At 65.7% G+C, this 57,671-nt stretch carries 47 protein-coding genes (2 of these 47 cut by a window edge); 19 read left to right on the top strand and 28 right to left on the bottom strand.

All coding sequences use genetic code 11. The annotated features are described in order from the left end of the window. Window positions 1-940, bottom strand: the 5' portion of a protein-coding gene (locus IHE46_RS12825) for an aldo/keto reductase (protein ID WP_192165030.1). 209 nt of this gene lie to the left of the window's left edge; the window shows 940 of its 1,149 coding nt (coding positions 1-940); the start codon lies at window positions 938-940; the stop codon falls past the left edge of the window. A gap of 113 nt (window positions 941-1,053) precedes the next feature. Between IHE46_RS12825 and IHE46_RS12820 the strand changes: the two genes are divergently transcribed. Further along, on the top strand, window positions 1,054-2,010 hold the full coding sequence (locus IHE46_RS12820; RefSeq protein ID WP_192165029.1) for a LysR family transcriptional regulator: 957 nt from the start codon (window positions 1,054-1,056) through the stop codon (window positions 2,008-2,010). Here the strand turns inward: IHE46_RS12820 and IHE46_RS12815 are convergent. Both IHE46_RS12815 and hutG read right to left on the bottom strand, forming a co-directional pair. Next, window positions 2,007-2,168, bottom strand: a complete 162-nt coding sequence (locus tag IHE46_RS12815; RefSeq protein ID WP_192165028.1) for a hypothetical protein — start codon at window positions 2,166-2,168, stop codon at window positions 2,007-2,009. The two genes, IHE46_RS12820 and IHE46_RS12815, sit on opposite strands and share 4 nt — an antisense overlap. Before the next feature lie 169 nt (window positions 2,169-2,337). Next, a complete protein-coding gene (hutG, locus tag IHE46_RS12810; RefSeq protein ID WP_192165027.1) occupies window positions 2,338-3,291 on the bottom strand; it encodes a formimidoylglutamase in 954 nt (317 codons plus the stop codon). Window positions 3,292-3,405: 114 nt separating this feature from the next. Here hutG and IHE46_RS12805 point away from each other — a divergent pair, with 114 nt between their 5' ends. The 3 genes from IHE46_RS12805 to hutI are packed head-to-tail and all read left to right on the top strand — an operon-like array spanning window position 3,406 to window position 7,676. Beyond that, window positions 3,406-4,968, top strand: coding sequence for a bifunctional GNAT family N-acetyltransferase/carbon-nitrogen hydrolase family protein (locus IHE46_RS12805; RefSeq protein WP_192165026.1), 1,563 nt, complete (start codon window positions 3,406-3,408; stop codon window positions 4,966-4,968). A 36-nt stretch (window positions 4,969-5,004) separates the two neighbouring features. Next, a complete protein-coding gene (locus IHE46_RS12800) occupies window positions 5,005-6,456 on the top strand; it encodes a chloride channel protein (protein WP_192165025.1) in 1,452 nt (483 codons plus the stop codon). Further along, on the top strand, window positions 6,453-7,676 hold the full coding sequence (gene hutI / locus IHE46_RS12795; RefSeq protein ID WP_192165024.1) for an imidazolonepropionase: 1,224 nt from the start codon (window positions 6,453-6,455) through the stop codon (window positions 7,674-7,676). Before IHE46_RS12800 ends, hutI begins: the two co-directional genes overlap by 4 nt. Here hutI and lpxK read toward each other — a convergent pair. From lpxK to IHE46_RS12720, 15 genes are all read right to left on the bottom strand, one after another. After that, window positions 7,646-8,644: a tetraacyldisaccharide 4'-kinase gene (lpxK, locus tag IHE46_RS12790; RefSeq protein WP_192165023.1), complete on the bottom strand. Its 999-nt coding sequence runs from the start codon at window positions 8,642-8,644 to the stop codon at window positions 7,646-7,648. The two genes, hutI and lpxK, sit on opposite strands and share 31 nt — an antisense overlap. Window positions 8,645-8,654: 10 nt before the next feature. Beyond that, window positions 8,655-10,430, bottom strand: coding sequence for a lipid A export permease/ATP-binding protein MsbA (gene msbA / locus IHE46_RS12785; RefSeq protein WP_343230030.1), 1,776 nt, complete (start codon window positions 10,428-10,430; stop codon window positions 8,655-8,657). Next, on the bottom strand, window positions 10,427-10,858 hold the full coding sequence (locus IHE46_RS12780) for a biopolymer transporter ExbD (protein WP_192165022.1): 432 nt from the start codon (window positions 10,856-10,858) through the stop codon (window positions 10,427-10,429). The genes msbA and IHE46_RS12780 overlap by 4 nt, the downstream gene beginning before the upstream one ends. A gap of 4 nt (window positions 10,859-10,862) precedes the next feature. After that, window positions 10,863-11,534 carry a MotA/TolQ/ExbB proton channel family protein gene (locus IHE46_RS12775; RefSeq protein ID WP_343230029.1) on the bottom strand — a complete coding sequence of 224 codons (672 nt, stop codon included), beginning with the start codon at window positions 11,532-11,534 and terminating at the stop codon, window positions 10,863-10,865. A gap of 86 nt (window positions 11,535-11,620) precedes the next feature. Further along, window positions 11,621-13,942 (bottom strand): DNA internalization-related competence protein ComEC/Rec2, encoded by a 2,322-nt coding sequence (locus IHE46_RS12770; protein ID WP_192165021.1) that lies wholly within the window; start codon window positions 13,940-13,942, stop codon window positions 11,621-11,623. 311 nt (window positions 13,943-14,253) lie between these two features. Continuing rightward, window positions 14,254-14,967 carry a lipoprotein-releasing ABC transporter ATP-binding protein LolD gene (gene lolD / locus IHE46_RS12765; protein ID WP_192165020.1) on the bottom strand — a complete coding sequence of 238 codons (714 nt, stop codon included), beginning with the start codon at window positions 14,965-14,967 and terminating at the stop codon, window positions 14,254-14,256. Further along, window positions 14,960-16,201, bottom strand: coding sequence for a lipoprotein-releasing ABC transporter permease subunit (locus tag IHE46_RS12760; protein ID WP_192165019.1), 1,242 nt, complete (start codon window positions 16,199-16,201; stop codon window positions 14,960-14,962). The genes lolD and IHE46_RS12760 overlap by 8 nt, the downstream gene beginning before the upstream one ends. A 107-nt stretch (window positions 16,202-16,308) precedes the next feature. After that, complete coding sequence (locus IHE46_RS12755) at window positions 16,309-16,740, bottom strand: protein YgfX (RefSeq protein ID WP_192165018.1); 432 nt, start codon at window positions 16,738-16,740, stop codon at window positions 16,309-16,311. After that, window positions 16,712-16,960: a succinate dehydrogenase assembly factor 2 gene (locus IHE46_RS12750; RefSeq protein WP_192165017.1), complete on the bottom strand. Its 249-nt coding sequence runs from the start codon at window positions 16,958-16,960 to the stop codon at window positions 16,712-16,714. The genes IHE46_RS12755 and IHE46_RS12750 overlap by 29 nt, the downstream gene beginning before the upstream one ends. Window positions 16,961-17,168: 208 nt before the next feature. Next, window positions 17,169-17,948: a succinate dehydrogenase iron-sulfur subunit gene (locus tag IHE46_RS12745; protein ID WP_192165016.1), complete on the bottom strand. Its 780-nt coding sequence runs from the start codon at window positions 17,946-17,948 to the stop codon at window positions 17,169-17,171. Between the two features lie 20 nt (window positions 17,949-17,968). Then, window positions 17,969-18,553: a hypothetical protein gene (locus IHE46_RS12740; protein ID WP_192165015.1), complete on the bottom strand. Its 585-nt coding sequence runs from the start codon at window positions 18,551-18,553 to the stop codon at window positions 17,969-17,971. Then, window positions 18,553-20,340 (bottom strand): succinate dehydrogenase flavoprotein subunit, encoded by a 1,788-nt coding sequence (gene sdhA, locus IHE46_RS12735; protein WP_192165014.1) that lies wholly within the window; start codon window positions 20,338-20,340, stop codon window positions 18,553-18,555. Before sdhA ends, IHE46_RS12740 begins: the two co-directional genes overlap by 1 nt. Before the next feature lie 4 nt (window positions 20,341-20,344). Beyond that, the gene (sdhD, locus tag IHE46_RS12730) at window positions 20,345-20,740 is read right to left on the bottom strand and encodes a succinate dehydrogenase, hydrophobic membrane anchor protein (RefSeq protein WP_192165013.1); all 396 of its coding nucleotides are present in this window, start codon (window positions 20,738-20,740) and stop codon (window positions 20,345-20,347) included. Continuing rightward, window positions 20,737-21,132 carry a succinate dehydrogenase, cytochrome b556 subunit gene (gene sdhC, locus IHE46_RS12725; RefSeq protein ID WP_192165012.1) on the bottom strand — a complete coding sequence of 132 codons (396 nt, stop codon included), beginning with the start codon at window positions 21,130-21,132 and terminating at the stop codon, window positions 20,737-20,739. The genes sdhD and sdhC overlap by 4 nt, the downstream gene beginning before the upstream one ends. 85 nt (window positions 21,133-21,217) lie before the next feature. Then, entirely contained in the window at window positions 21,218-21,391 is a 174-nt protein-coding gene (locus IHE46_RS12720) for a DUF1674 domain-containing protein (RefSeq protein WP_225563034.1), read from the bottom strand. A gap of 102 nt (window positions 21,392-21,493) precedes the next feature. On the opposite strand from IHE46_RS12720, the gene IHE46_RS12715 reads away from it, so the two are divergent. Together IHE46_RS12715 and IHE46_RS12710 are read left to right on the top strand one after the other, a co-directional pair. Beyond that, complete coding sequence (locus IHE46_RS12715) at window positions 21,494-22,297, top strand: folate-binding protein YgfZ (protein ID WP_192165011.1); 804 nt, start codon at window positions 21,494-21,496, stop codon at window positions 22,295-22,297. A gap of 470 nt (window positions 22,298-22,767) precedes the next feature. Further along, entirely contained in the window at window positions 22,768-23,190 is a 423-nt protein-coding gene (locus IHE46_RS12710) for a cell wall hydrolase (RefSeq protein WP_192165280.1), read from the top strand. A gap of 94 nt (window positions 23,191-23,284) precedes the next feature. On the opposite strand, the gene IHE46_RS12705 is transcribed toward IHE46_RS12710, so the two are convergent. Both IHE46_RS12705 and IHE46_RS12700 read right to left on the bottom strand, forming a co-directional pair. Continuing rightward, window positions 23,285-23,761 (bottom strand): glycine zipper 2TM domain-containing protein, encoded by a 477-nt coding sequence (locus IHE46_RS12705; protein ID WP_192165010.1) that lies wholly within the window; start codon window positions 23,759-23,761, stop codon window positions 23,285-23,287. Between the two features lie 38 nt (window positions 23,762-23,799). Beyond that, window positions 23,800-24,399, bottom strand: coding sequence for a glycine zipper 2TM domain-containing protein (locus IHE46_RS12700; RefSeq protein ID WP_192165009.1), 600 nt, complete (start codon window positions 24,397-24,399; stop codon window positions 23,800-23,802). Between the two features lie 181 nt (window positions 24,400-24,580). On the opposite strand from IHE46_RS12700, the gene IHE46_RS12695 reads away from it, so the two are divergent. The 7 genes from IHE46_RS12695 (at window position 24,581) to phbB (ending at window position 31,897) form a co-directional block, all read left to right on the top strand. Beyond that, the gene (locus tag IHE46_RS12695) at window positions 24,581-25,360 is read left to right on the top strand and encodes a TatD family hydrolase (RefSeq protein WP_192165008.1); all 780 of its coding nucleotides are present in this window, start codon (window positions 24,581-24,583) and stop codon (window positions 25,358-25,360) included. 74 nt (window positions 25,361-25,434) lie between these two features. Continuing rightward, a complete protein-coding gene (locus tag IHE46_RS12690; RefSeq protein ID WP_192165007.1) occupies window positions 25,435-25,959 on the top strand; it encodes a MarR family transcriptional regulator in 525 nt (174 codons plus the stop codon). An 11-nt stretch (window positions 25,960-25,970) separates the two neighbouring features. Further along, window positions 25,971-27,503 (top strand): efflux transporter outer membrane subunit, encoded by a 1,533-nt coding sequence (locus tag IHE46_RS12685; protein ID WP_192165006.1) that lies wholly within the window; start codon window positions 25,971-25,973, stop codon window positions 27,501-27,503. After that, entirely contained in the window at window positions 27,500-28,702 is a 1,203-nt protein-coding gene (locus IHE46_RS12680; protein WP_192165005.1) for an HlyD family secretion protein, read from the top strand. Before IHE46_RS12685 ends, IHE46_RS12680 begins: the two co-directional genes overlap by 4 nt. Window positions 28,703-28,803: 101 nt before the next feature. After that, entirely contained in the window at window positions 28,804-30,357 is a 1,554-nt protein-coding gene (locus tag IHE46_RS12675) for a DHA2 family efflux MFS transporter permease subunit (RefSeq protein WP_192165004.1), read from the top strand. Between the two features lie 132 nt (window positions 30,358-30,489). Next, entirely contained in the window at window positions 30,490-30,990 is a 501-nt protein-coding gene (phaR, locus tag IHE46_RS12670) for a polyhydroxyalkanoate synthesis repressor PhaR (RefSeq protein ID WP_192165003.1), read from the top strand. A 148-nt stretch (window positions 30,991-31,138) separates the two neighbouring features. Then, on the top strand, window positions 31,139-31,897 hold the full coding sequence (gene phbB / locus IHE46_RS12665) for an acetoacetyl-CoA reductase (protein ID WP_192165002.1): 759 nt from the start codon (window positions 31,139-31,141) through the stop codon (window positions 31,895-31,897). 21 nt (window positions 31,898-31,918) lie between these two features. Here phbB and IHE46_RS12660 read toward each other — a convergent pair whose 3' ends face one another. The 4 genes from IHE46_RS12660 to IHE46_RS12645 form a co-directional block, all read right to left on the bottom strand. Next, entirely contained in the window at window positions 31,919-33,475 is a 1,557-nt protein-coding gene (locus tag IHE46_RS12660; protein WP_192165001.1) for a response regulator, read from the bottom strand. A gap of 23 nt (window positions 33,476-33,498) precedes the next feature. After that, on the bottom strand, window positions 33,499-33,942 hold the full coding sequence (locus IHE46_RS12655) for a response regulator (protein ID WP_192165000.1): 444 nt from the start codon (window positions 33,940-33,942) through the stop codon (window positions 33,499-33,501). Further along, entirely contained in the window at window positions 33,939-35,738 is a 1,800-nt protein-coding gene (locus IHE46_RS12650; RefSeq protein WP_192164999.1) for an ATP-binding protein, read from the bottom strand. Before IHE46_RS12650 ends, IHE46_RS12655 begins: the two co-directional genes overlap by 4 nt. A 196-nt stretch (window positions 35,739-35,934) precedes the next feature. Further along, entirely contained in the window at window positions 35,935-38,253 is a 2,319-nt protein-coding gene (locus IHE46_RS12645; protein WP_192165279.1) for a GH92 family glycosyl hydrolase, read from the bottom strand. Between the two features lie 165 nt (window positions 38,254-38,418). Here IHE46_RS12645 and IHE46_RS12640 point away from each other — a divergent pair, with 165 nt between their 5' ends. The 6 genes from IHE46_RS12640 (at window position 38,419) to IHE46_RS12615 (ending at window position 48,686) form a co-directional block, all read left to right on the top strand. Then, window positions 38,419-39,477 (top strand): LacI family DNA-binding transcriptional regulator, encoded by a 1,059-nt coding sequence (locus IHE46_RS12640; protein ID WP_192164998.1) that lies wholly within the window; start codon window positions 38,419-38,421, stop codon window positions 39,475-39,477. 22 nt (window positions 39,478-39,499) lie between these two features. Beyond that, complete coding sequence (fucP, locus tag IHE46_RS12635; RefSeq protein ID WP_192164997.1) at window positions 39,500-40,816, top strand: L-fucose:H+ symporter permease; 1,317 nt, start codon at window positions 39,500-39,502, stop codon at window positions 40,814-40,816. Window positions 40,817-40,830: 14 nt separating this feature from the next. After that, complete coding sequence (locus tag IHE46_RS12630; RefSeq protein WP_192164996.1) at window positions 40,831-41,805, top strand: carbohydrate kinase; 975 nt, start codon at window positions 40,831-40,833, stop codon at window positions 41,803-41,805. An 11-nt stretch (window positions 41,806-41,816) separates the two neighbouring features. Further along, the gene (locus tag IHE46_RS12625; RefSeq protein WP_192164995.1) at window positions 41,817-43,052 is read left to right on the top strand and encodes an AGE family epimerase/isomerase; all 1,236 of its coding nucleotides are present in this window, start codon (window positions 41,817-41,819) and stop codon (window positions 43,050-43,052) included. Window positions 43,053-43,927: 875 nt separating this feature from the next. Further along, window positions 43,928-47,008: a TonB-dependent receptor gene (locus tag IHE46_RS12620; RefSeq protein WP_192164994.1), complete on the top strand. Its 3,081-nt coding sequence runs from the start codon at window positions 43,928-43,930 to the stop codon at window positions 47,006-47,008. Then, on the top strand, window positions 46,917-48,686 hold the full coding sequence (locus IHE46_RS12615; protein WP_225563033.1) for a tetratricopeptide repeat-containing sulfotransferase family protein: 1,770 nt from the start codon (window positions 46,917-46,919) through the stop codon (window positions 48,684-48,686). The genes IHE46_RS12620 and IHE46_RS12615 overlap by 92 nt, the downstream gene beginning before the upstream one ends. Before the next feature lie 294 nt (window positions 48,687-48,980). On the opposite strand, the gene IHE46_RS12610 is transcribed toward IHE46_RS12615, so the two are convergent. From IHE46_RS12610 to IHE46_RS12595, 4 genes are all read right to left on the bottom strand, one after another. Continuing rightward, the gene (locus tag IHE46_RS12610; protein ID WP_192164992.1) at window positions 48,981-52,001 is read right to left on the bottom strand and encodes a TonB-dependent receptor; all 3,021 of its coding nucleotides are present in this window, start codon (window positions 51,999-52,001) and stop codon (window positions 48,981-48,983) included. Window positions 52,002-52,470: 469 nt separating this feature from the next. Then, window positions 52,471-53,892, bottom strand: coding sequence for an alpha-L-fucosidase (locus IHE46_RS12605; protein ID WP_192164991.1), 1,422 nt, complete (start codon window positions 53,890-53,892; stop codon window positions 52,471-52,473). 30 nt (window positions 53,893-53,922) lie between these two features. Then, the gene (locus IHE46_RS12600) at window positions 53,923-56,319 is read right to left on the bottom strand and encodes a GH92 family glycosyl hydrolase (protein ID WP_192164990.1); all 2,397 of its coding nucleotides are present in this window, start codon (window positions 56,317-56,319) and stop codon (window positions 53,923-53,925) included. Between the two features lie 94 nt (window positions 56,320-56,413). Then, on the bottom strand, window positions 56,414-57,671 hold the 3' end of the coding sequence (locus IHE46_RS12595; RefSeq protein WP_343230028.1) for a TonB-dependent receptor. 1,733 nt of this gene lie beyond the right edge of the window; the window shows 1,258 of its 2,991 coding nt (coding positions 1,734-2,991); its start codon lies beyond the right edge, outside the window — the gene reads right to left on this strand; its stop codon occupies window positions 56,414-56,416.

Below are 57,671 nucleotides of genomic sequence, written 5' to 3'. Positions count from 1 at the left end.
GCTTGTCCAGCGCGGCGAGATTGTCCTCGAACTGTTCCAGCGTGCGTGCGCCGAGGATCACCGAGCCGATGGCCGGGCGACGCACGGCCCACTGGATCGCCACCTGCGCCATCGACAGACCGTGCTCGCGAGCCACTCGCTCGACGGCGCCCACGATGGCCCAGTTGCGCGGCGTGAACTTGTCCAGCAGCGATACCAGGCCGCTGCCCTTCAGCGCCTGGATGCGGCCATCGCCCGCGCCATCGGTGCCGGTCTCGCTGGGCTTGTACTTGCCGGAGAGCAGGCCCATGCCCAGCGGGCTCCATGCCGTGATGCCGTAACCCAGCTCCTGTGCCAGCGGCGCGTATTCGCGCTCGATGTTGCGCTCGACCAGCGAATACTGCAGTTGCAGGTTCACCAGCGGCTGCAGATGGTGCGCCAGCGCCAAGGTCTGGATCTGCGCGGCGTACCAGGCCGGCACGTCCGACAGGCCGGCGTAGCGAATCTTGCCCGCGCGCACCAGGTCGTCCAGCGTGCGTAGCACTTCCTCGGCCGGCGTCACGCGATCCCAGGTGTGCAGCAGGTAGAGGTCGATGTAGTCGGTGCCGAGACGCTGCAGCGAACCGTCGATCGCGCGCAGGATGTTCTTGCGCCCGTTGCCGCCGGCGTTCGGATTGCCCGGTTCGGCGTTGTAGCTGAACTTGGTAGTCAGCACCACGCGGTCGCGGCTGCCGCTTTCGGCGATGAACTTGCCGAGCAGGCGCTCGCTTTCGCCTTCGGTATAGAGATCAGCGGTATCGACGAAATTGCCACCGGCGGCGAGATAGCGGTCGAACATGGCGCGGGCGACGCCGGCGTCGGCGCCCCAGCCCCAGCTCTCGCCGAAGGTCATCGCGCCCAGGGCAAGGCGGCTGACGCGCAGGCCGGAACGGCCGAGGGTGTAGTAGGCATCGAGTGACATGGCGAACTCCCGTGGTGGTGGACGGGAGCCAGTCTGCATCTTGCGATTGCCGCGAAAAACCGCCAGCATCTTGATGCTCTTTCAAGCACAGCTAATTAATTGGAAACCCGGCCATGCGCGACGACTACGCCCTGCGCGCCTTCCGAGCCATCGCAGAACACGGCAGCTTCACCCGTGCGGCGGCGGCGCTGGACGTTACCGCTTCCGCGTTGAGCCAGACCCTGCGCCAGCTGGAAACCCAGCTCGGCACGCGCCTGCTCCACCGCACCACGCGGCGCGTGGGCCTCAGCGAAGCCGGGCACGAACTGCTGCAGCGGATCGCCCCCGCGTTGAACGAACTGGATGCGGCCATGGACGCATTGCGCCAGCACGGCGACCGTCCCGCCGGCCTGCTGCGCATCACCGTGCCGGACGTGGTGGCTACCGCCCTGCTCGATCCCCTGCTCGGCGAATTCATGGCGCGCTGGCCTGACGTGCAGTTGGACATCCATGTGGACAACGGTTTCAGCGACCTGATCGCCGAGGGTTTCGACGCCGGCATCCGTCTCGGCGAAAGCCTGCAGCGGGACATGGTGGCGCTGCCGGTGGGCGGCCCGATGCGCTCGGTGGTGGTCGGCTCGCCCGACTACTTCGCGCGGCACGAACGGCCAAAGCAGCCGCGCGACTTGGAGGCGCACGACTGCATCAACTTCCGCAAGATCAGCAGTCGCGCGATCTATCGCTGGGAGTTCGCCCACAAGACCGGGCCGCGCAAGGGCCAATGGTTCGATGTCTCGGTGCATGGCCGGCTTACGGTCAACAGCATTCCGCTGGGCGTGCGCGCCGCCATCGAAGGCGCGGGCCTGGCCACCGTGCTGGAACCGTTCGCGCGCGAGGCACTGGCCGATGGCCGACTGGAAAGCGTGCTGGACGATTGGCTGCCGCCCTACGAGGGCTTCCACCTCTACTACCCCAGCCGCTTCCAGGTGCCGCCGAAGTTGCGCGTGTTCATCGATTTCCTGCGTGATCGCAGATCGGCGGCCGAGGCGCCGCAGCGCCCCGGCCATGAACCGCGCAAAGTTCGGCGTTAACGCCAGTAGCCGCCAACCCAGACGTGACCCGAACCCCAGTAGCCCGGCACCCACACGCGTGCATGGCGAGGCGGCGCGACCATCACGCAGCCAGTGAGCGTGGTGCCGACACCAAGCAGGGCAACGGCAAGCAGACAGACGGATATGAAACGACGCATGGCAGCACTCCTCCTCGTGGGGTATGTGCTGCTGAAAACGCCTCGTGCAAAACCGCGCTGACGAAGGCCGCCGGACGGATTCAGCCAGGCCTTATCGACCTGACTCCAGGCAAAATTCAAGGAACGCTGAACGTGCTGCCGGAGCGGGCAGGACACGCTCCGACTAGCGTCATCGGATCTTCGCGGCCTTCCCTGCGGCATGCGTGACGCGATGGATCAGCCGTGCGGCGACGCGCGCCGTGACGTTGTCGCGATCGAGCGGCGGCGAGAGTTCCGCCACGTCCATCACCTTCAGCTTGCCGGTGGCCGCGATCGCGTCCAGCAGCGGCTCGACCACTTCCATGCTCACGCCGCGCGCGCTGGGTGCGCTGACGCCGGGCGCCATGGCATGCGGCAACGCGTCCAGGCAAAACGTGAGGTAGACGACATCGACGTCCGCCAGCTTCTCCTGCAACTGCGCGATGCGCGCAGGCAGGTCGAGCGGACCGAGTTCGTCGTCGCGCACGTAATGCACGCCGAGCTGGTCGGCGGTCTCGAACAGCACGCGCGTGTTCGCCGAGGCGCTGATGCCGAGCACGCAGTAATCCAGCGGCAATCCGCGCGCGGCGGCGTGTTCGATGGCCTGCAGGAACGGCGTGCCGGAACTGGCGCGATCCTGCCGCCGAAGGTCGAAATGCGCGTCGAAGTTGACGATGGCCACGCGCGGGCGACGCTCGCCGAGATGCATGGCCAGGCCCTGATACGTGGCGAACGCGATCTCGTGTCCGCCGCCCAGTCCCACCGGCAGGTGGCCGGCGTCGAGCAAGGCGGCGAGTTTCGCGGCATAGCGCAGCTGTGCGCCTTCCAGGTCGCCATCGGCCACATCGACATCGCCCGCGTCGTACAACGGCGTGTCGTCCAGCAGCGGCAGATTGGAAAGCATCTTGCGCAGCGCAGCGGGGCCTTCGGCCGCACCTAAGCGACCGCCGTTGCGGCGCACGCCTTCGTCGCTGGCGAAACCCAGCACCGCTACGCCTGGCACACTGCCTGCCGCCGGTTCGCGCACCCACTGATGCCAGCGCCGCGTGGAGGCGCCCTCCGGCAGGTCGACCCGGCCACTCCAGCCACTGACGGCGGCGCTCATGGCGATACCCGCCGCAGGCAAACAAGCTGATTCATGAATGACTCCCGCACATGGTGAGCCATTGTAGTCGCCACGCTCGCATCCGCTTCACTCTTGTCACCGCAGCATGCGCGCATGGCCAAGAAAACCGGTGAACGCATCCCGAAACTGCGCCTGCGATTGGCCGCGCCCGGCGACGTGCCGGCGCTGGTCGAACTCACCGCACGCATCTACACGCCCGAGAACGGCTATTCGGCGGAAATGCTGCGCTCCCAGCAGACGCACTTCCCGCAGGGCCAGTTCGTAGTGGAGTACGAAGGCCAACTGGTGGGCTACTGCGCCACCTTCCGCATCGACGAGGCTACCGCCCTGGCACCGCACACCTGGGTGCAAATCACCGCCGGCGGCATGGCCTCGCGCCACAAGCCGGACGGCAACTGGCTGTACGGCATCGAGGTGGTGGTGCATCCCGACTACCGGCGCATGCGCATCGGCCAGCGCCTGTACCAGGCGCGCAAGCGGCTGTGCATGGACCTGAAGCTGCGCGGCATCGTGTTCGGCGGGCGCATCCCCGGGCTGGCGCGCAACATCCAGCGCTACGGCAGCGCCGAGGCCTACGTGCAGGCAGTACAGGAGGGGCGCCGCCGCGACCTCACGCTGAGCTTCCAGCTGGCCAACGACTTCGAGGTGATCGGCCTGCTGCGCAACTATGTCCCATCGGATCACGAGTCGCTGGGCTATGCGGTGCACCTGGCGTGGCGCAACCCGATGCTGCTCGACCAGCCCGACATTCCCTCGACCTCCTCGCCGCGCCAGCTGCCCACCACGGTGCGCGTGGCTTCGGTGCAATATCTGCAGCGGCGCATCGCCTCGTTCGAGGAGTTCGCCACCCACGTCGAATACTTCACCGACATCGCCGCCGACTACAACGCGGACTTCGTGGTGTTCCCCGAGCTGATCACGCTGCAGCTGCTGTCGATCGAGAACACCGAGCTGCCGCCCACCGAAACGATCCGCAAGCTCAGCGAATACACGCCGCAGGTGAAGGAGCTGTTCAGCCGGCTGGCCGTGCACTACAACATCAACATCATTGCCGGCACCCATCCCACCCGGCAGTCCAACGGCGACATCCACAACGTCTGTTACGTGTGCCTGCGCGACGGTTCGCTCCACGAGCGCGAGAAGCTGCACCCCACGCCCAGCGAGCGCATCACCTGGAACATCTCGGGCGGCGACAGCGCCGCCACGGTGCAGACCGACTGCGGACCGGTCGGCGTGATGATCTGCTACGACAGCGAGTTCCCCGAAGTGGCGCGGCACCTGGTGGACCAGGGCGCATTGATCCTGTTCGTGCCGTTCTGCACCGACGTGCGCGAAGGCTATCTGCGCGTGCGCTACTGCTCGCAGGCCCGCGCGGTGGAGAACCAGTGCTACGTGGTGCTTTCCGGCAACGTGGGCAACCTGCCCGGCGTGAACAACTTCGACATCCAGTACGGCCAGAGCTGCATCCTCACCCCCAGCGACTTCCCGTTCGCGCGCGACGGCATCGCCGCCGACTCCACCCCGAACAGTGAAACCGTGCTGTTCGCCGACCTGCACCTGGAGAGCCTGGCCAGCGCCCGCAACGCCGGCGCCGTGCAGAACCTCAAGGACCGCCGCTTCGACCTGTACGAGACGCGCTGGCTGCCGAAACCGTGATCCCGATGTTGCGGCGCGCTCTGCGATAATCGCCCGATGTCCGAGCCCACGCCGAAGCCATCCAGTTCCCGCCTGCAGGCCTTGCTGGGCCACGAGTTCTTCGCCCCGATGCAATGGAAGCGGCGCATCGCGCTGTGGAGCGGTGCGATCCTGGTGGCGCTGGCGGCGATCCTGTTCGCCAAGGCCAGCAACTGGGCCTATGCGCTGTTCCAGCACATCCTCGCGCATGGCTCGTGGATACCGCTGCTCGTCACGCCGGTGGTGTTCGGGCTGCTGGCCTGGGCCACCGAAGGGCGGCTGCGCGCCACGCGCGGCAGCGGCATCCCCCAGGTGATCGCCACCATGCACATCGAGGACGAGGGCTTCCGCGAACGCATGCTGGCGCTGCCGATCGCGGCCTGCAAGATGCTGCTGACCCTGATCGCGCTCACGGTGGGCGCCTCGATCGGCCGCGAAGGCCCGACCGTGCACGTGGGTGCGGGTCTGTTCTATTCGCTGGGTCGCCGCTTCGGCTTCACCGATCCCAAGGCTGCTTCGCGCTTCATCCTCGCCGGCGGCGCCGCGGGCATCGCGGCGGCCTTCAACACGCCGCTGGCCGGCGTGGTGTTCGCCATCGAGGAACTGGCCGGCACCTTCGAGCACCGCTTCAGCGGCCTGCTGCTGACCGCGGTGATCGTGGGCGGCGTGGTATCGCTGGGCATCATGGGCAATTACGCGTACTTCGGCGAAGTGCAGACCAGCCTGGTGCTGGGGCATGCCTGGCTGGCGGTGCTGCTGTGCGGCGTCGTCTGCGGGCTGCTCGGCGGCCTGTTCGCGCGGCTGATCCTGCTCAGCCGCAACGGCCCGCTGGCCATGGTCGGCCGGCTGCGCGCACGCTGGCCGGTGCTGTTCGCCGGTGGCTGCGGACTGGCGCTGGCCGTCATTGGCGTGCTTTCGCACAACAGCGTCTACGGCACCGGCTACGACCAGGCGCGCGCCTTCGTGCAGGAAGCCTCGACCACGCCCGGCGAAAGCTTCGGCATCGTCAAACTGCTCGCCAACGTGGTCTCGTACTGGGCCGGCATACCGGGCGGCATCTTCTCGCCGGCGCTGGCCGTCGGCGCGGGCCTCGGCCACAACATCGCCCATCTGCTACCGCACGCACCGGAGGCTGCGGTGGTGCTGCTGGGCATGAGCGCCTATCTGTCCGGCGTCACCGGCGCACCGCTCACCTCGGCAGTGATCGCGATGGAACTGACCGACAACCAGGACATGGTGATACCGATCATGGCCGCCTGCCTGCTCGCCCGCGCGGCGGCGTCGATCTTCAGTCCCACGCCGGTGTACAAGGATTTCGCCGAACGCATGGTGCGCGACTTCGAGCATCAGCAGCTGGCGCACGCGCACGCCGACGGAAAAGCGCCGCAGCCGACACCCGAACATGCCGTTACCACCAGTGCTTACGGCGAGCCGGTGGCAGCCCCCGACGAAACGACGGAAGACTCGTGATGCCAACGCGCTGGGATCTTCTGCTCACTCACGCCAACCTGGCGAGCTTCGCCGGCGACATGCCGTTCGGTCTGATCGAGGACGGCGCGCTCGCCTGTGCCGATGGCCGCATCGCATGGATCGGCCCGATGCGCGAGCTTCCGCCTGGCGCGAGCGCCACACACGTCGAAGATCTCGGCGGCGCCCTGCTCACGCCCGGACTGGTGGATTGCCACACCCATCTGGTGTTCGGCGGCAACCGCGCCAACGAATTCGACATGCGCCTCAACGGCGCCAGCTACGAGGACATCGCCCGTGCCGGCGGCGGCATCGTCTCCAGCGTGCGCGCCACGCGCGCCGCGAGCGAGGACGAACTGTTTGCGCAATCGCTCCCGCGCGCCCGCGCCCTGCTCGCCGACGGCGTGACCACGCTGGAGATCAAGTCCGGCTACGGCCTGGAAACGGAAACCGAGCGGCGCATGCTGCGCGTGGCCCGGCGCATCGGCAGCGAGCTCGGTATCACCGTGCGCACCAGCTTCCTCGGCCTGCATGCGCTGCCGCCCGAGTACAAAGAGCGGCGCGACGACTACGTGACGCTGGTGTGCGACACCATGCTGCCTGAGCTTGCGGCCGAAGGACTGATCGATGCGGTGGACGCGTTCTGCGAGAAGATCGCCTTCACGCCTGCCGAAACGCGCCGGCTGTTCGAACGCGCCACGCAGCTCGGCCTGCCGGTGAAGCTGCATGCGGAACAACTCTCCGACCAAGGCGGTGCCGCGTTGGTGGCGAGCTTCCACGGCCTCTCCGCCGATCACCTGGAACATCTCGGCGATACCGGCATCGCGGCGATGGCCGAGGCAGGCACCGTGGCCGTACTGCTGCCCGGGGCGTTCTATGCGCTGCGCGAAACCCGGCTACCGCCGGTGGCCGCGCTGCGCGAACACGGCGTACCCATGGCCGTCGCCACCGACTGCAACCCCGGCACCTCGCCCCTGCTTTCGCTGCGGCTGGCCGCGAACATGGCCTGCACGCTGTTCCGGCTCACACCGGAGGAGGCCCTGCGCGCCATCACGGTCGACGCGGCCCGCGCGCTGGGCCTGGACGACCGCGGCACGCTGGCCGTGGGGCAACGCGCGGACCTGGTGCGGTGGAACGCGAAGCATCCCGCCGAACTTTGCTACTGGATCGGCGGATCGCTCGCCCGGACGATCTATCGGGGCGGTTGCGCGATCCCTGCGTAACGCGCCAAGCGGGCCGCCACCGCATCGACAAACGCCGCCGGCAGCACGGCGCGCACCGGCACGCGCCACCAGTGCGATTGCGCGAAGCCCTGGCACTTCACCGCATCCTTGTCGGTCATCAGTACCGGCAAATCGTCGCCGAAAGCCAAATCCGCAGCGGTGAAGGCGTGGTGGTCGGGAAAGGCATGTTCGACCACGTCGATGCCGGCATCGCGCAGGCTGGCGAAGAAGCGCGACGGATTGCCGATGGCCGCCACCGCATGCACGCGCTGGCCGGCGAAAGCCGGCAACGGTTGGCGATGCGCACCCTCCAGCGTCGCCGCTTCCCCGCCAGCCAGTTGCATGGGGTATTCGCCATCCTGCGGCGTGCCGCCATTGCAAACGCGCAAGTCGGTGCGCGCCAATCGACGCAACGGTTCGCGCAGCGGACCGGCAGGCAGCAGGCGGCCGTTGCCGAAACGGCGCGCACCGTCGATCACGCAGATTTCGACATCGCGGGCGAGGCGGTAATGCTGCAGGCCGTCGTCGGCGATCACCACGTCGCAGCCATCCGCCACCAGCAATTGCGCCGCCGCCGGACGATCGCGCCCCACGGCTACAGGCACGCCGCTGGCACGGATCAGGCAAGGCTCGTCGCCGACCTCGGCCGGAACGGGCGCTTCACCAAGCAAGATGGGCTCGCGCCGCGTTCCGCCATGGCCACGGCTTACCACACCGGGGCGGAAGCCGCGCCCGCGCAGTGCTTCCGCCAATTCGATGGTAAGTGGTGTCTTGCCGGTGCCGCCGGCGGTGAGGTTACCGATCACGATCACTGGTACAGGCAGGCGCACGCTGCGCAGGATGCCGCTGCGATACAGCGCGCGGCGCCATGCCGTGAGCGCGCCGTACAGCCCAGCCAGCGGCCATGTCCACCACGGGCTTGGGCGCTTGCCGTACCACGCTTCGACGAGTGTGTCGGCAACCGTCATTCGGGAAGCCTCAGTCGCTGCCGAGGTTCGCGTCGTGGAACTGCATGCGATGCAACGCGGCGTAGTGGCCGCCCATCGCCAGCAGTTCGGCATGGCTGCCGCGCTCCACGATGCGGCCCTGTTCCATCACCGCGATCTGGTCGGCGCCTTCGATGGTGGAGAGGCGATGCGCGATCACCAGCGTGGTGCGGTCGCGCATCAGCTTCTGCAGCGCCTGCTGGATCAGGCGCTCGGATTCGGTATCCAGCGCGCTGGTGGCCTCGTCCAGCACCAGGATCGGCGCGTTCTTGAGAATGGCGCGGGCGATCGCGATGCGCTGGCGCTGGCCGCCCGACAGGGTGTTGCCGCGCTCGCCGATGTGGGTATGGATGCCCTTGGGCAGGCGCTCGATGAATTCCATCGCGTTCGCGGCTTCCGCCGCGGCCACGATCTCGGCCTCGCTGGCGCCGGCCAGCTCGCCATAGGCGATGTTGTTGGCCACGGTGTCGTCGAACAGCACCACGCTCTGCCCCACCCACGCGATCTGCTTGCGCAACGACGCCAGCGTGTAATCCTCGTAGTTCTCGCCATCCAGCACGATGCGCCCGTCGCTGAGCTCGTTGAAGCGCGGCAACAGGCTCACCAGGCTGCTCTTGCCGCTGCCCGAGCGTCCCACCAGCGCGGTGACCGTGCCCGGTGCGCAATGCAGGTTCACGCCGCGCAACGCCTCGAATTCGTTGCTTGCATAGGTGAGACGCACGGCTTCGAAGCGCAGGTCGCCACGCGTGCGCACGAGCTCGCGCACGCCGCGATCGGTTTCCGGGGGCCGGTCCATCACCTCGAAGAGATCTTCGGACGCGGATAGGCCGCGCTGGATGTTCGCCTGCACATTGGCGAGCCGCTTCAGCGACGGCATCATCGCCCCCATCGCGGTGAGCACGGTGACAAACACACCCGGCGAGATGCTGTTGATCACGTCCGGCCGCGTCGCCAGGTACACCAGCACCGCCAGCGCAAAGGCCGCTACGGTCTGGATCGCGGTGCTGGAAAACGCATTGGTGGCGGCAATCTTGAGGTTGAGCCGCCGCGCGCGGTGCGTGACTTCGCCAAAACGATGCGCCTCGTGCGGCTGGCCGCCGTAGATGCGCACCTCCCGGTGAGCGCCGACCGACTCTTCCACCGTACCGGTCACCGATCCCATCGAGTTCTGGATGCGCCGGCTGATCTGGCGATAGCGGCGGCTGACTGCGGTGGCGATCAGGGCGATGGCCGGCACCATCACCAGCAGGGCCAGCGAGAGGTAGGCGCTGTTATGCAGCATCACATACAGCATGCCGATCACGGTGACGCCTTCGGTCACCACGACCTTCACCGCATCGGTGGAGGCCGCGGCCACCTGCTCGCTGGTGTAGGTGATGCGCGAAATCTGCTGGCCGGAGGGCTCATTGCCGAAGAACGTAGCCGGCAGGCGCAGGTAAGCGGCAAACACATCGGTCTGCATCGCCTGCACCACGTTCCGACCGATGTAGGAGATGCCGTAGCTGCTGACATAGGTGCCGATGCCGCGCACCGCGAAAATGCCCACGATCCAGATCGGCATCCAGAAGATCAGGTACGGGTCCTTCTTCGCGAACAGGTCGTCGATCATCGGCCGCAGCTTCTGGGTGAAGGCGGCCAGGCCGCCACCGTCCACCGCCATGCCGATCAGGGTGACGACGCCAATCACCCAATAGCGCTTCGTATATCCCAGCAGCCGCTTGTAGATGCGCCAGGATTCCGCATCCCACACCGGATTCTTGCTGCTCACTGCGCCGCACCCGGCTGCGTCGGCGTGGTGGCGATCGACAGGCGCGTGAAGCCGAGCTGGCCCAGCGCATCCATCGCGGTCACCACGCTCTGGTGCGAGGACTGCGCGTCGGCGCGTATCGTCACGGATTGATCGTGGTTGCCGTTGGCGTTGCGCTCGATCACCTGCTTGAGGATGTCGATGCCTTCGCCCGGCACCGCGTCGCTGCCCACCCAGTAACGGCCGTCGCGGCCCACCGTGATGATGAGCGCGGGGGCGTTCATGTCCTGGTCCTGCGCGCTGGCGTTGGGCAGAGTGACCTGCATGCGCGAGTGCTGGACGAAAGTGCTGGTGAGCACGAAGAACATCAGCAGCGTGAGCAGCACGTCGATCAACGGCACCACGTTGATCTCGAACTCGTCACGGCGGCGGTCGTTGCCGATGCGCATGGAATCAGCCTGCGTCAGGGGCCGACGCGGCAGCCGCGGCGGCGGCGCGGCGCGCGCGCGGCGACGGTGCGGGCGCAGCGAGGGTCAGTTCGTCGAGCAGCGCGGTGGCCTGCTTTTCCATCTGCACGCAATAGCCGGCCACGCGCGAACGCAGCCAGCGATGCAGCACGTAGGCGGGGATCGCCACGGTGAGGCCGGATGCAGTGCAGATCAGCGCCTCGCCGATACCGCCGGCCATCTTCGCCGGATCGCCGATGCCGCCGGCCATCACCTGCATGAACATGCGGATCAGGCCGATCACCGTGCCGAACAGGCCCAGCAGCGGGCCGATCAGCGCGATGGTGCCCAGGGTGTTGAGGTAGCGCTCCATCCGGTGCACCACGTGGCGACCGGTGTCCTCGATGCGCTCCTTGATGATGTCGCGCGACTGGCCGCGCACCGCCAGCGCGGCGGCCAGCAGTTCGCCCAGCGGCGAACCGTTGGACAGCGCTTCCAGGTGGCTGGGGTCGAGCTGGCCGGAACGCGCCCACTGGCGCACTTCCTCGCCCAGCCCCGGCGGCAGCACGGCCGCGCGCCGCAGCGTCCAGCAACGCTCCAGCACGATCGCGAGCGCCACCAGCGAGCACACCAGGATGGGCAGCATCGCCCAACCGCCAGCCATCAGGATATCGAGCACGTTCGTTCCACCGGACTTGCAACCGAAGAGGCCGCATCATAGCAGCCGGCCCGCACGGTTCCGTGGTGGGTATGGCAGTCCGCAAATCAAGGCCGCTCGCGCCAGTAGCGCGGAGCGCGCAGGCGCCATTGCGCCATCACCCGGGTCGGACCGTCGGCGGGAAAGTCCAGGGCGATCGTGCCACCGTCGGCGGTGTTCAGCACCGGCACGCCCGCCGCCGCATAGCGCGCCAGCACCTCCGGTTTCGGATGGCCGAAGCGGTTGCGCCAGCCGGCCGAGACGACGGCGAGCGGCGGGGCCACGGCGTCGATGAAATCCGCGCCGGAAGAGGCCTTGCTACCATGATGGGGTACCAGCAGCACGGGCGAGGGACTTTCGCCCAACGCGTCCGCCACGGCCGGCTCGGCCTTCGAGCTAATGTCTCCGGTAAGCAGCAGGGCGCCGCCCGCGCCCTCCACCAGCAGCACGCAGGAGCGGTCGTTGTCCCTGTCTCCCACGTTCGCTGCCGGGTGCAATACGCGGAAGCGCACGCCATCCCACGTCCAGGCCTGACCGGCCATGCAGGCCTGCATGGGTACGGACATGCGTCCGGGTTCGCCCGCATAGCGCAGCGCCTGCGGAAACGCGGCCACTACGCCATCGGCCCCGCCGGCATGATCGTTGTCCGCGTGGCTCACCATCAGCATGTCGAGCCGCGCGATGCCCAGGGCGCGAATGGCCGGCAGCACCGCCGCCTCGCCCAGATCATAGCCCGAGGGATAACGCGCCCCGGTGTCGTACAGCAAGGCATGGTGACGGGTGCGCAACAGCACCGACAGGCCCTGCCCCACATCCAGCACCCAGGCCTCGAAAGCGCCGGCAGCCGGCTGCGGCAACGGAGGCCACAGCAACGGCAGGAACAGCAGGAGACCCAGCGCGCGCAGCGGCATGCCCCGCGGCAGGAACAGCCAGAGTGCGCCCAGCGTGGCCAGCAGCAACGCCCACGGCTGTACTTCGGGCAGGTACCAGTGCGCGCCCGGCCACGTCGCCATGTGCTCCAGCAGCCACCATTGTGCGTGGGCGAGTTTCGCCGCCAGCCAGAGCACCGGCGTGGCCCATGACGGGCACAGGCCCAGCAGCACGGTGCCCAGCAGCGCACAAGGCACGACCACGAAACTCACGAACGGCACGGCAACGAGGTTGGACAGCGCGCCTACCAGCGAAGCCTCGCCAAAGAACCACAACGTCAGCGGCAGCAGCGACACCGTCATCAGCAACTGCCCCGCCGTGAGTTCGCGCAGAAAGGCGCGCAAGCCGCGTTCGCGCGATTGCAGGCACAGCATCAGCAACGCCACGCCGGTGAACGACAGCCAGAAGCCCGCTGCCAGAACCGCCAGCGGATCGAATGCGAGTATCGCGATCATCGCCAGCGCCAATGAATGCGCGCCGCTGCCGCCACGCCGTGAACAGCGTGCCAACGCCACCACCGCGATCATCAACAAGGTGCGCACCGTGGGGAGGCCGAGGCCGGCCAGCGTGCTGTACATCGCCGCCATCAGCAGCGCACTCGCAGCCTGCATTTGCACGCGTGGCAGCCTCAGGGCCAATCCCGGCCAGAGCAGGTACAGCGCGCCAGGCAGCCATGCGCCGATCATCGCCACCACGCCCACGTGGAAGCCGGAGATCGAGATCAGGTGCGGGATGCCGTTGGCGCGCGCCACTTCCCAGTCATCCTGATCCAGACCGCGCGTGTCGCCTACCGAAAAGGCCTGCAACAACGCAGCATCATGCGGATCGTCGACCCGCGCCGCGATGCCGCGCGCGACCGCCTCGCGCACGCCATCCACGCACCATGCCGCACGGCCGAGCCGGCCATTCGCAGCGTCTTCGCGCACGTAGCCGGTAGCAACCAGGCGGCGTTGCAAAGCCATGCGTTCGCCATCCGGTGCGCCGGGGCCCAGCAGGCTGCGTGGGCGCCTCAGCCTCAGCTGCAGGCGCCAGCGTTCGCACGGCGCAATCGGTGGCGCGTCGTTGTACCACGACACCGTCACGCGACCGCGCAAGAATGCGGCCTTGCCATCCAGTGTGGCGCTGTCGACATACAGCACGAAGCGCGTCGCATCTTCGCGCAGCAGCGGCAACTCCACGACGCGGCCGGTCACCACGAAATCGCGACCTTCCAGATCGCGCGGCAATCGCGCATCCATCGCCCCTGCCCCCCAGACCATCGCCCACAGCGCACCTGCGCAACAACACAACGGCAGCCGCCAACGCGGCCAGCGCCAGAATGCCGTGATGACGGGGAGCATCGTCAGCATCGACAGCCAACGTGGCGGCAACACCGGCAGCCATTGCACGAGCAGCACGCCAAGCAGCAAAGCGGGAGCCGCCAGCGTCGCGGCGAGCGGTTTGTCGAAGGCCAGCGCCATATCCCAACCGATGCCCAATGGGTCGATCGAGGCTAACGCGCCTACGACGAGGGGCCGGACGAAAAGCGTGTAGGGCTACGCCCCGCCGAAAGCCGGACAGATAACGGGCGTGACGCCTTCAATGCCTGGATGCGGCGCGATGTGGCCGCTACGCAGCCGTGCCGACGGGTGCTGCGACATGGGCTACGCAATGCGAAGGAACACGAACACCGGCAGCTGCACGAAAGGCCGCCGCGGACAAGCCGAACCATGGAGACGAAAGGTTCGGGCGGCCATCCGTCCGCATCCCCGAAAGGAAGGGGAAGAAAACCTCACCCGCGCATCTGTTCACGCAGCACCCCTTCATGCAGCACCAGCGTGCGATCCATCCGCGCTGCCAACCGCGTGTCATGTGTAACCAGCACGAAGCTGGTACCCACCTCGCGGTTGAGTTCGAGCATCAACTCATAAACCTGTGCCGCATTGCCTTCGTCAAGATTGCCAGTGGGTTCATCACCCAGCACACAGGCAGGTTTGGTCACCAGGGCACGCGCCACCGCGCAGCGCTGGCGCTCCCCGCCGGAAAGCTCGGCCGGCTTGTGGTCAATGCGTGCAGCGAGACCCACGCGCTCAAGCAATGCCGACGCCTGCTTGCGCGCGTCGGCTATTGCCGTACCGCGGATCAACAGCGGCATGCACACGTTCTCCAGCGCGGTGAACTCGGGCAGCAGATGATGGAACTGGTAGACGAAACCCAGCGAGCGGTTGCGAACACGGCCGCGTTCGGCGTCGGACAACGAGGAAAGCAGGCGGCCATCCACCTCCACCTCGCCCGCGCTCAGCGTGTCCAGACCGCCGAGAATGTGCAGCAAGGTGCTCTTCCCTGTGCCAGAGGCGCCCACGATGGCCATGGTCTCGCCACGCTTCAGCTCGAAGCTGACATCGGCGAGCACCTCGGTGCGCAGGCCGCCTTCGGCGTAGGTCTTGGCCACGCGGGTGGCGCGTAGCACGGGCGTGTTCGACGGCATCGGATGCTTCTCACTCATAGCGCAGCGCCTGCGCCGGCTGCGTGCGCGAGGCGCGCCACGCGGGATACAGGGTCGCCAGCAGCGAGAACGCGAAGGTGACCAGCGCCACCCAGATCACGTCGTGCAGCTCCAGCCGGCTGGGCACCTCGCTGATGTAGTACACGTCCGGCGACAAAAACTGCACGTGGAACACGTGTTCGATCACCTTCACGATGCCCGGAAGCTTCCATGACAGCAGGGAACCCAGGCCCACGCCGAAGCCGATGCCGACCAGGCCCACCAGCAATCCCTGCACCATGAACATGCCCATCACGCTCATCGGCGTGGCGCCCAGCGTGCGCAGGATGGCGATATCGGCCTGCTTGTCGGTGACCAGCATCATCAGCATCGAGATCAGATTGATCACCGCCACCAGGATGATCAGCGCAAGGATGATGCCCATCACCTTCTTTTCCATCGACAGCGCCGAGAACAGATTGGCATTGGTCTGCTCCCAGGTCTGTATTTGGTAGATCTGACCCAGTTGATCGGCCAGCTCGCGCGCCACAGGCCGCGCATTGAGGAGATCGTCCAGCTTCAGGCGGATGCCGCTGGGGCCGCTTTGGCTGTTGAGCTTCTCGGCGTCCTGGATGTTGATCAGTGCGAGGCCGGAGTCGAACTGCTCCATACCCATGGTGAAGGTGCCCACCACATGGAAGCCGCGCAAGCGGGGGACGGCACCAAACGGGGTGGCGCGCAATTCGGGCACCACCATCCTTACTTCATCACCGATGCCTACTCCGAGCTGGGTGGCAAGATCCTGTCCCAGTACGATGTTCCAGCTGCCAGGCGTCAGCTCATCAAGCTTGCCATGCACCATGTGTTGGCCAATATCCACCACCTTGGGTTCCAGCGCAGGATCGATGCCGCGCGCCAATGCCGGCGCGGCCCCGCGGCCCTGCAGCAGCGCGTTGATTTCTACATAGGGCGCGGCACCCACCACATGCGGGTTGGCCTGGGCGATCTTCAACGCGCGAGGCCAATCCTCGATGCTCTGGCCGATGCCGGAAATAGTGGCGTGCGAGATCGCGCCGAGGATGCGCGTCTTCATCTGATAGCCGAAGCCGTTCATCACCGACATCACCGTGATCAGCGCGATCACGCTGATCGAGATGCACACGATGGAAACGGCGGAGATGAAGGAGATGAACTGATTGCGACGCTTGGCGCGGGTATAGCGCAGGCCGATGAAAAGCTCTAGCGGTCGGAACATAAGGGGTCGCAATCGAAGGTGGTGGGCGGCGCGCCCGACATAGCCGGCATTATCCGGCATTCGCTGGGACAACGCAGGCATCGCAAAGTGCCGGCATGGTCCGGGATTCAGGCGCGGGCTTCGCCGGGCCGCAGCGTGGCCAGCCGCATGCGCAGGCGACGGCGGGTGTCCGCATCGCTGTTGTCAGGTGCCAGCAGCAGTACCTGTTCGCCCAGCGAGGCCGCGCGCAGGCGCAGCAAGATGCATCCGCCCAGCACGCGGAACGATGTCAGGCTGGCCGGCGCATCGCTGCGGTCGGCAAGGCGCAGGCTCCAGCCGCCCTCGCCGCTCCAGCCGGCTGCCTTCACCGGCGAAGCACGATGGCACTGCACGGCATGCAACACCGGCAGGATCGCCAGCATCGCCAACGGCAGCTTCAGCCACCAGGGCAGGCCGCACGAAGCAAGGGCGAGCAAGGCGAGCACCGCCAGCGACCACAGCAGGCGCGGCAGCCAGCGCGAGGGGCGGTATTCAAAGCCGATGGCGGGCGCGGATGTCATCGATGATCGCCTGCCAGTCCGTGCGCGGCGCTTTCGCGTGCCCCATCACCCAGTCCCACAGGTCCGGGTCCTGCACGTCGAGCAATTCGTCGAAGGCCTGCTGCTGCGCCTCGTCGGCCTGCGGAAAGGCTTCGTCCAGCCAGCCGCCGAACAGCGCGTCGAGCTCCCGGGTGCCGCGGCGGGTGCGCCAGCGGAGGCGCTTGATGCGGGCTGCGTCCATGGTGGGATCAACGCGCGCGAAGCGCCTCCTTTGCTCCCTCTCCCCTGCGGGGAGAGGGTTGGGGTGAGGGGTCCATCTTGCGGCTAGCCATCATCGAAAGCTTCCTTCTATCAGCTTTCCCGCGAGCCCCGCCCCTCATTCGCCCTGCGGGCACCTTCTCCCCGGCGGGGAGAAGGGAAACGGTATCGCCGCGAGCGGCGACGTTTTCTTACGCGCGGCGCTCCACCATCAGCTTCTTGATCTCCGCGATCGCCTTGGCCGGGTTGAGACCCTTCGGGCAGGTGCGCGCGCAATTCATGATGGTGTGGCAGCGGTACAGCTTGAACGGGTCTTCCAGGTCGTCCAGGCGGGCGCCGGTATCCTCGTCGCGGCTGTCCACGATCCAGCGGTAGGCCTGCAGCAGGATGGCCGGACCGAGGTAGCGGTCACCGTTCCACCAGTAGCTGGGGCAGCTCGTGGAGCAGCAGGCGCACAGGATGCACTCGTACAGGCCGTCGAGCTTCTTGCGGTCTTCCGGCGACTGCAGGCGTTCGCGGTCCGGCTTGGCGCTCTGCGTGCGCATCCACGGCCTGATCGAGGCGAACTGGGCGTAGAAGTGCGTGAGATCCGGCACCAGGTCCTTCACCACCGGCATGTGCGGCAGCGGGTAGATCTTCACGTCGCCCTTCGCCACGCTGTCGACGGCGCAGATGCACGCCAACGTGTTGGTGCCGTCGATGTTCATCGCGCACGAGCCGCAGATGCCTTCGCGGCACGAGCGGCGCAGCGTGAGCGTGGGGTCGATCTCGTTCTTGATCTTCAGCAGCGCGTCCAGAACCATCGGGCCGCACGCGGCCATGTCCACCTCGTAGGTGTCGATGCGCGGGTTCTGTCCGTCGTCCGGGTTCCAGCGGTAGATGCGGAAGGTGCGCGGCTTCTTCGCATCCTTCGCCGGGAAGTGCTTGCCGGGCTGGATCTTGGAATTTTTGGGTAGCGAAAACTCTGCCATGACAACGATTCCCGAAGGCGTTAAGGCCCGTCGAAGGTGATGGAATTACAAAAATTTCGGTAGGTCTGGCGCACGGCATCCGTGTATTGCATGGGCATTGCCGAGAACGAACACTGGTAGAACTCACCATGATCCTCGACCACGGTCGTATCGGAAATCATCTCTACGGTCGAACTTTTCGCGTTACCGATACCGAAAGTGTCCAGAAAGGCGTGGCCACGTGATGCCGATTCCACTGCAGGGCGACCGGCAACCTCGAATCGTTGCGGCAAGCTTGCAAAAGAACTGGGCTGCGCGGCAGCCCTGGACAGCAGTTCTCGCATGTAGGCCTCGATGGATGCAGGGCGATGGCTTCCCACTATTTTCTGCAGATCAAAACTGATGCCGCCTCCCTTTGGGAGGCATGACAATAAGCTGACGGTCGTGCCTTCGAAAAAAGAGCCACCATCCGCGGAGCACACCCATCCATCAGGAGCATGCGCTACCACCGGCGTGCCGGGAAGTCGCGTATCTCCTGATTGCCAACCCGCAGCCGCACTGCCCGAGGCCAACAAGGCCGCGGCCGCAACACAACCGGGGAGCACGGTGGCGGATGTTTTCGACATCAGTAAACGCGCTTCTTCGGCGGCACCACCTCGACCTCGTCGGTCAGGGTGTACATGTGCACCGGGCGGAAGTCGAAGCCGACCTTGCCGTTCTCGTCCACCTTGACCATGGTGTGCTTCTGCCAGTTGTGGTCGTCGCGGTCGGGGAAGTCCTCGCGCGCGTGGGCGCCGCGGCTTTCCGTGCGCTGCTCGGCGGAATGCATGGTGCCCACCGCCTGGTCGAGCAGGTTGGCCAGTTCCAGCGTCTCGATCAGGTCGGAGTTCCACACCAGCGAACGGTCGCTGGTGCGCACGTGCTTGAACGAGGCGTGCACGGCGTCGATCTTGGCGCAGCCTTCCTTCAGCGTGTCGCCGGTGCGGAACACCGCGGCGTCGGACTGCATGGTGCGCTGCATGTCGAGACGAATCGTCGCGGTCGGCAGTTCGCCGTTGGCGTTGCGCAGGCCGTCGAAGCGGGCCAGCGCCTTGTCCAGCGCACTGGCCGGAAGGTCCTTGTGCGCCGCGCCCGGCTTGATGATCTCGGCGCAGCGGTGCGACACCGCGCGGCCGAACACCACCAGGTCGAGCAGCGAGTTGGAACCCAGGCGGTTGGCGCCGTGCACGGACACGCAGGCCGCTTCGCCGATGGCGAACAGGCCCGGCACCACGGCGTCCACGTCGTCGCCCTTCTTCTGCACCACTTCGCCGTGGTAGTTGGTCGGGATGCCGCCCATGTTGTAGTGCACCGTGGGCAGGATCGGGATCGGCTCCTTGGTCACGTCCACGCCGGCGAAGATGCGCGCCGATTCGGCGATGCCGGGCAGGCGCTCGTGGATCACCTCGGGGCCGAGGTGCATCAGGTTGAGGAAGGCGTGGTCCTTGTGCTCGCCCACGCCGCGGCCTTCGCGCACCTCGATGGTGATGGCGCGGCTGACCACGTCGCGCGAGGCCAGGTCCTTCGCGCTGGGCGCATAGCGCTCCATGAAACGCTCGCCGTTGGAGTTGGTGAGGTAACCGCCCTCGCCGCGCACGCCCTCGGTGATCAGGCAGCCCGCGCCGTAGATGCCGGTGGGATGGAACTGCACGAACTCCAGGTCCTGCAGCGCCAGACCCGCGCGCAGCACCATGCCGCCGCCGTCGCCGGTACAGGTATGCGCCGAGGTGGCGCTGAAGTAGGCGCGACCGTAGCCGCCGGTAGCCAACACCACGGCCTGGCCGCGGAACAGGTGCAGCGTGCCCTCGTTCATGTCCAGCGCTAGCACGCCGCGGCAGACGCCTTCGTCGTCGAAGATCAGGTCGATGGCGAAGTATTCGATGAAGAAGGTGGCGTCGTGCGCCAGCGCCTGCTGGTACAGCGTGTGCAGGATGGCGTGGCCGGTGCGGTCGGCCGCGGCGCAGGTGCGTTGCGCGGTGCCCTTGCCGTAATGCGTGGTCATGCCGCCGAACGGGCGCTGGTAGATGCGGCCTTCGTCCGTGCGCGAGAACGGCACGCCGTAGTGTTCCAGTTCGTAGATCGAGGGGATGGCCTCGCGGCACATGTACTCGATCGCGTCCTGGTCGCCCAGCCAGTCCGAACCCTTGATGGTGTCGTAGAAGTGGAAGCGCCAGTCGTCCTCGCCCATGTTGCCGAGCGCGGCGGCGATGCCGCCCTGCGCCGCCACGGTGTGCGAGCGCGTGGGAAACACCTTGGTGATGCACGCGGTCTTCAGGCCCTTCTCGGCCAGGCCGAAGGTGGCGCGCAGGCCCGCGCCACCGGCGCCGACCACGATTACGTCGAACTTGTGCTGCTGGATCTTGTAGCTTTCCACGATCTCACACTCCCAAAGCGATGCGCAGCACGGCCAGCACGCCCGCGAGCGCGCCCAGCACCGCGAGGAACTTGATCGCCACCAGCAGGACCACTTCCTTCCAGCGGGTGTGCACGTAGTCTTCGATCACCACCTGCAGGCCGAGTACGGCGTGCCAGAACATGGTGGCCACGAACAGGATCAGCAGCAGCGCATTCCACGGCTTCGCCACCATGGCCTTCGCCGCGGCGTAATCGGCGTGCGCGAGCGACAGCACCGTGATCACGAACCACAGGCCGAGCAGGACCAGGGCGGCAGCGGTGATGCGCTGCGTCCACCAGTGCCCCACGCCCGACTGCGCGGAACCGAAACCGCGCGCGCGCTTCAGCGGATTGCGCAGGTCTTTCGCGTTCGCGCTCATGCGGCACCTCCGGCGGTCAGCACGTAACCCCAGACGAGGACCACCAGCACCAGGCTGACGACGATCGACAACCAGCTCGAACGCACGAACTGCGGAATCGCGTAGCCCGCGCCGGTGTCCTGCAGCAGGTGACGGATGCCGTTGCACAGGTGGTAGAACAGCGCCCAACTCCAACCGATCAGCAGGATCATGCCCAGCGGGCTGCCCATGCAGACCTTGAACTGGTCGAAGGCGGCCTCGCCCGCGGCCAGCGAGAGCAGGCCCCACACCACCACCAGCGTGCCCACGGCCAACGCGATGCCGGTGGCGCGATGCAGGATGGAAGTCACCATCTGCACTTGCCACTTATAGATCTGTAGATGCGGAGAGAGCGGTCGTCGCGTGTCTGCCATGGCGGCTATCCTGAAGTGGAATCGCTGATACTGCCTGCCAAGCCGAACCGCCCCCGCGCGACGACGCATGCCGCCGCGCGACGCATCAGAAATCGATGCAGCGCCCGTTCTTCTCCCAATCGCCGTAGCGGGTGGGATCGAGCGCCGGCCGCTCCGTCGCCGCCTTCTCCCCCGCAGGTTGCGCGGGCACGGCCACGGTGTCCGCCGGAGCGGAAACGGGACTGGATTCGGTTGGGCGGGAAGTGTCGGACATGGTCATCGCAAGCTGCGGGAGATTAATACTTGCCGCAATGCCGCACAACCTTGACGAAGGTCGCGGCGACTTGCGCTCCGGCATCGCAACCCACATCTTGATGCGCCTATGCCGACTCCCTGCCCCGCCGAAACCCTGCTGATCGAAGGCCCCGACGCACTTGCCTTCGCGCACGCGCAATTCAGCAGCAACGTCCAGTCGCTCGCCGTCGGCGCATGGCAGTTCAGCGCATGGCTGAATGCGCAGGGCCGCGTGCGCTCGCTGTTCCATCTCGCGCGCCTCGACGAACAGCGCCTGCTGCTGCTGCTGCGCGGCGGCGAAGCGGAGGCACTCGGCGAGGCACTGCGTCGCTACGTGTTCCGCTCCAAGCTCACGATCACGGCTTCGCCATGGCGAATCCTGTCCACCGATGCGGGATTGCCGTTGCACGAAGTGCGCATCGCATCGAACGACATCACGCTAGGTTGCGGCACGCACAGCCTGCGCGTCGGCACCGACGGCGAAGGCGACTCGAATTGGCGCCTGCCTCAACTGCAATTCGGCTGGCCGTGGCTACCGCCTTCCACGCTCGATACCTTGCTGCCATCCGCACTGTCCTTGCATCGACTGCAGGCCATCGCGATCGACAAGGGTTGCTACCCCGGCCAGGAAATCGTCGCGCGCCTGCACTGGCGCGGCGGACACAAACGGCATCTGTGCAACGTCCATCTGACACGTGACGCAACGCCAGGCGATACATTGCGCAGCAACGGCAACGACGTCGGCGTGTTGCTCGAAGTCATCGGCAACGACAACGACATCGAAGCACTCGCCGTATTGAACGACGACACCGCATCGACGCTCGCAGAGCATGCTGCGTTGCAACTCGATGATGAACTTTCGTTACGCATTCAGCGTCGCTGGGAGAATTGATGTGCGCATCGTCGCGCTAGCGTGAACAGCTGTTCATTTTTGTATGCATTTTGTATGAGCGAACGTTGAATCGAAGCCCTCAGGCACTTGCCGCGAAAAAAAACCGCCGCTAGGCTCCCCCGAACCCTTTGAGCCGGCACCCCGCATTCGGTGCCGCAGATACACGCGACGAACCGGAAGATTCCGAATCGGCGCGACCCGGTGAAGGTCACCGGATGGAACAACCGCGTAGCGCGGAACACGTTGCAGGCCACACGGCACAGATGCCGCGCAGCGCCGCAATATCCCCCGATCGGCACGACTTCACCGCCGCTCGGACGCCACAATCCCGTGGCACTTCGCCCGGCCACAAGTTTCGGCCGGTCGATTCAATCCAGGTGGAACGGCCTGCCCGCCCGTCCACCGCAACGGCGCAAGGACAACGCATCGTCCGCGCGTACAGCACGTTGGAGGCAGAAATGAAACTTTCCATGTTGTTGTGGCTGACGACACTGATGCCACAACCCGTCGCAAACCAGGCCTGCCTGGCGACGACGGTCTACCTGGAAGCTCGCAGTCAATCCACCGACGGCCAGATGGCCGTTGCCGAGGTGGCGATGCGCCGCCGCGAACGTGGCCAGTGGGGCAACACGGTGTGCAATGTCGTCATGGCTCCGCACCAGTTCGCCACCACCACCACACCAGGCTCATTCCAGATCGACAACCTCGACTCTTTCCACAAGGCATGGGAGATCGCCGGCGCAACGATCCACGATTGGGAATTGCCTGCGAACAAGCGTCGCCTGTTGGTTCCGCGTGCCGATCACTTCGCTACCGCATCGGTGTCGCCGAACTGGTCCCACAACAAGACCGGCATCACCATCGGCGATCACACTTTCTACGCCGTGAACTGATCGAAGAAGAACGCAACAGAAAAGGCCCTCTTTCGAGGGCCTTTTCATTTGGACGTCCAAACGTCTATACGCCTATTGCAAAAGTTGCAAAAAATTACATGCGATAGACGAGACCATTGACGATCTGCACGTAATCGCCGTTGCGAACCTGCGGATCGTTGCGCTGGGTCACCGTGGCGTACTGACCATTGTCCAGCCGAACCACTACGCGCCAGGCATTGCTGCCGCCGCCGGAGTTCTGGCCGATCTGGTTGCCGACGACACCGCCAGCCACCGCACCAACCACCGTGGCGGCAGTGCGGCCGTCGCCCTTGCCGATGGTGCTGCCCAGCACGCCGCCGGCGACCGCACCGATCACAGCGCCCAGCGTGCCGCCATTGGGATTGCCGCTGTCGATGTATATCGGCCGCACGTCCTGCACCACGCCACACCCCTGCTGGCAGCGGGGGGCATAGCCGCCGCCGTAACCCGGCGGCGGCCCGTAGGCAGGAGGAGCAGTAACGCAACCGCCCAGCATCAACCCCGTCGCCAACACGGCCGCCGGAACGATGCAACGCTTGAAAATGTTCATCGCACTACTCCTTCAAGGCTCGCAAGCAAGCGCTTCGATCAACGAGCGTCCGAGACCGCCACCACGCCCTGCTGCACTTCCACGCGGTTGCCCGGATCGTGGTCCATGCGCGCGGTACGGGTGACACCGTTGTACACGTACTGCACGTCGTAGCCGACGATCTTGTCGCTACCGGCAACCGTGTTGCATTGACGCTGCACCGTCTGGGTCACCTGCGGCTGGTGATGCGCGTTCTCGATGCGGTTGCCGGCGTAACCGCCGCCCACCGCACCCGCCACCGTGGCCAGGGTATTGCCCTTGCCGCCGCCGACCATGTGGCCAAGCAAGCCGCCGGCCACCGCACCGATCGCGGTGCCGGCGATGTTGTGCTGGTCCTTCGGCGGTGCGGCCTGGTTGACCACCACGTTGTGGCAAACCTGCTGCGACGCAGCCGTCGCACGCACCGGCGTCACGCTGACCACCTGCGCGTACTCCGGACCGGCCGGCGCGGCAGGCGCAGGCGCGGCGGCAGGAACAGGCGCGGAAGCCGCCTGGGCCGCCTGCGTACCGGCATCGGCGCTGCGATTGCAAGCCGACAAGCCGACAGCCAGCGCGGCCGCAATCCCCACATTGAGTGCATTGACCATCAACCTATTCATGATTCTCCTCCTCCGTTTGGGTTCCAGCCGCAGCGCGATGCGACATGCAATGCAATTATTTGCGGCCTTCGACGCCATTGAACCTTCACGAATCTGAATATTGCCTAGACCGCCGTCGCTACACTACGCCGAATCCGCGGTGCCGGCGTCGGCACCGCCCAATTAAGGGGCAGCTCCGACCTTGCTTGCCGACAGCCACGTTCATCTCGACGACAGCGCCTTCGACGCGGACCGCTCCCAGGTACTGCAGCGGGCCCGCGATGCCGGCGTCGCGCAACTGGTGATCCCCGCCGTGGATGCGGCCAGTTGGACGCGTATCCGCGACCTCTGCACGGCGCACCCGCACATGCTGTTTCCCGCCTACGGCCTGCACCCGCTGTTCCTGCAGCAGCATGCGCCCGGCGATGTCGATGCGCTGTCGTCATGGTGCGCCGCGAATGCCGCCGTAGCTGTCGGCGAGATCGGCCTGGATTTCCACGCCGACGGCCTGGATCCCGCGTTGCAGCGCGACTACTTCACGCGACAACTCGCCCTGGCCCGCGAGCTCGGCTTGCCGGTGATCGTGCATGCGCGGCAAGCCCTGGAGGAAGTCATCCTGACCCTGCGCCGCCATCCCGGCGTGCACGGCGTGGTGCACAGCTTCTCCGGTAGCGAGGAGCAGGCGCGCCGCCTGTGGCAACTCGGCTTCCTGATCGGCATCGGCGGCCCCGTGACTTACGAGCGCGCGCAACGGCTGCGCCGCATCGTGACCGATATGCCCATCGAACACCTGCTGCTGGAAAGCGACGCACCCGACCAGCCCGACGCCAGCCATCGCGGCCAGCGCAACGAACCGGCGCGTGTCGTCGAGGTATTGCGCTGCGTGGCCGGGCTCCGCGGCGAAGCGGAACAGGACGTGGCCGCCGCCACCGCCGCAAACACCCGCCGCCTGTTCCGCCTGCCCTGCCCCGAGCGCGATTGATCGCAGCACGACACTTGCATCGCGATTCCGGACGCGCCACAATTTATTTCACCAGTGAAATATGATCCAGTGAAATGGCTCACTTAAGCAATTGCATCGCCATGATGGACGAGGGCATCGAGCGCATGCTCGAGGCCATCCCACAGCTTCCCGTCGAGCAGGCCCGACTGTGCCGACTCATGCTTATGGTGGGTGGCCGCATGGACGAAGCGCTGGACGAAAAGCTCAAGTCACAACAACTCATTGACAGTGAATTCCTTACTCTGCTGATTCTCTACAGCAGCCCGGACGGCAGCTCCACTCCCGGCGAACTGTGCGAATTCACCTCGCAAGGCAGCACGAACATGACCCGCATCGGCAATGCGCTGGTCAAGCGCGGCCTCATCTCGCGCGGCGCCAGCGCCGAGGACCGCCGCCGCGTGGTGATACGCATCACCGCCGCCGGCCGCCGCTTCGTGCTGAAGATGCTGCCGCCGATGTTCCCCCGCGTGGAGGCGATGTTCGCCGGCTTCAGCGCCACCGAGCGCAGCCAGCTCAGCCGCCTCCTGCGCAAGCTCGCCAAGAACCTCGACCAGCTCGACGCGGAGAACGCGTCGTGAAGGAGCCCAAGATGACCTTCGCCCCGCCACGCCCGCGCGCGGCCCTGGCACTTGCCGTCGTGTTGACGCTTGCCGGTTGCGCGTTCGCGCCGCCGAAGCTGCAGCATCCCGCGCTGCGCGACGACGTGCCGCTGGCCGGCCTGCAGGGTCCGGCAGTCGCCGGCTGGCCGGCCACCGACTGGTGGCGCGGCTACGACGATCCGCAGCTCGACGAGCTGATGGCCACGGCGCTGAGCCAGTCGCCCGACCTCATGCAGGCGCAGAGCCGCGTGCGTACCGCCGAGCAATCGGTGAGGCTCGCCGCGGCGCAGGCCGGCCTGAGCATCAACGGCAGCGCACAGGTCACCAGGCAACGCCTGAGCGAGCACGGCCTGATGCCGCCGCAACTGCTCGGCTTCACCTGGTACAACCAGGCCGACCTGGGCGTGCAGTTCGAATACGACTTCGACTGGTGGGGCAAGAAGCGTGCCGCGATCGAAAGCGCCCTGGATCAGGCACACGCCGCCGAGGCGCAGCGCAGCGAGGCCGCGCTGACGCTGCAGAGCGCGGTGGCCGACACCTATTTCGGCTGGCTCGCCGACGAAGCGCGTCTTGCACTGGCCGGACAATCGCTGGCCGTGCAGCAGCGCCTGCTGGCCATCGCCGAACTGCGCGTGAAACAAGGCGTGGACCTGCCCGACACCGTGCACGAGGCGCGCGCGCGCATCGCCGGCGAGGAACAGGCGCAGACCGCGCTGGAAAGCTCGGCGAAGATCCGCAAGGTGGCATTGGCCGCCCTGCTCGGCGTGACTCCTGAGCAGCTGCCGGCACTGTCGCCGCAGCCGTTGCCGTCGGTTCGCGGTGGCGTGCCTGCCGACGCGAAGCTCGACCTGATCGCCCGGCGCCCCGATATCGCCGCCAGCCGATGGCAGGTCGAGTCGGCGCTGAAGCAGACCGACGAGGCCCGCGCGCAATTCTTCCCCGACATCAGCATCACCGCGCTGGTCGGGCTGTCCAGCACCAACCAGGGCACGCCCGCACTCTTCGGCGGCGGTGGCGGCTCCGGCGACCTGGGCAACGTGTTCAGCGCAGGCAGCCGCGTGTTCGGCCTTACCCCTGCGCTGCATCTGCCGATCTTCGAGGGCGGCCGGCTGAAGGCCGCCTACGGCATCAGCCGTGCGCAGCTCGACGACGCCGTGGCGCAGTACAACGCCAGCGTGTTCCATGCCGCCCGCGAAGTCGCCAGCCAGGCGCTGTCCGCCGAGCAGCTGGCCACCAGCCGCCAGCAGCAGGCGCAACAGGTGGACGCCGACGAGCGGCTCCGCGACAGCGCCCAGGCCCGCCTGCAACGCGGCGTCCGCGATGCGCGCGAAAGCCTCGCCGCGCAAGCGCAATGGCTGCAGCAACGCGATCAGGCCATCGCCCTGCATGCGCAGGCATTGAGCACCGATCTCGCCCTCATCAAGGCGCTGGGCGGCGGCTATCGCCCGTCCGCCGGCGCCAGCGCGGATCACTCTTCCGCGACCTCCTCTTCAACGAACACCAGCCGGAGCCCCCGCCCATGAGCGCAACCGAGTCCGCCCAGACGCAGGACCGCAACGACAGCGGCTTCGCCGCCAAGGATCCGCCCAAGCGCCGACGCGCGCTGCTGATCGTGGCGGTCGTGTTCGTACTTATCGCACTAGGCTGGTTCCTGCTTTGGAAGTTCGTGTTCTCCTTGCGCGAGAACACCGACAACGCCTACGTGGGCGGCAACCTGGTGGGCATCTCCGCCCAGGTGCCCGGCACGGTGATCGCCGTGCTCACCGACGACACCCAGCATGTCGATGCGGGCCAGGTGCTGGTGAAACTCGATGCCACCGACGCCGACGTGCGCCTGCGGCAGGCACGCAGCGCGCTCGCGCTCGCCGTGCGCCAGGTGCGCGGCCAGACCGACAGCGCCAGCGGCGCCGATGCCGCGGTCGCCGCACGCAAGGTCGACCTCGCCAAGGCCCAGGCCGATCTCAAGCGCCACTTGCCGCTGGTGGCCGCCCAGGCCGAATCGCCGGAAATCGTGCAGCACCTGCGCGATGCCGTGGCCGGCGCCCAGGCCGCGCTGGATGCGGCGCAGGCGCAGGCGCAATCCGCGCATGCGGCCATCGCCGGCACCGACACCGCCAACAATCCGGCCGTGCAGCAGGCCCGCGCCAACTTCCGCGCCGCTTGGGTGGCTGCGCAGCGCAACACCATCGTGGCGCCGGTCGAAGGCTACGTGGCCCAGCGCAGCGTGCAGCTCGGCAACAGCGTCGCCCCCGGCCAACCGCTGATGAGCGTGGTCCCGCTGCACCACCTGTGGGTGGACGCCAACTTCAAGGAAAACCAGTTGGGCCACATCCGCATCGGCCAGCCGGCGACGATCACCACCGACCTCTACGGCAGCAAGGTGGAATACCACGGCAAGGTGATCGGCCTAGGCGCCGGTACCGGCAGCGTGTTCTCGCTGCTGCCCGCCCAGAACGCCACAGGCAACTGGATCAAGGTGGTCCAGCGCGTGCCGGTGCGCGTCGCGCTGGACGACCAGGAGCTGGACAAGCATCCGCTGCGGGTGGGCCTGTCCGCCGACGTCACCGTGGACATCAGCCAGGATCAGGGCCAGGTGCTGGCCGCCGGCCCGGCGCAGCCGGCCGCCGAGACCAGCGTGTACGACAGCATCGCCAACCAGGCCGATGCCGAGGCCGACAAGGTGATCGAGGCCAACCTCGGCACTAGCGGCACATCGCGCTGAGGGCACTTCGGACTTTGGCTCGTCGTTCCGGCGTAGCGCGGAATGACGAGTCCAGAGCCGCAGTCCCAAATCCGTAGCCCAGACACCCACGCGAGCTCCGCATGGCCACCACGCCCGAAAACGCCGCCCCGCTGAAGCCGCTGCACGGCGGCCCGCTGGCGCTGCTCACCATCGCCGTCGCGTTCAGCACCTTCATGGAAGTGCTGGACATGACCATCGTCAACGTGGCCGTGCCGCACATCTCCGGTAGCCTGGGCGTGAGCCCCAACGAGGGCACCTGGACGATCAGTTCCTACGCGCTGGCCAGCGCGATCATGCAGCCGCTCACCGGCTGGGTGGCGCGGCGCTTCGGCGAGGTGCGCACCTTCGTGGTGTCGGTGCTGCTGTTCGTGGTGTTCTCGATGTTGTGCGGCCTGGCCACCACGATGCCGATGCTGGTGGTTTGCCGCCTGATGCAGGGTGCGGGCTCCGGTCCGATGGTGGCGCTGTCGCTGACCCTGCTGCTGACCAGTTACCCAAAGGAGAAACAGGGCATCGCGCTGGCGCTGTGGGCGATGACCGTGGTGGTGGCGCCGATCTTCGGCCCGATCCTGGGCGGCTGGCTCACTGACAACTTCTCGTGGCCGTGGATCTTTTACATCAACCTGCCGGTGGGCCTGGCCGCGGCAGTGATCACCTGGACGATCCTGCACAAGCGCGAGACCAAGACCTTCAAGACCCCGATCGACATGGTCGGCCTGGTGCTGCTGGTAGTGGGTGTGGGCTGCCTGCAGTTCATGCTGGACAACGGCAACGACCACGACTGGTTCGCCTCGCCGCTGATCCTCACGCTGGGCATCACCGCCCTGGTCTGCCTCACCTTCCTGGTGGTGTGGGAGATCCACGCCAAGCACCCGGTAATCGAACTCGCGCTGTTCAAGCAGCGCAACTTCACCGTGGGGGTAGTGACGCTGACGCTGGGCATGTTCGCGTTCTTCGGCATCAACGTGGTGTTCCCGCTGTGGCTGCAGCTCGACCTGGGCTACACCGCCACCTGGGCCGGCCTGGCCACCGCGCCGGTGGGCGTGCTGGCCTTCCTGCTGTCGCCGATCCTGGGCAAGAACATGGATCGGCTGGATCTGCGCGCAGTGGTGACCTTCGCCTTCATCATCTTCGCGCTCACCTCGTACTGGTTCGCCGGCTTCGACAGCAACGCCTCGTTCGGGACGCTGGTGGTGCCGCGCTTCGTGATGGGCATGGCCATCCCCTGCTTCTTCATCCCGCTGAACCAGATCTACCTGTCCGGACTGCCCGCTTCGGAGATCGCCAGCGCCTCGGGCCTGTCCAACTTCTGCCGCACCATGGGCTCCAGCATGTCCACCGCAATCACGGTGACGCTGTGGCAGCACCGCAGCGAGATGCACCATGCCAACCTCGCCGAGAACGTCAGCAACGCCAACCCCGCGGCCACGCAGTTCCTGCAGGGCCTCGCCAGCCACGGTATGCCGCACCTGCAGAGCCTGGGCCTGGTCGACCAGTTGGTGAACCGCGAGGCGCTCACGCTGGCGGTGAACGACGTGTTCTGGGGCTGTGCGGTGCTGTTCGTGGCGCTGATCCCCATTCTGTGGTTCGCCAAGCCGCCGTTCGGCAGCGCCGGCGGGGCCGCGGGGCACTGATCCATCGCATTTTGCTGCAGACCACCGGGGCGCACATCCCGACACCACGGCCATCGCGGAGCAGACCAATTTCCTGACATGCATGCCAGTGGTCTACTGGTGCGGCGCAATATCTTCTGCTAGTTTCGCCGCATGGCACAAAACAAACGCACCATCAAGAAGTATCCGAACCGTCGGCTCTACGACACCGAGATCTCCAGCTACATCACGCTGGAAGAGGTGCGTCAGCTCGTACTGGACAACGAGGACTTCGAAGTCCGCGATGCCAAGACCGGCGAGGATCTCACCCGCTCCGTGCTGCTGCAGATCATCTCCGAGCATGAGGAGAAGGGGCAGCCGATGCTGTCGCCCCAGTTGCTCAGCCAGATCATCCGCTTCTACGGCGACTCGCTGCAGGGCTTCATGGGCCCGTACCTGGAGCGCAGCCTGCAGGTGTTCCTCGACCAGCAGCAGCAGTTCCGCACCCAGCTCAACAGCCTGATGGGCCAGACCCCGTGGGCGATGGTGAACGAGCTGACCGAGCGCAACATGGATGCGTGGAAGACCATGCAGCGCGGCCTGCTCGATGCCGCCGCGCAGATCACCCCGCAGGGGCAGGGTGGCGGCCGCGGCGGCCACAAGAAGACCGGCTGAAACCGCCTCTCGCATCCCATCACGCGCCGCCCTGAGCGGCGCGTTTTGTTTTATTCGAAAGTGTGGCCATGGATGGCCGCCCGTTTGATCCGCGCGGTCAAGGATGACCGCAAAAATACAGATCAATCGCAAAAACGACGGAACTCCCATGAGCGCATCCCCCTCCTCCCGACTGGCCCTGGTCACTGGCGGCCTCGGTGGCCTCGGCACCGAAATCTGCCGCCAGCTGGCGCAGGCCGGCCGCCGCGTGATCGCGGCCGACCTGCCTGCCAGCGAAGGCCGCCTCGCGGCTTTCCAGGAAGCCAGTGCCGCGTTCGGCGACGCCCTTCGCTACGAGCCGCTGGATGTCAGTGACTACGAAGCCTGCGCCACATTGATCGGCCGCCTCGAACGCGAACACGGCGGCGTGGACATCCTGGTCAATGCCGCCGGCATCACCCGCGATGCCAGCCTGCGCAAGATGACGCCCGCGCAATGGCACGACCTGATGCGCGTGAACCTCGACGGCGTGTTCAATACCAGCCACGCCGTGGTGGAGGGCATGACCGCCCGCGGCTTCGGGCGCATCGTCAACATCAGCTCGGTGAACGGGCAGACCGGCCAGTTCGGCCAGACCAACTACTCCGCCGCCAAGGCCGGCGTGCACGGCTTCGGCATGGCGCTGGCGCGGGAAACCGCGCGCAAGGGCGTCACCGTCAACACCGTCTCGCCCGGTTATTGCGACACGCCGATGGTGGCCGCCGTGCCCGCGGAAATCCGCGCCCAGATCATCGCCGGCATCCCGGTGGGCCGGCTGGGCCAGCCGGCCGACATCGCCCGTGCCGTGTGCTTCCTCGCCGCCGACGACGCCGGCTATCTCACCGGCGTCAACCTGCCGGTGAACGGCGGGTATTTCATGAGCTTCTGAGCGGGAAGAGCTCGAAGCGCGCTAACGCGCGCTTGCCAGCGCCAGCTTCAACGCGCGAAGCAGCTTCCGTGCAGTGACCGGCTTGTCGAGCAGGTGCAGGCGCGTCAGCGGCGGGAGTTCGTCGGGATTCGGCGGCGCGTCCGGGCGCACCAGCATCACCACCGGACCGTCGTACTCCTGCTCGACCAGCGCGGCCAGGGTGCGCACGCTGGTGAACAAGCTCATGTCGGCATCCATCAGCACCAGATCGGGCAGGCCGTGGGCGCCTATCCACTGCAAGGCGGCGGTACCGCTCTGGCTGGCGCTGGCCTGGTAGCCCCAGGCGTCCAGCGTGTCGCTGAGCAGGGAAAGCTCGCTGGCGACCTCGGCCACCACCAGCACGCGTTCGGCGGTGCCTTCGAGATTGTCGCTGCTGTCGCTCGCCTCCGCGGTGTCGGACGCCAGCTCCTGCAGCGGGATATAGAGATCGAAGCGCGTGCCTTGGCCCAGCGTGCTGTCCACGCGCATCACGCCGCCGTGGCTGGTGACGATGCGCTGGCACGACAACAGGCCCAGGCCGGTGCCGTTTTCCTTGGTGGTGAAGAACGGCTCGAACAGTCGCGCCAGCACTTCGCCGCTCATGCCGGGACCGTTGTCGATCACGCTCAGGCGCAAGTAGGGGCCGGGATGCGCCTGTTCGCCCGACATGAAGAAATCCGCTTCGAGCTTCTGCTGCGCCGTCTCGATGCGCAGCTCGCCGCCGTTCGGCATCGCCTGGATCGCGTTGAGGCAGAGATTGAGCAGGCATTGCTGCAGCTCGGTGTGGTTGCCGGCGAACACGAGTTCGGGCGCATCGACCACCATCTCCATGCGGATCGCACGCGGCACGCTGCCCTTGAGCAGCAAGCCCAGCGCGTCCATCAGCCCGCCAAGGGATACCTGCTCGGCGCGGCGCGCGCCACGCGCGAAGGAGAGCATGGACTGCACCATCTCCAGTCCGCGCTTGCCGCAGTCGCGCACCAGTTCTCCCAACCGCGCCAGCTGGGGATCCTCGGCACGCTCGCGCAGGCTCTCGCCAGCCAGCAGCAATGGCTGCAACAGGTTGCGGAGATCGTGGCTGAGTCCGCCGGCGAGCATCGCCAGGCTTTCGAAGCGCTGCGCACGGATCAGTTCCGCCTGGGCGCGCTGGCTGGCGCGATGCTCGGCGACTTCGGCCAACGCGCGACGCACAGCGCTGGCGAGGCGCGCGGGATTCTGCTTGAGAATGTAGTCGGTGGCGCCGTTGCGCAGCGCCGCGATGGCCGCCTCTTCGCCCAGCGTGGCGGAGACGTAGATGAAAGGCATATCCGTATCGCGCTGACGCAGCAATTCCAGCGCGCGCTGCCCGGAAAATCCCGGCAGGCTGAGGTCGGACAGCACGATGTCGGGCGCGAACTCGCGCAACGCGGCCAGAAAACCCGCTTCGTCGTCGACTACGCGCGCCTCGTGGACAAGCGCATCGTCCGCCAATTCGGCCAAGGCCAGTTCGGCGTCCTCGCTGTTGTCCTCCACCAGCAATACCCGTATCCGTCGGGCATCGCCCTCTTGCGAGCCATGCATGCTCCCCTCCCCTTCCCGATACATCATTCGTGCTCGGGCGCCTGGTTCAGCACCGCCCAGAACTGCCCGAGCGTGCGTACCGCATTGAAGAATTGATCGACATCCACCGGCTTGATGACATAGGCGTTCACGCCGAGATCCCAGCTGCGCACCAGGTCGCTCTCCTCGCGCGAGGAAGACAGGATCACCACCGGGACGCGCTTCATGCGCTCGTCGGCGCGCATGCGCTTGAGCACTTCCAGACCGTCCATGCGCGGCATCTTGATGTCCAGCAGGACCACCGCCGGGCAGCCCGGTTCGCGCGTGGCCCAGGCACCACGCCCATGCAGCCAGTCCATGCACTCTACGCCGTCCTGCAGGTGCACCACGGGATTGGCGAGATTGGCCTCTTGCAGCGCGTCCAACGCCATCTCGGCATCGGCCATGCTGTCTTCGACCAGCAGAATGCTTCGGATATGGCGATTCATAGCGTGGATCTCTCGATGGATGCCCCGGATAGGTCGCGTGCCGGCAGCGAGAAGTGGAAACGTGCGCCGCGCTCCGGCTCGGCCTCGGCCCATACGCGGCCGCCGTGGCGAGAGAGGATGCGCCGGACGTTGGCCAGCCCGATGCCGTTGCCGGGGAAATCGTCGGCACGGTGCAAGCGTTGGAAGACGCCGAACAGCTTGTCGGCGTACTGCATGTCGAAACCGGCGCCGTCGTCGCTCACGATGAATTCGTAGTCGCCGTTGCTGCCGCGCTGCACGTCCACTGCGATGTGCGCGACTTCGTGGTGCCCAGTGTACTTCACCGCATTGCCGATGAGGTTCTGCCACACCGTACGCAGCATGTTCTCGTCGCCCACCACGATGGGCAGCGGCGCGATCGACCAGCTGATGCGCCGCTCCGGCGCATCGGACATGCACAGCGCGCGGGCTTCCTCGACCAGCGACTGCATATCCACCGGCTGCAGGCGCAGCGCGCCGCGGCCAAGGCGGGAAAACACCAGCAGGTCGTCGATCAGCTGCGCCATGCGCTGCGCCGAGCTGCCGATCACGTCGAGGTAGTGACCGCCCGTGTCGTCCATCTGCTCGCCCAGGTGCTGGCGCAGCTTGCGCGCGAAACCGGCGATGTGGCGCAGCGGCGCGCGCAAGTCGTGCGAGACGGAGTAACTGAAAGCCTCCAACTCGCGGTTGACGTCGGTGACCTGCGCCACCTTGCCTTCCAACTGGTGGTTCAGCTCGTTGACCTTCTGCTCGGCCAGCGCGCGCGCAGTGACGTCGCTCACCGTGATGAGCAATGCCTGCGCGTCGCTGTCCTCCTGCTGGATGCGCCGCGCATTGACGACCACGTGGCGGTCCACGCCGTCGGGCGTGTGCTGCACAACGTCGTAGTCCCACAGCTCGCGACCGCGCAACAGCACGTCGTTGAGCCGCTGCAGCAGCGCGCCGTCGCTCCACGCGCCGTTGCCGATGTGCGGCAACGACAGGGCGCGCTGGTGCTTGGGTTCCAGTCCGTACAGCTCGCCGAAGGCGGCATTGATCAGCAGACTGCGCAGCTGCTCGTCGAACAATGCGATGGGCTCGCGTACCGCCTGCACGATCATCTGCGAGCGCAGCACCGCGCGGCCTTCGCGAGTTTCCGCCAGCTGGCGCTTGCCGATCTGCCGCTCGGAGGTGATCACCACCACGATCAGCAGCAGCAGCTGCGCCAGCGCGATCAGCCCGAGCAGGAACTGGCTGCGGCTTGCCTGCTGCTCGACGGCGCGGGTGCGCTCGGCCAGCAGGTTGTCCTCGGTCTGCGCGATGCTGTCGATCAGCATGTGCATGTGGAACAGGTCGCCGGTGTCGCGCAACGATTGCCGCGCACCGCCGGTATCGCCCTTGTGCAATCGCGCCAGCGCCTGGTCCATCAGGGTGACGCTGCCGTTGACCACGCTCTCCAGCGCGCCGATGCGCGTCTGCTGGTCGGGATTGTCGCGGGTCAGCGCACGCAGCTGTTCGAGCAGGGCCGGTGCCCGGTTCTTGGCGTCGAGCGCACGCTGCTCGACGGCCGCGTCGCCGTCGCCGGCGAGGATGCGGTAGCTCGCCGCCTCGCTGTCGCGGATCAGGTAGGCGATGCGGTAAGTAAGCGCTTTGACCGTGTTGGCATGGTTGAGCCAGAGGTCGGCGCGCTGCGTTTCACGGGCCAGCACGCGCGTGGCGAAGTAAGGCAGCGCCACGATGACGACCATCGCGAGCACCAGACCAATAACGCGCCAGCGCAGCAGGCCCCTGACTTTCATGAGATGGACGTCATCGATGCTTTCCGCTCGGAAGCACGCGCTTCCCGGTGGAGACGCCCCCTATTCTGCGCAGGTTCGAGGCCAACAGCCAGCCGCCGCGTTTCGGACGACTCACCGCGCTGTACGCAGCCCCTTTCCCTCAGGAAGGGGGCATCCGCCATGTTGACGCGCAGCGCGACCGCTCGCGAGGCACGAATTACTGCTTCCACCCGCTCATCGATGTCGGCCGCGCCGAGGTCGCCGTGCCCCATTGCTTGTTCGGCTCCGCCTGCATCACGAAGCGCAGCTCGCCACCGGCGAGGATGTCGCCGTGGCGCAGGTAGACGCGGTCCAGCGGCTTGCCGTTGAGCGTGACCGAGCCGACGTACGGATGCGCGTCGTCCAGGTGCTCGGCCACCACGGTGAAGGTACGTCCATTCGGCAGGTGGATCGCCGCCTTCGGCACGAACGGCCGGCCGATGGCGTATTCGTCGCTGGCCGGCGTCACCGGATAGAAACCCAGCGCGGTGAAGATGTACCAGGCCGACATCTGGCCGAGGTCGTCGTTGCCGACGAGGCCGTCCGGCTTGATGCCGTACTGGCTGTCCATGATCTGCTTCAGCCGCTGCTGCGTCTTCCACGGTGCGCCGGCGTAATCGTAGAGATAGGCGATGTGGTGGCTGGGTTCGTTGCCGTGCGCGTACCAGCCGATCAGGCCGGTGATGTCTTCCACGTTCTTGAAGATGGACGGGTCGACCTTGGCGTCGAACATCTGGTCCAGCTTGCTGACGAACTTCGCGTCGCCGCCGTAGGCCGCCACCAGGCCGGCCACATCCTGCGGCACATACCAGGAGTACTGCCAGGCGTTGGCTTCGGTGTAGTCGCTACCGTAGGCCGCGGAAGCGGGATCGAACGGCGTGCGGAACTGGCCGTTGCTGAGCTTCGCGCGCATGAACCCGGTCTGCGGATCCCACACGTTGCGCCAGTTGGCCGCGCGCTTTTCGAAGGTGGCGTAGACATCGTTCTTGCCCAGCGCCTTGGCCATCTGCGCGATGGCCCAATCGTCGTAGGCGTATTCCTGGGTCTTGGAGCCGGCTTCCGTTTCCTTGTCGATGGGCACGTAGCCGAGCTTCATGTAGTCGGCGAGATCGCCGTAGTTGCCGTAGGTGGCGGTGGACACCATCGCCTTCAGCGCCTGGTCCGCGTCGAAGCCGCGCACGCCCTTGATGTACGCATCGGCGATGATCGCCACCGCGTGGTAACCGGTCATGCACCAGGTTTCCAGGCCCTGGTACGCCCACACCGGCAGCATGCCGAACGGGCTGGCCTTCTGCGCGGCGATCAGCGAACGGATGAACTGCGTGCTGAGGTCGGGCCGCAGCAGCACCATCAACGGCTCCTCGGCGCGGTACACGTCCCACATCGACCAGCTCGAATAGAAGTCGAAACCGGCCGCCTTGTGCACCTGGTGGTCGGGGCCGCGGTATTCGCCGTTCACATCCATGCTCAGCGTCGGCGCGAGCATGGCGTGGTAGAGCGACGTGTAGAAACCGGTGCGCTGCGCCGGCGAGCCTTCCACGTCGATGGCGGACAGTGCCTTGTTCCACGCCGCGGTGGCATCGGCATGGCGGGCGTCGAAATCCCAGCCCTTGCCGTCCTGGTCGAGGTTGGCGACGGCGTTGGCCTCGCTCACCGACGAGATCGCCACCTTCACCTGCAGCGGCTTGTCCAGCTGACCGAAGTCGAACACGCCTTCCAGCGCGCGGCCGTTCTCGGCGTCGCTGTCCTGCGGCTGGTTGCCCGGTCCCTTGAAGCCGTTGTAAAGCACACCCGTCTCGCGGTTGTACAGCGTGCGCGAGGTCATCGGCTGGTCGAAGCGCATTGCGAAGCACAGCTCGCGACCCGGGGCCCAGCCGCGCGTGGTGCGGCAACCCGTCACCGTGCCGTCGGCATGCACGCGCAGGTCGGACCACAGCACTTTGCCGGGGTAGTCGTAGATGCTGGGGCGGAAGTCGAGCAGCAGGTGCGCCGGCTTGCCCTTGGGGAAGGTGTAGCGGTGCCAGCCGACGCGCGGCGAGGTGGTGAGCTCGGCGCGCACGCCATAATCGCTCAGGGTGACCGCGTAGTAGCCGGCCTGCTCGACCTCGGTGTCGTGGCTGAAGCGCGAGCGGTAACCGCTGCCCGGCTTGTCCGCGTCGCCCGGATCGAGCTTCACGTCGCCCGCGATCGGCATCACCAGCACGTCGCCCAGGTCCGAATGGCCGGAGCCGGAGAAGTGCGTGTGCGAGAAGCCCATGATGGTGGGATCTCCGTACTGGTAGCCCGAGGCCCACTTGTAGGCGTGCTTGAAGTCCGGCATCGCGGTGTCGGGGGACAGCTGGATCATCCCGAAGGGCACCGTCGCGCCAGGGAAGGTATGGCCGTCGCCGCCCGTGCCGATGCGCGGGTCGACCGCGGCCGCGTTGCCGCCGCTGGCCGCCATCGCGCCGGTGGACAGCAGGGCCAGCGAGGTCGCCATCGCCAGTACCGAACACATCTGCTTGCCGCGCTGTTTCATGCGCCTCACCCTGTCTGGATTTTTAGATCGTTCCAAGTCCCGAACGCTAGCATCGCTCCGCACATCCATGCATGTTGCATCGCGGAACCGCATGCGGCAGGCTTCCGGTACATTTTGATCGTTCCAATCGCCCAAACGACGAGCATGGCCACGGACAGCACGCCTCACGCCAACCGCAAAGTAACCCTCGCCGACATCGCCGCAGGCTGCGACGTCTCGCGCGCCACCGTGTCGCTGGTGCTGCGCGGCAGCCCGCTGGTGAACAAGCTCACGCGCGCCCGCGTCGAAGAAGAATTGCGCAGGCAGGGGTACGTGTACAACCGTGCCGCCGCCAACCTGCGCCGGCGCACCTCGTCCAGCATCGCACTGGTGCTGAACGACCTCGCCAACCCGTTCTTCGCCGAGTTCGCCACCGGCGTGGACGAGGCGCTGGGCGGAGGCGGTTACGTCACCCTGCTCGGCAGCACCGGCGAATCGGTGACGCGCGAACAGGCCGTGCTGGGTTCGCTGCTGGAACACGACCCGGCGGGCGTGATCCTCTCGCCCGCCGAAGGCAGCGATGCCGGCCAGGTGCTCAGGACCATCGGCGTGCGCACGCCGCTGCTGCTGTTCAACCGCGAACTCGCCGGCAAGGTTTCGCCCGACGCGCCGTGGGACCGGCTGATGCTGGACAACCAGCGTGGCGCACGCCTGGCCACCGAACACCTGATCGCGCTGGGCCAGAAGCGCATCGCCTTCTTCGGCGGCCATGCCGCCTCCAGCTCCTGCCAGCAGCGCCATGCCGGTTACGTCGAGGCGATGAAGGCGGCCGGCCTGCGCATCGAGCCGCATTGGCGCATCGAATGCGCACCGAACCGCGTGGACGCCGCGGCGCAATGCGGTGCGCTGTTCTTCGAATCGCCCGCCCCTACGGCCGCCGTCTGCTACAACGACGCGGTGGCGCTGGGCCTGATGCTGGGCCTGTACCAGCGCGGCATCCAGCCCGGCCGCGACTTCGCCGTCACCGGTTTCGACGACATCGCCGAAGCCGGGCTCAGCGCGCCGCCGCTCACCACGCTGGCCTCCACGCCGCGCGCGCGCGGCAAGCAGGCTGCCGAATTGCTGCTGCAGCGCCTGCGTGAGCCACAAGCCGAACCGCAACGCATCGTGGTACCGGTGCAACTGGTCGTGCGCGGCAGCAGTTGCCCGCCAGCTACCGCCTGATCTTCCGTCCCTGGGGAAACGAATGGCCTTTGCCTCCGCTCCATCGCCTTCTTCCACCGTGAGCAACGGTGCCGACAGCGGCCGCTACACCGACTACCCCGGCGCATTCGCGGTCACCACCGCGGTGTTCTTCATGTGGGGCTTCCTCACGGCGTTGAACGACAGCCTGATCCCGCATCTCAAGGCGGTGTTCGAGCTGGACTACACCCGCGCGATGCTGGTGCAGTTCACCTTCTTCGGCGCGTACTTCCTGATGTCGCTGCCTTCGGGCTGGCTGGTGGAGAGGCTGGGCTTCAAGCGCGGCATGGTGACCGGTCTGGCGATCGCCGGCGTGGGCGCGGCGGCCTTCTGGCCCGCGGCGCAATGGCACAGCTACGCGCTGTTCCTCGGCGCGCTGTTCGTGCTGGCCACCGGCATCACCGTGTTGCAGGTGGCGGCCAATCCGTACGTGGCCCTGCTCGGCCCCGCGCGCACCGGCTCCAGCCGCCTCACCCTGGCGCAGGCGCTGAACTCGCTAGGCACCACGCTGGCGCCGCTGTTTGGCGCCTGGCTGATCCTCTCCAACACGGTGCTGAGCGGCGCGCAGATCGATGCGCTGCCCGCCGCGCAGCAGCTGGCCTATCGCACCCACGAAGCGCAATCCGTGCAGGGGCCATACCTTGGCCTGGCGCTGGTGCTGGTGCTGCTGGCGGTGATCGTCTGGCTGTTCCGCCTGCCCTCGCTGTCCGAGAACACCCAGCTGGCCAGCGGCGGCAAGCACACTCTGCTCGACGCGTTGCGCGTACCGCACGTGAAGTTCGGCGTGATCGCGATCTTCTGCTACGTGGGCGCCGAGGTGTCGATCGGCAGCTTCATGATCAACTACATCTCCCTGCCGCAGATCGGCCACATCAGCGAGCAGCAGGCTTCGCACTACGTGTCGCTGTACTGGGGCGGCGCGATGGTCGGCCGGCTGTTCGGCTCCGCGCTGCTGGCGTGGCTCGATCCGCGCAAGCTGCTGGCGGCGTTCGCCGCCATTGCCGGCCTGCTGGTGGTGACCAGCATGCTGAGCTCGAGCAACGTGGCGATGGTCAGCATCATTGCCGTCGGCCTGTTCAACTCCATCATGTTTCCCACCATCTTCGCGCTGGGCATCGAACGACTGGGGCCGCTCACCGACAAGGCGTCCAGCCTGCTCATCATGGCCATCGTCGGCGGCGCGCTGGTGCCGCTGCTGCAGGGCGTGCTGGCCGACCAAATCGGCATCCAGCACGCCTTCGTGCTGCCGCTGCTTTGCTACGCCTACATCATTTTCTACGGCCGCAGCGGATCGAAGATCCGCGACGCCGCCGTCCGCTAAGGGTTATCCGCACCATGCCTTCCGTACTCTGCTTCGGCGAAGCACTGATCGATTTCCATGCCGAGGGCCGCGACCCGCACGGTTATCCGCGCGCCTTCGTGCCCTTCGCCGGCGGTGCACCCGCCAATGTGGCGGTGGCGGTGGCGAAGCTGGGCGGCGCCGCACGCTTCGCCGGCATGCTGGGCACCGACCTGTTCGGCGACCTGCTGCTGGACAGCCTGAAGCACGCCAACGTGGACACCCGCGACGTGGAGCGCACCGGCGAGGCGAACACCGCCCTGGCCTTCGTGGCGCTGGACGCGCACGGCGACCGCAGTTTCAGCTTCTATCGGCCGCCTTCGGCCGACCTGCTGTTCCGTCCCGAGCACTTCCACGCGGATGCATTCGACGACACCGCCGTCTTCCACATCTGCTCCAACAGCATGACGGAACCCGCCGCCGCGGAAACCACGCGCGAAGGCATGCGCCGCGCGCGGGCTTCCGGCGCCCTGGTGAGCTTCGACCTCAACCTGCGTCCCGCGCTGTGGCCGCGCAACGTGGATGCGCGCGCGGATGTCTGGCCGGCATTGCAGCTTGCCGACCTGGTGAAACTCAGTGCGGAAGAATTCGCGTGGCTGGCGGTGGACGGCGAAGACGCCTTGCTGGAGCGCCTGTGGCAAGGCCACACGCGCCTGCTGATAGTCACTGACGGCCCCAACGCATTGCGCTGGTTCCACCCTGACGCCGATGGCGAACTGCCCGCCTACCGCGTGCCGATGGTGGACAGCACGGCCGCAGGCGACGCCTTCGTGGGCGGCCTGCTGCAGCAGCTGGCCGAACAGCGGATCGGCGCAGGCGACCTCGACACGCTGGTCACTACGCTGCCGCGCCTGCACGCCACGCTGCGCTACGCCGCCGCCGCCGCCGCGATCGCGGTGACACGGCAAGGCTCGTTCGTCTCGCTGCCCACCACCGACGAAGTTCTTGCCTTCATGGCATCCCATTCCTGAGTCCTGCATCCATGCCCCACGTACTGCCCGCCACGCCGCTGCCCGATTTCAATTCGCCCGCCTTCCTGCGCCGGCACATCGCCGACACCATGGCGTTCTACCACCCGCATGCCATCGATCCCGCCGGCGGCTTCTTCCACTACTACAAGGACGACGGCACGATCTACGACCGCAGCCATCGCCACCTGGTGAGTAGCACGCGCTTCGTCTTCAACTACGCGATGGCGGCCATCGAGTTCGCCGACGACGCGAAGCTCGCCGCCGAATACCGCGATGCCACTCGCCACGGCCTGAGCTACCTGCGCGACGTGCACCGCAATGCGCAGAGCGGCGGCTATGCATGGACGATCCGCGACGGCGTGGCGGAAGACCGTACCAACCATGCCTATGGTGTCGCCTTCGTGCTGCTGGCCTATTCCAGCGCGCGCAAGGCCGGCGCCGCCGAAGCCGCCGCGTGGATGGACGAAACCTGGGATCTGCTGGAACGCCGCTTCTGGGACGCCGAGGCAGGCCTGTACCGCGACGAGGCCGATGCCGACTGGAACTTCAGCAGCTATCGCGGCCAGAACGCCAACATGCACATGTGCGAGGCGATGCTCGCCGCGTACCAGGCCAGCGACGATGTGCGCTACCTCGACCGCGCGCTCACGCTCGCCGACCACATGACGCGCCGCCAGGCCGCGCTGGCCGATGGCCTGGTGTGGGAGCACTACGACGCGCAGTGGCGCATCGACTGGGACTACAACAAGGACAACCCCAAGCACCTGTTCCGCCCCTGGGGCTTCCAGCCCGGCCACCAGACCGAGTGGGCCAAGCTGCTGATGATCCTCGAGCCGCTGCTGCTGGAACGCAACCGCGAGGAACACTGGATCCTTCCCGTCGCTCGCCACCTGTTCGACACCGCGGTGAAGCATTCCTGGGACGAGGTGCATGGCGGCCTCTGCTACGGCTTCGCGCCCGACGGCAGCGTGTGCGACGACGACAAGTATTTCTGGGTGCAGGCCGAGTCGCTCGCTGCCGCCGCCCTGCTCCATGCACGTACCGGGGACGCCAGCTACTCCGCATGGCACGACAAGCTGTGGGCCTATTCGTGGAAGCACTTCGTCGATCACGAATACGGCGCCTGGTACCGCATCCTCACGCGCGACAACCGCAAGTACAGCGACGAGAAGAGCCCTGCCGGCAAGGTGGACTATCACACCATGGGCGCATGCTACGAGCTGCTGCAATTGCACGGGCGCCGATAACGGCACCCGACTTCAACGATCATCTGCCGTTCTCGCCGAACGCCCACGCCGAGTGCCGGGCCAAAGAAGAACAAAGCTCACCGCGAAATGCCATGGATGGCCAGCCTTCTTCGCCACTCGCTCCGCTCAAAGGAGCGCTGGATTCCCATCGATCATTCTCGAATGAGATCCGAGCATGGGAATAACGGCCACGCCTCCACATTGCCATTAACTGGCCACCGCGAAGCCGTATGACCTGACTGACTGCGACATTGCGCACGGTTGTGCGCAAAAGGAAAGTACGCTTGGCGCTCATGGGTTGCCCGCAGGCATCTAACCGATGCGCCCTGCCCGATAATCCCCGTGCATCGTCATCGACATTATCGTCAATAACGCGGCATTCCAGCAGCCCATCACTTAAACGCTCGCATTATTTCCGGATCCAGGAATATCGGGATATGTGATGCCGACGCGCTGAATTCGTCACCAAATCACCCTTGATTTCGGCCGCGCGAAGAAGCCTGTCGCACGCAGCACGAGCTCCCTGCGGACCAGTCGTTTTGCCATACAAATTTAGATCAATACAAATTCCTGTTGACAAAGAGATGTCGCTGTTTTATCCATAGTGGGCGCAGTATCTTTCCGTGAAATTTAGATCGATCTAAATTCCTGGGGAGATACAGGGGAGGTCTAGGGGAAAAGACGGCGTGGCGACTGTCCGGTCTGCGGCACACACCTGCAGCCAAGCCAGTCTGCAATTCCCGGAACGATGCAAAAGGTCCATGGCAACCACCATGAACCGCGGGCGGATTTGTGCCCCTCGAAACACCGAAACAACGGGGCGCTCAATTACTCAATTGACAGCGAAGCCAATAGGCGAAGGGAGGGGGAAACCCATGTATCGCAAGAGTGTGCTATCCACGGCAATTGTCGCGACGCTGTTGGTCAGCAGCGCGGCGTACGCGCAGGCCATTACAGGCGGCGTCTACGGCAATTTGCCCGAGGGCAAGAATGTCACGGCAGAAGTAACCAATCCGGCGACGGGCTACGACAGCACTGCGCATGCCGATGCCAACGGCCGCTACGTGGTTACCGGCCTGATGCCCGGCGATTATGTCGTCAAATTGCTGCGCGACGGTCAGGTCGTCGATCAGCGCGGCGTGAGCGTGCTCGCCGGCTCCAACAGCGCCGTCGTTTTCGCGAGTGCGGCCGGCAAGAACGTGACCAACCTGAACTCGGTGACCGTCAACGCCAGCCGCCCCACGGTCAATGCGATCGACGTCACGACCAGCCAGCAGGTGCAGACCTGGACCTCGACCGAGATCAACCGGCTGCCGCTGATCAATCCGGATCTGCTCGCCGTGGCTTCGATGCAATCGAACGTGGCCGCCATCACCAGCTCGCACGGCAACTCGCCGCAGTTCAATGGCGCATCGGGCACAGAGAACCGGTACTTCATCAACGAATTCAACGTGACCGACATGCAGCAGGGAGGCGCGCCGGACAAGATCCCGAACGAAGCCCTGGCCAGCGTGTCCACCATCAACGGCGGCATGGACGCGAAGTACGGCAGCGCCATGGGCGGCATCGTCTCCGGCACGATCAAGCAGGGTTCGAACGACTTCAAGGGCGGTGTCGATCTCGCGTTCACGCCAGCCTCGGGCATGCTCAACGAGAACCTCAAGACCACCTACAACCTCAACGGGCAGATCGTAAACAACAACCAGGCCAATCACTGGTCGCCCAGCCTGCTGCAGGACTACTGGGCATCCGGCCCCATCGTGAAGGACACGCTGTTCTTCTACGCGTTGGCCGAACTCCAGCCGAACAACTACGCCCAAGGCGTACAGGGCAGCACCCCGACCACAACCGTCGACAGCTCGAACAAGAACCTCAACACCAATCGCAACAAACAGTTCCTGATCAACCTCACCTGGAACATCGCGCCCGGCCACACGCTGAACGTGTTCGGCGATCGCCAGACCGCCTACCAGGCACAATCCCAGTACCCGCTGGCCACGCCGTTCGACGCCTCCAGCGCGGCACCCGCGCTGCAGAACTGGAGCGGCAATGCGTGGCACGACAAGATGCTGGTCGCCAACTACCACGGCCAGATCACCGACACGTTCTCCGTCACGGCGATGGCTGGCACCTCGCAGCAGTATTTCTCCAGCTACAACCTGTACGGCATCGACGTCCCGAACATCACGTTCAACGACCCGGACACGGGAAAGAACACGAATCCGCCGCACAACGGTGCAGGCAGCGACTACGTCCTGAAGTACCGCATGATGGGATCGCGCATCGACTTCACGTGGGATCCGAGCGAAAACCATGAAATCACGTTCGGCGCCGAGCAATACAGCCCCAGCATGGCGCAGTCCAATATCCCGAACCCCAACACGTACACCTTCACCTACTGCAGCACGGCGACGGGCCCGACGGAGGCCTGCGTCATCAACGGCCAGACCATCAACCCAGCCACCGGCCAGCCGTTCGCGCCGGGCACGAAGTACGTGACGTCGAACTACGCGCCGCGCATCTACTACAACACCTCTCCCACTTACGGCTACTACCTGGCCGACAGCTGGCACTTCGCCGACAACTGGACGGGATACTTCGGCGGTCGTTACGACAACTACGCCATGACCGACAACATCAACGTCAAGATGTACAGCAAGGGCAACTTCGTGCCCCGCGTCGGTGTGGCCTGGGATGTCCACGGCGATTCCAGCCTGAAGATCGGCGCCAGCGCGGGCGAATACAGCGAAGGCATCCCGCTCTACTTCAATGCCTATGGCGGCACGCCGGGCGCGGGCTACATCCACACCAACACCTACTATGTGTACACCGGTGTATCGCCCGATGGCGTCCCGACCGGCCTTACCCAGGTGGGCGGCGTACAGGGCAGCAACGGCAGCGGCCTGCACTACCTGACGCCCAACCAGTTCATTTCGACCACGACGCAGAACGCGAAGCTTCGCCAGTTCGTGGTCTATGCCCAGCAGAAACTGGGCGACAACTGGGTCGCCGGTGCCTCGCTGTTCACCAGCAAGCTCACCGGCCTGCCGAACATCGACGGCAACACCGGCCAGCTGGCCAGCTACCTCAAAGCCCACGGCTATCCGAACGCCTCGCTGCTCGGCGACTACCTGATCACTCCCGGCAAGGACATCACCATTCCGGTGCAGTTGAACGGACCCAACAGCCCGCTGAGCATGTACACCTTCCCGGCCAGCTATCTTGGCTATCCGTCGCTGCATCGCCGGATCTACCAGGCCAGCCTGACCCTGGATCACGCGTACTCCGACGACGAGCCCTACTACCTCAGCGCCTCCTACACCTGGCGCAACGAGTTCGGCAACACCGATGGCACCACCGACTACGAGGGCGGCGGCAACAACACCGGTGCCACCGGCTACGACGGCGCGCTGTCGAGCTCGGCCTTCCTGCAGGGCGCAGGCGGTCGGCTGGGCGACGATATCCCGTCGACGTTCAAGGTGTTCGGTTACTACAAGTTCGCCCACTACGGCGAGTTCCTGAAAGGCCTGCGCGTAGGCGGTGCACTGACGTATTACGCGGGCGGCCCGATCGACTGTCTGTCGAACTACCCGTACCCGAACAGCACGGACATCTCGTCCGGGCAGACCAACAACAACAACGCGTTCTACTGCAACACCCTGCCGAACGCGCTGAACGGCAATCCGACGTCGAACACCATCATCTATACCCGCGGCAGCTACGGCCGCCTGCCGTCGTACAAGCAGGTAGATCTGGACATCGGTTACGACTGGGCCTACGACAAGAACAGCTTCTCGCTGGATCTGAAGGTGATGAATCTCTTCAACAGCCAGACCGTGACCTCGTACAACACCAACATCACGAATGGCGGCCAGTACAACGCCGCCTTCATGTCGCCGAACACATTCCAGGCAGGACGCGTCGGCCAGTTGGTGTTCCGCTGGCAGTTCAACTGACCGCCAGCGTTGCATCTTGCTTGACAGCGATGCCCCCATGTCTCAGACATGGGGGCATCTTTGTGCTGGCCTGGCAGCATTTCCGGAGGCGAATTTGAACCCGCTATTGCAAGGCCTGGACCCGACTGCCGCGAATCGGGTGATCGCCGCCGCACAGGCTCTGGAGATGCATCGCCCCGATCAGGCCGCGATTCAGCTGGACCCGGTGCTGTCCAGCCATCCCGATCATCCCGAAGTCCTGCGCCTGCATGCCAGCCTGCTGAGCCTGCGCGGGGCACACCGCGCCGCCTTGCAAGCGATGCGGCGCGCTCTGGAGCAGCGACCGCGGGAAGCCCTCTACCACAACGCCTATGCCCTCTTCCTCGCGGAAGCCGGCGAACTCGAACAGGCCATCGACGGCCTGCGTCGCGCATGCGAGCTGCAGCCTAGCTTCGTCATGGCCTGGTACAACCTGGGCCTGTTCCTCACACGCAGCGCGCGTTTCGGCGAAGCGAAGCAGGCGCTGCAGCACGCCGTGAAACTGGCGCCCGGCTATGCGGCCGCACGCGCGCAGCTTGCCGACCTACTGCGCATGGACAATTGCCACGAGGAAGCCATCACCGAATACCGCAAGCTGCTGGCCGAGCAGCCATGGACAGGCATGGCCTGGTGGGGCCTGGCGGAAATCAAGACGCTGCGCCTGGAGCAAGGCGACAGCGATGCCATCCGGCACGCGCTCATGCACCCGCGGGCCGGCGACGGCGATCGCGTCGCGATGGGTTTCGCCTTGGCCAAGGCCCTCGACGACCAGGGCCGCTACGCCGAGTCCATGCAAGCACTCGCAACGGCCAATGAAATCGCCCGCAGACACAGGGCATGGAATGCGGCAGGTTTCGCCTCGACGATGGCCGCGATCCGGGCCGCGAACTGCAACGGCGACGCCGGGGAAGCACTGGGTGCGGAAGTGATCTTCATCGTGGGCATGCCACGTTCGGGATCGACCCTGGTCGAGCAGATTCTCGCCTCGCATTCCAGGATCGAGGGCGCCGCGGAGCTGGCCGACCTGCCCCTGTTGATCGCCGAGGAATCGGCCAGGCAACGAAAGCCCTACCCCCAATGGCTGCCGGATATGAGTGCCGACGATTGGCGGCGACTGGGACAGCGCTACCTGGAGCGGACCGCACGTTGGCGCGAGCATCGTCCGATGTTCACCGACAAGCTGCCCAACAACTGGATGCACATCGGCATGATCCGCGCGATGCTGCCGGCGGCGCGCATCGTCATCGCCCGCCGCGATGCCCTGGAAACCTGCTTCTCGTGCTATCGGCAGTACTTCCCTGGCAACGACTACACACGCAGCTTCATCGATCTGGCCGCGTACTGGCGCAGCTTCGATGCCGCAGCCAGCCACTGGGCGAAGCAGGCTCCTGAGCACGTGCATGAGCATGTGTACGAAGACCTTATTCACAATCCCGAAAGCGGGATCCGCCGCCTGCTGGAATTCTGCGGCCTGCCGTTCGAAGAGACATGTCTGCGCTTCAACGAAACACGGCGTACCGTAGCCACCCCCAGCGCCATGCAGGTGCGACAGCCATTGCGTACCGATACGGCACGTGCGCCGCGCTATGGCGAATTGCTGAATCCCCTGCGCGAGGCGCTGGAGCTTCCGCTGTCGATGACCGCGCCGCGCAATGGTTGATGCATCGTTTGCGAGGTCGCTTTTCGGCTAAACGCAGCGATGTGGCAGGAACAACGGGATATCGCTCACCGCACTAGCGGACATGCGGAGCCTTCTGCCGTCGGCGAACACCTTTAGAGCGGCCGCATTACTCAATCGTTTCACATACCACGCTTGGGCTTACATAGTCGCAATAGGCTCGCTTGGAGACACGACCATGCAACAGGAATACCGCGCTCAAGATCGAACGCAAAATCCCCACAAAAAACGCCCCGGCAGAGCCGGGGCGCGGGGGAAAGCCCAACCTGAGAGGGATCAGTTGAGCTTGTAATCAAAGGTCAAGAACAACTCACGACCGTCGTACTCGCTGCCGGTCTGTCCGGTCGTGACGAACTCGAAGCCGCCGGCGTAGTACGGGATCGAAGAGACCCTGTTGAAGATATTGGATACCGTGAAGCTCAGCTTGGTCTCCGGATTGATTTGCCAGCCGATCGAGCCGCTCCACGTGATCCACGTCGGTACATGGCCGTAGTACAAGGTGTCAGCGACGTTTGCCCCGCCGATCTGGCAAGCGCCGGTATTGACCGTCGTCCCGTCGGGGCTGACGACAGTCACCGGGCTCGGCTGGATGCCATTGGGCAGCGTGTTGCAGTTACCGTAGCCTGGCGCGCGCATGCGGCCATCGCGCACGCCGGAGAGCGACGCGTTCCAGTCGCCCTTCTGCCAGGTGCCGATCCAGGTGACCCTGCTCGCCACATTGTTGTAGCGAGTGTTCAGCAACGGGTCGGAAGACAGCACGCGCTGCTTGTACGCGAGGTTGTCGGTGTAGTTGACGCTGGTGGTGAAATTGCCGTAATCCTCGGTATTCAGCCTGTACTGCAGCGAGGCATCGACACCACTCACGTACAGCGAGGCCTCGTTGATCGGGCCGGATTGCACCGAAGTGATCTGGCCTGCCGCATTGCGCTGCACATCCCCTATCACCATCTGGCAATACGCCGATCCCCGAACGTGCGCGGTGTACGGCGACAAACCCGTTGAGCCGTCCGCCAGATAGCCGGTAAGGCAGCCAGCCTCGTCCTGGAGCACGGTGCTCTGACTGATGTACTCGATGGCGTTGTCCACGCCCATGTGCCAGTAGTCGGCAGACACCGACAGACCCTCCACGCCCGGAACCTGCCACACGAAACCATAGGTCCAGGAGTGGCCGGTCTCCGGCACCAGGTCCGGGCCGCCGACCGTTCTTTGCTCGTACCACTGCGACTGGGGACGTTGAATACTGCCGTTGCACCAGGTGCTCGAGGTGTTGCCCGCCTTGATGGCGTTGATGCACTGCAGATTATCCTCGTAGATGCCTTGTGGTACGACGGAGCCGCCCTGGTAGATCGCCGCCATGTCCGGCGCCTTGAAATTGGTTCCGTAGCTGCCGCGGATCAGCAGGCTGTCGAACGGACGCCATTCGAGGCCGGTGCCCCAGGTGCGGGCAATGTCGGCGCTGCTGGCGTCGTGGTACTTGTCGAGGCGGCCGGAGATGGTCCAGGTCAGCGAGTTCACGATCGGCACGCGGAACTCGGTGCCCAGCGAAAAGCGCTGGCGACTGCCGCCGCCAAAGTTGTCGTTATAGAAGGGATCCACGAAGGTCGCGCCATTGGCCTCGCGCGGATCCGGCGACAGCAGGAAATCGTTGTCCGCAGCTTCCACCACGGCTGCCCAACCCACCGACTCGTCCACCCACGGGAACTTGAACAGGTCGCCGTTGACGCGGAACTGCGCCTGGTTCAGCGACGACTCCGCCGTGTTCTCGCCATTGACCGCGAACTGGCTGTATTGCTGCGGCGTGATGGGGTTCCAGAAGCGCTGCCAGTTGATGGCATAGATGGGCAGTCCACCGGCGGTGGTTCCCATTTGCTGGCCGAGGAAGAAGTTGTTCATGGCCGCCTGGTCCATGCCCGTAAAGTCCTCGCGCACGATGTACTTCTGGCTGTTGACGCTGAAGTCCCAGTTGAAGTTGCCGTCGAACATGGTGCCGCGCAGGCCGGCCGTGATGTTCCAGTTCTGCTCGCGGTCATGGGTATTGGCGGACGTGCCGATTTCCTGCGCGGTCAACTGGCGGTCGAGCGCATTGATGGTTTGCCCCGTGCTCGAGTCATAGAACGGGCTGCCGTAGCCAAAGAACGGCAACTGGGTCTGGGAGATACCCACCGTGTCGTACAAGGCCGCCGAACCGTAGAGTTGCAGGCCATTGCTGAAATCGTATTCGCCGGCCAGGTAACCGTTGGTGGTGCGGCTGCCCGGCGTCAGCACCCAGTTCTGGAACAGGTTGGGCTGCGAGCAGAAGGCGCCGTTGTCGGTCGTCCCGGTGATCTGGGTGCCGCTGGTGCTGACGCTGTGCGACTCGCTCAACTGCGAGTTGCTGAACTTGCCGCAGGTGCCCGCCGGCGGCGTGATGTACTGGCCATTGCCGTTCGTCGCGGAGAGGGCGATGGCGCCGGCCGGAGCGTACTGGTAGCCGAACATGCGGTCGGCCGAGTTCCAGGCACCGTAGCCTGCATCGGACACCGAATCCTGGTACGGACGATCGCTACCCCACAAAGCCGTGCGGTTGGACTTCTCCACGTTGTAGAGAATGTGCCAGTTTTCGCCGGACTCGCCGCCGAAGAAATTGATGTCGCCATAGGAACGGCCGCCACGGGTAGCGCCGCCGCCGGTGACTTGCAGATCGTTACCCTGGTAGTTCTTCTTCAGGATCACGTTGACGACGCCCGCCACCGCATCCGAACCGTAGATCGACGAGGCACCGGAGGCCAGGATCTCGACATGGTCGATCATGCCGCTAGGCAGGTTTGCGTAGTTCTGGAAGCTGCTCTGCGCGCCCAGCGGCTGCGGGTAATCCACCACGCGAACGCCGTTGATCAGCAGCAGGCTGAAGCCCGCACCCAGGTTGCGCAGATTCACCGGGCGCGCATTCACCGCGGTGGCTCCCCAACTGGCGGGATCCTGCGGCGGCTGGCCCATCTGCGGCAGCGAGTCCAGGAATTCCCACAGCGTGGTGAAACCCTGCTGCTTGATCTGCGTACCGGTGATGGTGACCACGGGCGCGGGACCTTCGACTTCCACGCGCGGAATCATCGAACCGGTGACGGTGACCGTCTGCAGGTTCTTCGCCTTGCTCTGGTCAGGCTGCGCGCTGGACGGGTTCGCCTGCGGCGTACCGGACTGTGCGGACTGGGTATCGCCCGACGAAGCCGTCTGCGCCTGCACGGCGAGCGGCGACAGCAAGGCGATGGAAAGCGCACTCACGAGTGCACTGCGACGCAATGCGATGGCTTGACGCATGGAAACCCCTCCCAAAAAATTTGTTGATTGTCGTTTTCGCGTGGCCGGCGAGAACACCCCCCTCGTCCAGCCCTGCTTGACTCGATTTCTTGCCCAGCCCCGATTGAATCGTGTCAATCAACACGGGATCCATGCGTTATCGCGATCACCACAGCACCACGGAATCGACTTGGATTTCATGCCATCCAGCACGGCCGTGAATTTTTCCGGTCGTTTAGATCGATCCATATATGAAGCTACCATTCACCCATGAACGATGCAAGCCGCATTGCAATATGACCAATTCGGCGGCCGGCACGCCCTCGACAAGGCCAATTGGCACCGGGCACCCGCAACCCATCGCACCCTGCATGGGCGCCAAGGGCGGCTTCGAGGAAGATTGCGGTTGCGCCTAGGTTTCGCTTGCCGCCGCAAGCCCTGCCCGTTCGGACGAACCTGCTGCCGCGCTCCGTCAGCCGCGGCAGGCCAATCAGTTGCTCTCGATCGGCTTCACTTCGTCGCGGAACAGCTTCACCGGCCCGTCGAGCGTGAGCGCCAGCACGGTGACCTCGGAGTCCAGCGTCTCGGGCGGCACAGTGACGTAGAGCAGTCCCGGCACCTTGCTCCAGTAGGCCTTGCCTAGCACCTGCGTATCCAGCGTGGTGCCGTTGCCGACCACGCGTGCATGCAGCACGCGATTCATCAGTCCCTTCACCAGCACCGGGCCGTTCGGGCGCCCGTCCACGAACAGATACAGCGTGCTGCCGTCTTTCGACAGCGTGCTGGAACCGGCGTAGTAGTCCTTGGGAATGCCGGCCTGCGTGCCGTAGATCGCCTCGGCGTTCTTGTGCGTCCAACGGCCGATTTCCTTCAGCGTGTCGACCTCCTGCTGCGGGATCGTGCCGTCGGGACGCGGGCCGATGTCCAGCAGCAGGTTGCCGCCCATGCCGATGGTGTCGGCGAGGATGCGGATCAGCTGGTTGGCGCTCTTGAAGTGGTCGTCGTTCGGCTGCCAGCCCCAGGAATTGTTCATGGTCATGCACAGCTCCCAGTATTTCTGGGGCGGCGGCGTGATCGGCACGCCCTGCTCGGGTGTGGCGTAGTCGCCATAGCCCGCGAGGCGCGAGTTGATGATGGCCATGGGATTGCGCGCCAGCAGCATTTCGCGCACCTGCTTCGCATGCCACTCCTCGGCGCTGTGCTCCCAGTCGCCGTCGAACCAGTACAGGTCGGGGTTGTAGCGCTGCGACAGATCCTTCAACTGGCCCTGGTAGTACTTCACGAAACGATTCCAGCGCGCGGGATCGGCCTTGGCGTCGTAGCGCGACTCGGTCTTGGTAAAGCCCGGATAGTCCGGATACGACCAGTCGATCAGCGAGAAGTACAGGCCCACCTTGACGCCGTCCTTGCGCAAGGCCTGCACGAACGGCCCGACCAGGTCGCGCCGGGCCGGCGTGTCCTTCACCACGTTGAGGCCCTGCGCGGTATCCCACAGCGCCACGCCGTCATGGTGCTTCGCGGTGAGCACCGCATAGCGCGCGCCGCTTTCGCGGATCAGGTCGGCCCAGGCCTGCGGGTGGTAGTTCGCCGCGGTGAAGCCCTTGAGCTGCTGCATGTAGTGGTCGTAGCTGACGTAACCGTCGAAGAACGACCACGACTCGTCGATGCCGTCCACCGAATAGATGCCGTAGTGGATGAAGATGCCGAACTTCGCATCCGCGAACCATTGCATGCGCTGTGCTTCGGTGGGTGCGGTCGCCGATGGTGGCGATGTATCCGCCGGCGTCGCGGCATGTACGCCTAGGCTGGCGCAGGCACAGGCGGCCAGCAGGGCGATCCGTCGCCCGAGATGATTCCGCTTGGATTTGCGAGGGAATGTCTTGAAAAGCGGTTGTTGCAATGGACAGGGCATCTTCTGGGATCGCAGGTACAGGAATGTCGGTTAGTTCGGGCTGGCCTTGCGCATCGTCATCGAGGGCGGCGCATCGTCCGGGTCGGCACCCCAGGATTTGCTCGGCTCCGGTCCCATCATCAACACAAGCTTGGCGCCGCCCGCAATGTCGGCCTGGCTGAACCATGGTTTGTTCCACGGCTTGCCGTTGAGCGTAGCGGATTGGATATACATGTTACGCGCCGAATTGTTGAGTGCGTCGATCTCGAACATCTTGCCGTTGCCCATGCGCATGCGCACCTTGTCGAAGATCGGGCTGCCCAGGATGTAATCCGGGGTGGACGGGTCCACCGGATAGAACCCCATCGCGCTGAGCACGTACCAGGACGAGGTCGAACCCTGGTCGTCCATGCCGGGGAACGCATAGCCGCTGGCGTCGCTGCCGTACATCTCGGCGAGGATGCGGCGCACCAGCGCCTGCGTCTTCCAGGGCTGGCCACCCCAGGCGTAGAGATAGGCAGCCTGCTGATCCGGTTGGTTGCCCTGGACGTATTCCCCGACGAGGCCGGTGCAATCGCGGCAGATACCCTTGGCGCGGTAGGGCGTGGAGAAAAACGTATCGAGCTTGGCATCGAACGCGGCGCGCCCGCCGAGCAGGTCGGCCAGGCCCTGCACATCGTGCGGCACCAGCCACAGCGTGGACCAGCCCGAGGCCTCCTTCATCATGAAGTTGTAGTACGGCTCGCCCGGATCGAACGGCGCGATCCATTGGCCGTCGGCGGTCCTGCCGCGCATGAAGCCGACCGACGGATCGAACACGTTGCGATAGTTCGCGGCGCGGCGCAGGAACATCTGCGCGTCGTCCGTCTTGCCGAGCCTCCGTGCGATGTCGGCCAGCGCGTGATCGTCCCAGGCATATTCCAGCGTGGTGGCGGCACCTGCCTTGCCGCCGGCATACGGCGGGCTGGGATTGCCGGGCGGAACGACGTCGGAGATCCAGCCGTTCTTCATGTACTCGGCCAGGTAGCCGCGCGGGCCGGCCGGGTCGGTGGCGTTCTTGCGCAGGTACGTGTACGCGGCGGCGTAGTCGAACGGAATGCCGCGCTGCCACGCGCCGTCGTACATCAACGAGGCATGGTCGCCATGGAACGAGGTGTTCATGTAGCCGCGTTCGCGCGCCATGTCGAGCTCGGAACGCATGATGTCCTGCACGACCTCGGGTTCGAGCAGCATCAGCAGCGTGATCTGGTTGCGGCCGGTATCCCAGAACGGCACCGGACCATAGCGGTCGTAGCTGGCGACCTGAGCCTTGCCGTCCGCGCCAGTGAAGCGTTCGCCCTTGCGCGCAAGCAGCCGCGGACTGGCGAAGGAGTGGTAGAGCGTCGAGTAGAACAGCATGCGCTGCTTCGGCGTGCCACCAGTGACTTCGACACGGTCGAGCAATTGCGCCCACGCCGCACGCGCCTTGGCATGCAGGCGCTCGAAATTCCAATCCGGATCTTCGTCGTGCAGCCGCTGCTCGGCTTCGGCGGCGCTGTGGCCGTGGGCGATCTTCACCAGCACCTGTTCGCCGGCCTTGGTGTCGAAGGTGACGTAAGCGCCTGCGTAACTGCCGGACACCGTACGCCGGTTCTGCTGCACGTCCGCGTCGCCGATGCCATAGCCTCTGTGATCGTGATTTGCGTAGAAGGTGCCGAATCCGGCGAACGGCTGCGAGAACTCGGCGACGAACCAGGAGCCATCCGAGTCGCGCTCCGGACGCCCGCCCGTGGTGACGCCACGAATGGTGTGGTCATCGACCACTTCGACGTCGCCGCCGGGGCGGCGCAGGTTGATGACGACATTCGATCGATGGCTCGCCGGGAACGTGAAGCGCATCAGGCTGGTGCGCTGCGTCGCCGTGAGCTCGACCTTGGTGTGGAAGGTGGCGAGATCAACCGCGTAGTAGCCCGGCGACGCCTTCTCGCTCGCCTTGTCGTAGTAAGACTGCGCGTAGTCGGGCGGCACGGTCCAGTCGCCCACCACCGGCATGATCATCGGCGAGGCCTCCCCGCCGTAGGTCGAGCCCCCGCCCGTGAAGCCGATCATCGTCGGATTGGGGTAGTAGTACGACATGCCGACGCCCGCGGGATAGCTGAGGTCGACGTTAAGGTTGACCGGCGTCGCCTCGGTCGAGCTGTGCGGCAGGCTCGCGCCCGGCGAGGTCATGCCCGAATAGAGCGGCTCGCCCGGTGGCGGCGCGTTGCCGATCAGCGCCTGCTGGTCCAGCGGTGCCGTACCGACGAGCGGGTTGGCCTCATCCACGGCCTGCATCGCATGCTGCGGTGACTCGCTGTCGCGGGCCTGCCCTGCTCCGCTTCCAAGCAAGGCGATCGCCAGGGCGATGGCGAGGACGCGTGCAGTGTGTCGAGTCGACGCGCTATAGGGATGTTCGCTGGACGTTTGCATGATTTCTCCGTCGGGGAATTTGAATTGCGCTCTCTGCGAGGCCGCATGGCCGGAGATGCACTGATGCATCCCCGGCGTGGCCTTGCGCCCCGTGTCAGTCATTCCCTCCGAAGTTGTACGTGAGGCCCACGTAGTACTGGCGCCCGTCGTACTCGAGCGTGTTCAGGCGATCGGTCGTGTCGCTGCCCAGGTAGGAACGGGTCGTGGAACGCGTCAGGTTGAGAACCGAAGCGGTGACCATCAGGTGCTTGTTGATGTTGTACTGGCCGTTCAGGTCGATCTCGTTGTACGGCGACGTGTATTCGGGCAGGCCTGCGGCCAGGCCGTCCATCACGCGGCCGGTCCAGTTGGACGACGCGCGCAGCAGCAGCCCGTTCTTCTGGTAGAACAGCGAGAGATTCCCCGCGTACTTCGCGCTGCCGATCAGCGACGCGCTGCCGATCCGCGTGTCGCCGATGGAAACCGCCGTCGAGTTGGTCTTGTTGAGCGTGTAGTTCGCGATGACGCCGAAGCCCGACGACCACGTGTGCTGCGTGTACAGCTCGATGCCCTTGGAAACGCCGGCCTGCCCGTTGGCATTGGTGCTGTACTGCGCGAACGGCGTCGGCGTGCCGTTCACGTCCACGGTGAAGTTGTTCACCTGGACCGGCACCACGAAGTTCTTCACCGTCTTGTAGAACACGTCGAAGCCCAGCACCGATTCCGGCGCGTAGTACCACTCCACCGCCGCGTCGTATTGGGTGGCGAGGAAGGGCTGCAGGTTGTTGTCGGCACCGCTGCCATACCAGCCGGGCAGCGGCGAACCGAACTGGCTGCGATCGGCGTAATAGGTCGGGAGGTAGTTGTTGAGGCTGCCCAGTTGGGCCAGATCGCCATAGTTGGCGCGCGCCATGGCGCGGTTGGCGGCGACGCGCAAATCGAAGTCGCCGACGAAGTTCCACACCAGGTTGAAGCTGGGCAGGAAGTTCCGGTAGCGCCGGCGCTGGGTGTTGAGAGTGTAGGCCTCGTAATACGAGCACTTCCCGGCCTGCCCGTCCGCATACGTCGAGCACTGCTGGGGGAGATATTCGAAATCGCCGGGAGCGCACGGGCCACCGGCGGAGTTCACGCCGCTGGCCGGACAGATCAGGATGGAGCCATCCGTGCCGTGGTAGTAGTCCGCGAAGTAGGTGGTGACCTGGTCGGCGGTGGTCACGTCCTGCAGGGTATCCACATAGCGCAGACCGAAGTTGCCGTGCAGCGTGTCGGTGTCGAAATTCACCTGCACGTAGGCCGCCCCGATCGACTCGCGCACCCGCGCCTGATTGTCGGGATCCATGTACTTGACGGGGTCGTAGGTCTGGTTGAGGTAG

Origin of the sequence: Rhodanobacter sp. DHG33 (genome assembly GCF_014843005.1) — a bacterium.
Lineage (GTDB): Bacteria > Pseudomonadota > Gammaproteobacteria > Xanthomonadales > Rhodanobacteraceae > Rhodanobacter_A.
This window is presented reverse-complemented; position numbering and strand designations above follow the sequence as displayed.

Bases quoted from the DNA above. Each gene is read 5' to 3' on its own strand.
- fucP (WP_192164997.1), top strand. From the start codon at position 39,500: ATGGCCTTTGCCTCCGCTCCATCGCCTTCTTCCACCGTGAGCAACGGT.
- IHE46_RS12720 (WP_225563034.1), bottom strand. From the start codon at position 21,391: ATGACCATGTCCGACACTTCCCGCCCAACCGAATCCAGTCCCGTTTCC.
- IHE46_RS12610 (WP_192164992.1), bottom strand. From the start codon at position 52,001: ATGCGTCAAGCCATCGCATTGCGTCGCAGTGCACTCGTGAGTGCGCTT.
- IHE46_RS12770 (WP_192165021.1), bottom strand. From the start codon at position 13,942: ATGGCGCTGGCCTTCGACAAACCGCTCGCCGCGACGCTGGCGGCTCCC.
- IHE46_RS12600 (WP_192164990.1), bottom strand. From the start codon at position 56,319: ATGCAAACGTCCAGCGAACATCCCTATAGCGCGTCGACTCGACACACT.
- IHE46_RS12625 (WP_192164995.1), top strand. From the start codon at position 41,817: ATGCCCCACGTACTGCCCGCCACGCCGCTGCCCGATTTCAATTCGCCC.
- hutG (WP_192165027.1), bottom strand. From the start codon at position 3,291: ATGAGCGCCGCCGTCAGTGGCTGGAGTGGCCGGGTCGACCTGCCGGAG.
- IHE46_RS12705 (WP_192165010.1), bottom strand. From the start codon at position 23,761: ATGAACATTTTCAAGCGTTGCATCGTTCCGGCGGCCGTGTTGGCGACG.
- IHE46_RS12660 (WP_192165001.1), bottom strand. From the start codon at position 33,475: ATGCATGGCTCGCAAGAGGGCGATGCCCGACGGATACGGGTATTGCTG.
- IHE46_RS12650 (WP_192164999.1), bottom strand. From the start codon at position 35,738: ATGAAAGTCAGGGGCCTGCTGCGCTGGCGCGTTATTGGTCTGGTGCTC.
- IHE46_RS12755 (WP_192165018.1), bottom strand. From the start codon at position 16,740: ATGACATCCGCGCCCGCCATCGGCTTTGAATACCGCCCCTCGCGCTGG.
- IHE46_RS12645 (WP_192165279.1), bottom strand. From the start codon at position 38,253: ATGTGTTCGGTACTGGCGATGGCGACCTCGCTGGCCCTGCTGTCCACC.
- IHE46_RS12750 (WP_192165017.1), bottom strand. From the start codon at position 16,960: ATGGACGCAGCCCGCATCAAGCGCCTCCGCTGGCGCACCCGCCGCGGC.
- IHE46_RS12780 (WP_192165022.1), bottom strand. From the start codon at position 10,858: ATGCGCATCGGCAACGACCGCCGCCGTGACGAGTTCGAGATCAACGTG.
- phaR (WP_192165003.1), top strand. From the start codon at position 30,490: ATGGCACAAAACAAACGCACCATCAAGAAGTATCCGAACCGTCGGCTC.
- IHE46_RS12805 (WP_192165026.1), top strand. From the start codon at position 3,406: ATGGCCAAGAAAACCGGTGAACGCATCCCGAAACTGCGCCTGCGATTG.
- IHE46_RS12820 (WP_192165029.1), top strand. From the start codon at position 1,054: ATGCGCGACGACTACGCCCTGCGCGCCTTCCGAGCCATCGCAGAACAC.
- IHE46_RS12655 (WP_192165000.1), bottom strand. From the start codon at position 33,942: ATGAATCGCCATATCCGAAGCATTCTGCTGGTCGAAGACAGCATGGCC.
- lolD (WP_192165020.1), bottom strand. From the start codon at position 14,967: ATGAGTGAGAAGCATCCGATGCCGTCGAACACGCCCGTGCTACGCGCC.
- IHE46_RS12815 (WP_192165028.1), bottom strand. From the start codon at position 2,168: ATGCGTCGTTTCATATCCGTCTGTCTGCTTGCCGTTGCCCTGCTTGGT.
- IHE46_RS12800 (WP_192165025.1), top strand. From the start codon at position 5,005: ATGTCCGAGCCCACGCCGAAGCCATCCAGTTCCCGCCTGCAGGCCTTG.
- phbB (WP_192165002.1), top strand. From the start codon at position 31,139: ATGAGCGCATCCCCCTCCTCCCGACTGGCCCTGGTCACTGGCGGCCTC.
- lpxK (WP_192165023.1), bottom strand. From the start codon at position 8,644: ATGACGGTTGCCGACACACTCGTCGAAGCGTGGTACGGCAAGCGCCCA.
- IHE46_RS12710 (WP_192165280.1), top strand. From the start codon at position 22,768: ATGTTGTTGTGGCTGACGACACTGATGCCACAACCCGTCGCAAACCAG.
- IHE46_RS12615 (WP_225563033.1), top strand. From the start codon at position 46,917: ATGGCGGCCAGTACAACGCCGCCTTCATGTCGCCGAACACATTCCAGG.
- IHE46_RS12740 (WP_192165015.1), bottom strand. From the start codon at position 18,553: ATGTCGAAAACATCCGCCACCGTGCTCCCCGGTTGTGTTGCGGCCGCG.
- sdhC (WP_192165012.1), bottom strand. From the start codon at position 21,132: ATGGCAGACACGCGACGACCGCTCTCTCCGCATCTACAGATCTATAAG.
- IHE46_RS12630 (WP_192164996.1), top strand. From the start codon at position 40,831: ATGCCTTCCGTACTCTGCTTCGGCGAAGCACTGATCGATTTCCATGCC.
- IHE46_RS12760 (WP_192165019.1), bottom strand. From the start codon at position 16,201: ATGTTCCGACCGCTAGAGCTTTTCATCGGCCTGCGCTATACCCGCGCC.
- IHE46_RS12605 (WP_192164991.1), bottom strand. From the start codon at position 53,892: ATGCCCTGTCCATTGCAACAACCGCTTTTCAAGACATTCCCTCGCAAA.
- IHE46_RS12715 (WP_192165011.1), top strand. From the start codon at position 21,494: ATGCCGACTCCCTGCCCCGCCGAAACCCTGCTGATCGAAGGCCCCGAC.
- sdhD (WP_192165013.1), bottom strand. From the start codon at position 20,740: ATGAGCGCGAACGCGAAAGACCTGCGCAATCCGCTGAAGCGCGCGCGC.
- IHE46_RS12745 (WP_192165016.1), bottom strand. From the start codon at position 17,948: ATGGCAGAGTTTTCGCTACCCAAAAATTCCAAGATCCAGCCCGGCAAG.
- IHE46_RS12680 (WP_192165005.1), top strand. From the start codon at position 27,500: ATGAGCGCAACCGAGTCCGCCCAGACGCAGGACCGCAACGACAGCGGC.
- IHE46_RS12675 (WP_192165004.1), top strand. From the start codon at position 28,804: ATGGCCACCACGCCCGAAAACGCCGCCCCGCTGAAGCCGCTGCACGGC.
- IHE46_RS12690 (WP_192165007.1), top strand. From the start codon at position 25,435: ATGGCTCACTTAAGCAATTGCATCGCCATGATGGACGAGGGCATCGAG.
- IHE46_RS12685 (WP_192165006.1), top strand. From the start codon at position 25,971: ATGACCTTCGCCCCGCCACGCCCGCGCGCGGCCCTGGCACTTGCCGTC.
- IHE46_RS12640 (WP_192164998.1), top strand. From the start codon at position 38,419: ATGGCCACGGACAGCACGCCTCACGCCAACCGCAAAGTAACCCTCGCC.
- IHE46_RS12620 (WP_192164994.1), top strand. From the start codon at position 43,928: ATGTATCGCAAGAGTGTGCTATCCACGGCAATTGTCGCGACGCTGTTG.
- IHE46_RS12700 (WP_192165009.1), bottom strand. From the start codon at position 24,399: ATGAATAGGTTGATGGTCAATGCACTCAATGTGGGGATTGCGGCCGCG.